At 73.0% G+C, this 54376-nt stretch carries 61 protein-coding genes (2 of these 61 running past the window's edge); 30 read left to right on the forward strand and 31 right to left on the reverse strand.

The window, feature by feature from the left end:
• The 9 genes from FBY23_RS10610 to FBY23_RS10650 form a co-directional block, all read left to right on the forward strand.
• Positions 1-667, forward strand: the 3' portion of a protein-coding gene (locus FBY23_RS10610) for an IclR family transcriptional regulator (RefSeq protein WP_260805891.1). 110 nt of this gene lie to the left of the window's left edge; only the last 667 of its 777 coding nucleotides appear in the window; the start codon falls outside the window, past its left edge; it ends in the stop codon at positions 665-667.
• A 115-nt stretch (positions 668-782) separates the two neighbouring features.
• Positions 783-2057: a cytochrome P450 gene (locus FBY23_RS10615; protein ID WP_141798116.1), complete on the forward strand. Its 1275-nt coding sequence runs from the start codon at positions 783-785 to the stop codon at positions 2055-2057.
• A complete protein-coding gene (locus tag FBY23_RS10620; protein ID WP_141798117.1) occupies positions 2054-3148 on the forward strand; it encodes a PEP/pyruvate-binding domain-containing protein in 1095 nt (364 codons plus the stop codon). The genes FBY23_RS10615 and FBY23_RS10620 overlap by 4 nt, the downstream gene beginning before the upstream one ends.
• Positions 3145-4995: a PEP-utilizing enzyme gene (locus FBY23_RS10625; protein ID WP_141798118.1), complete on the forward strand. Its 1851-nt coding sequence runs from the start codon at positions 3145-3147 to the stop codon at positions 4993-4995. The genes FBY23_RS10620 and FBY23_RS10625 overlap by 4 nt, the downstream gene beginning before the upstream one ends.
• Before the next feature lie 4 nt (positions 4996-4999).
• The gene (locus FBY23_RS10630) at positions 5000-5767 is read left to right on the forward strand and encodes an SDR family NAD(P)-dependent oxidoreductase (RefSeq protein WP_141798119.1); all 768 of its coding nucleotides are present in this window, start codon (positions 5000-5002) and stop codon (positions 5765-5767) included.
• A gap of 22 nt (positions 5768-5789) precedes the next feature.
• Positions 5790-6110, forward strand: a complete 321-nt coding sequence (locus FBY23_RS10635) for a 2Fe-2S iron-sulfur cluster-binding protein (protein WP_141798120.1) — start codon at positions 5790-5792, stop codon at positions 6108-6110.
• Between the two features lie 3 nt (positions 6111-6113).
• The gene (locus FBY23_RS10640) at positions 6114-7382 is read left to right on the forward strand and encodes an NAD(P)/FAD-dependent oxidoreductase (protein ID WP_141798121.1); all 1269 of its coding nucleotides are present in this window, start codon (positions 6114-6116) and stop codon (positions 7380-7382) included.
• On the forward strand, positions 7379-8074 hold the full coding sequence (locus FBY23_RS10645; RefSeq protein ID WP_141798122.1) for an HD domain-containing protein: 696 nt from the start codon (positions 7379-7381) through the stop codon (positions 8072-8074). The genes FBY23_RS10640 and FBY23_RS10645 overlap by 4 nt, the downstream gene beginning before the upstream one ends.
• A complete protein-coding gene (locus FBY23_RS10650; RefSeq protein ID WP_141798123.1) occupies positions 8071-9531 on the forward strand; it encodes an aldehyde dehydrogenase family protein in 1461 nt (486 codons plus the stop codon). The genes FBY23_RS10645 and FBY23_RS10650 overlap by 4 nt, the downstream gene beginning before the upstream one ends.
• Positions 9532-9725: 194 nt before the next feature.
• Here FBY23_RS10650 and FBY23_RS10655 read toward each other — a convergent pair whose 3' ends face one another.
• Entirely contained in the window at positions 9726-10118 is a 393-nt protein-coding gene (locus tag FBY23_RS10655; protein ID WP_141798124.1) for a GIY-YIG nuclease family protein, read from the reverse strand.
• 348 nt (positions 10119-10466) lie between these two features.
• On the reverse strand, positions 10467-11249 hold the full coding sequence (locus FBY23_RS10660; protein WP_141798125.1) for an IclR family transcriptional regulator: 783 nt from the start codon (positions 11247-11249) through the stop codon (positions 10467-10469).
• Between the two features lie 68 nt (positions 11250-11317).
• Between FBY23_RS10660 and pcaH the strand changes: the two genes are divergently transcribed.
• Genes pcaH through FBY23_RS10690 form a run of 6 tightly spaced genes read left to right on the forward strand, consistent with a single transcriptional unit; the run spans position 11318 to position 16044 of the window.
• Entirely contained in the window at positions 11318-12061 is a 744-nt protein-coding gene (pcaH, locus tag FBY23_RS10665) for a protocatechuate 3,4-dioxygenase subunit beta (RefSeq protein ID WP_141798126.1), read from the forward strand.
• The gene (gene pcaG / locus FBY23_RS10670; RefSeq protein ID WP_141798127.1) at positions 12054-12602 is read left to right on the forward strand and encodes a protocatechuate 3,4-dioxygenase subunit alpha; all 549 of its coding nucleotides are present in this window, start codon (positions 12054-12056) and stop codon (positions 12600-12602) included. The genes pcaH and pcaG overlap by 8 nt, the downstream gene beginning before the upstream one ends.
• Positions 12599-13744, forward strand: coding sequence for a lyase family protein (locus FBY23_RS10675; protein ID WP_141798128.1), 1146 nt, complete (start codon positions 12599-12601; stop codon positions 13742-13744). Before pcaG ends, FBY23_RS10675 begins: the two co-directional genes overlap by 4 nt.
• Positions 13737-14489 (forward strand): alpha/beta fold hydrolase, encoded by a 753-nt coding sequence (locus FBY23_RS10680; protein ID WP_141798129.1) that lies wholly within the window; start codon positions 13737-13739, stop codon positions 14487-14489. The genes FBY23_RS10675 and FBY23_RS10680 overlap by 8 nt, the downstream gene beginning before the upstream one ends.
• Positions 14486-14866 carry a 4-carboxymuconolactone decarboxylase gene (gene pcaC / locus FBY23_RS10685; protein ID WP_141798130.1) on the forward strand — a complete coding sequence of 127 codons (381 nt, stop codon included), beginning with the start codon at positions 14486-14488 and terminating at the stop codon, positions 14864-14866. The genes FBY23_RS10680 and pcaC overlap by 4 nt, the downstream gene beginning before the upstream one ends.
• Entirely contained in the window at positions 14863-16044 is a 1182-nt protein-coding gene (locus tag FBY23_RS10690; RefSeq protein WP_141798131.1) for a 4-hydroxybenzoate 3-monooxygenase, read from the forward strand. The genes pcaC and FBY23_RS10690 overlap by 4 nt, the downstream gene beginning before the upstream one ends.
• On the opposite strand, the gene FBY23_RS10695 is transcribed toward FBY23_RS10690, so the two are convergent.
• From FBY23_RS10695 to FBY23_RS10705, 4 genes are read right to left on the reverse strand one after another with little or no spacing between them, the layout of a single operon-like run.
• Positions 16023-16253 (reverse strand): DUF2892 domain-containing protein, encoded by a 231-nt coding sequence (locus FBY23_RS10695; protein ID WP_141798132.1) that lies wholly within the window; start codon positions 16251-16253, stop codon positions 16023-16025. The genes FBY23_RS10690 and FBY23_RS10695 overlap by 22 nt on opposite strands.
• Entirely contained in the window at positions 16250-16399 is a 150-nt protein-coding gene (locus tag FBY23_RS26190; RefSeq protein ID WP_174245200.1) for a hypothetical protein, read from the reverse strand. The genes FBY23_RS10695 and FBY23_RS26190 overlap by 4 nt, the downstream gene beginning before the upstream one ends.
• A gap of 3 nt (positions 16400-16402) precedes the next feature.
• Complete coding sequence (locus FBY23_RS10700) at positions 16403-16777, reverse strand: carboxymuconolactone decarboxylase family protein (protein ID WP_141798133.1); 375 nt, start codon at positions 16775-16777, stop codon at positions 16403-16405.
• A 35-nt stretch (positions 16778-16812) separates the two neighbouring features.
• Positions 16813-18969 (reverse strand): MMPL family transporter, encoded by a 2157-nt coding sequence (locus tag FBY23_RS10705; RefSeq protein ID WP_141798134.1) that lies wholly within the window; start codon positions 18967-18969, stop codon positions 16813-16815.
• Positions 18970-19065: 96 nt separating this feature from the next.
• Between FBY23_RS10705 and FBY23_RS10710 the strand changes: the two genes are divergently transcribed.
• Both FBY23_RS10710 and FBY23_RS10715 read left to right on the forward strand, forming a co-directional pair.
• Positions 19066-19485, forward strand: coding sequence for a DUF302 domain-containing protein (locus FBY23_RS10710; protein WP_141798135.1), 420 nt, complete (start codon positions 19066-19068; stop codon positions 19483-19485).
• On the forward strand, positions 19482-19742 hold the full coding sequence (locus tag FBY23_RS10715) for a metal-sensitive transcriptional regulator (protein ID WP_036541962.1): 261 nt from the start codon (positions 19482-19484) through the stop codon (positions 19740-19742). The genes FBY23_RS10710 and FBY23_RS10715 overlap by 4 nt, the downstream gene beginning before the upstream one ends.
• Positions 19743-19816: 74 nt before the next feature.
• Here FBY23_RS10715 and FBY23_RS10720 read toward each other — a convergent pair whose 3' ends face one another.
• From FBY23_RS10720 to FBY23_RS10745, 6 genes are all read right to left on the reverse strand, one after another.
• The gene (locus FBY23_RS10720) at positions 19817-20449 is read right to left on the reverse strand and encodes an alpha/beta hydrolase (protein ID WP_141798136.1); all 633 of its coding nucleotides are present in this window, start codon (positions 20447-20449) and stop codon (positions 19817-19819) included.
• Positions 20450-20494: 45 nt separating this feature from the next.
• A complete protein-coding gene (locus tag FBY23_RS10725) occupies positions 20495-21823 on the reverse strand; it encodes a deoxyribodipyrimidine photo-lyase (RefSeq protein WP_222117791.1) in 1329 nt (442 codons plus the stop codon).
• Positions 21824-21856: 33 nt separating this feature from the next.
• A complete protein-coding gene (locus tag FBY23_RS10730; protein ID WP_141798137.1) occupies positions 21857-23269 on the reverse strand; it encodes an NAD(P)/FAD-dependent oxidoreductase in 1413 nt (470 codons plus the stop codon).
• 97 nt (positions 23270-23366) lie between these two features.
• Complete coding sequence (locus FBY23_RS10735; protein WP_141798138.1) at positions 23367-24659, reverse strand: CdaR family transcriptional regulator; 1293 nt, start codon at positions 24657-24659, stop codon at positions 23367-23369.
• 34 nt (positions 24660-24693) lie between these two features.
• Positions 24694-26163: a class I adenylate-forming enzyme family protein gene (locus FBY23_RS10740; protein WP_141798139.1), complete on the reverse strand. Its 1470-nt coding sequence runs from the start codon at positions 26161-26163 to the stop codon at positions 24694-24696.
• Positions 26160-27935, reverse strand: coding sequence for a DUF3556 domain-containing protein (locus FBY23_RS10745; RefSeq protein ID WP_141798140.1), 1776 nt, complete (start codon positions 27933-27935; stop codon positions 26160-26162). Before FBY23_RS10745 ends, FBY23_RS10740 begins: the two co-directional genes overlap by 4 nt.
• Positions 27936-28083: 148 nt before the next feature.
• On the opposite strand from FBY23_RS10745, the gene FBY23_RS10750 reads away from it, so the two are divergent.
• The 3 genes from FBY23_RS10750 to FBY23_RS10760 are packed head-to-tail and all read left to right on the forward strand — an operon-like array spanning position 28084 to position 30157.
• Positions 28084-28482, forward strand: coding sequence for a homing endonuclease associated repeat-containing protein (locus tag FBY23_RS10750; RefSeq protein ID WP_141798141.1), 399 nt, complete (start codon positions 28084-28086; stop codon positions 28480-28482).
• Positions 28479-29624: a hypothetical protein gene (locus tag FBY23_RS25950; RefSeq protein WP_160158216.1), complete on the forward strand. Its 1146-nt coding sequence runs from the start codon at positions 28479-28481 to the stop codon at positions 29622-29624. The genes FBY23_RS10750 and FBY23_RS25950 overlap by 4 nt, the downstream gene beginning before the upstream one ends.
• A complete protein-coding gene (locus FBY23_RS10760) occupies positions 29621-30157 on the forward strand; it encodes a DUF4334 domain-containing protein (protein ID WP_141798142.1) in 537 nt (178 codons plus the stop codon). The genes FBY23_RS25950 and FBY23_RS10760 overlap by 4 nt, the downstream gene beginning before the upstream one ends.
• A gap of 1 nt (position 30158) precedes the next feature.
• Here the strand turns inward: FBY23_RS10760 and FBY23_RS10765 are convergent, their stop codons facing one another.
• The 8 genes from FBY23_RS10765 to FBY23_RS10800 all read right to left on the reverse strand — a co-directional run bounded on the left by FBY23_RS10765 (position 30159) and on the right by FBY23_RS10800 (position 35420).
• On the reverse strand, positions 30159-30782 hold the full coding sequence (locus tag FBY23_RS10765) for a flavodoxin family protein (protein ID WP_141798143.1): 624 nt from the start codon (positions 30780-30782) through the stop codon (positions 30159-30161).
• A 38-nt stretch (positions 30783-30820) separates the two neighbouring features.
• Positions 30821-31204, reverse strand: coding sequence for a DUF1304 domain-containing protein (locus FBY23_RS10770; protein ID WP_141798144.1), 384 nt, complete (start codon positions 31202-31204; stop codon positions 30821-30823).
• 1 nt (position 31205) lies between these two features.
• Complete coding sequence (locus FBY23_RS10775; RefSeq protein ID WP_260805892.1) at positions 31206-32060, reverse strand: SDR family oxidoreductase; 855 nt, start codon at positions 32058-32060, stop codon at positions 31206-31208.
• Entirely contained in the window at positions 32057-32974 is a 918-nt protein-coding gene (locus FBY23_RS10780; RefSeq protein WP_141798145.1) for an ABC transporter substrate-binding protein, read from the reverse strand. Before FBY23_RS10780 ends, FBY23_RS10775 begins: the two co-directional genes overlap by 4 nt.
• Entirely contained in the window at positions 32971-33639 is a 669-nt protein-coding gene (locus FBY23_RS10785) for an ABC transporter permease (RefSeq protein ID WP_141798146.1), read from the reverse strand. Before FBY23_RS10785 ends, FBY23_RS10780 begins: the two co-directional genes overlap by 4 nt.
• Positions 33636-34289, reverse strand: a complete 654-nt coding sequence (locus FBY23_RS10790) for an ABC transporter permease (RefSeq protein ID WP_141798147.1) — start codon at positions 34287-34289, stop codon at positions 33636-33638. Before FBY23_RS10790 ends, FBY23_RS10785 begins: the two co-directional genes overlap by 4 nt.
• Positions 34286-35098 (reverse strand): ATP-binding cassette domain-containing protein, encoded by an 813-nt coding sequence (locus FBY23_RS10795; RefSeq protein WP_141798148.1) that lies wholly within the window; start codon positions 35096-35098, stop codon positions 34286-34288. The genes FBY23_RS10790 and FBY23_RS10795 overlap by 4 nt, the downstream gene beginning before the upstream one ends.
• An 85-nt stretch (positions 35099-35183) precedes the next feature.
• The gene (locus FBY23_RS10800; RefSeq protein ID WP_141798149.1) at positions 35184-35420 is read right to left on the reverse strand and encodes a hypothetical protein; all 237 of its coding nucleotides are present in this window, start codon (positions 35418-35420) and stop codon (positions 35184-35186) included.
• 108 nt (positions 35421-35528) lie between these two features.
• Between FBY23_RS10800 and FBY23_RS10805 the strand changes: the two genes are divergently transcribed.
• Complete coding sequence (locus FBY23_RS10805) at positions 35529-36008, forward strand: SRPBCC family protein (RefSeq protein ID WP_141798150.1); 480 nt, start codon at positions 35529-35531, stop codon at positions 36006-36008.
• Between the two features lie 87 nt (positions 36009-36095).
• On the opposite strand, the gene FBY23_RS10810 is transcribed toward FBY23_RS10805, so the two are convergent.
• The 4 genes from FBY23_RS10810 to FBY23_RS10825 form a co-directional block, all read right to left on the reverse strand.
• Positions 36096-36488, reverse strand: a complete 393-nt coding sequence (locus tag FBY23_RS10810) for a nuclear transport factor 2 family protein (protein WP_260805893.1) — start codon at positions 36486-36488, stop codon at positions 36096-36098.
• Positions 36485-38488 (reverse strand): NADPH-dependent 2,4-dienoyl-CoA reductase, encoded by a 2004-nt coding sequence (locus tag FBY23_RS10815; RefSeq protein WP_141798151.1) that lies wholly within the window; start codon positions 38486-38488, stop codon positions 36485-36487. The genes FBY23_RS10810 and FBY23_RS10815 overlap by 4 nt, the downstream gene beginning before the upstream one ends.
• Positions 38485-39030, reverse strand: coding sequence for a PadR family transcriptional regulator (locus tag FBY23_RS10820; RefSeq protein ID WP_141798152.1), 546 nt, complete (start codon positions 39028-39030; stop codon positions 38485-38487). Before FBY23_RS10820 ends, FBY23_RS10815 begins: the two co-directional genes overlap by 4 nt.
• Positions 39031-39097: 67 nt before the next feature.
• Positions 39098-40165 (reverse strand): nuclear transport factor 2 family protein, encoded by a 1068-nt coding sequence (locus FBY23_RS10825; protein ID WP_222117792.1) that lies wholly within the window; start codon positions 40163-40165, stop codon positions 39098-39100.
• A gap of 84 nt (positions 40166-40249) precedes the next feature.
• Between FBY23_RS10825 and FBY23_RS10830 the strand changes: the two genes are divergently transcribed.
• The gene (locus FBY23_RS10830) at positions 40250-41125 is read left to right on the forward strand and encodes a LysR family transcriptional regulator (protein ID WP_141798154.1); all 876 of its coding nucleotides are present in this window, start codon (positions 40250-40252) and stop codon (positions 41123-41125) included.
• Here the strand turns inward: FBY23_RS10830 and FBY23_RS10835 are convergent.
• Positions 41091-41945 carry an SDR family oxidoreductase gene (locus FBY23_RS10835; protein WP_141798155.1) on the reverse strand — a complete coding sequence of 285 codons (855 nt, stop codon included), beginning with the start codon at positions 41943-41945 and terminating at the stop codon, positions 41091-41093. The genes FBY23_RS10830 and FBY23_RS10835 overlap by 35 nt on opposite strands.
• 22 nt (positions 41946-41967) lie before the next feature.
• A complete protein-coding gene (locus FBY23_RS10840) occupies positions 41968-42666 on the reverse strand; it encodes a helix-turn-helix domain-containing protein (protein WP_141798156.1) in 699 nt (232 codons plus the stop codon).
• A 108-nt stretch (positions 42667-42774) separates the two neighbouring features.
• Between FBY23_RS10840 and FBY23_RS10845 the strand changes: the two genes are divergently transcribed.
• Complete coding sequence (locus tag FBY23_RS10845; RefSeq protein ID WP_141798157.1) at positions 42775-43932, forward strand: acyl-CoA dehydrogenase family protein; 1158 nt, start codon at positions 42775-42777, stop codon at positions 43930-43932.
• On the opposite strand, the gene FBY23_RS10850 is transcribed toward FBY23_RS10845, so the two are convergent.
• Positions 43922-44479, reverse strand: coding sequence for a hypothetical protein (locus FBY23_RS10850; RefSeq protein ID WP_141798158.1), 558 nt, complete (start codon positions 44477-44479; stop codon positions 43922-43924). The genes FBY23_RS10845 and FBY23_RS10850 overlap by 11 nt on opposite strands.
• A 421-nt stretch (positions 44480-44900) precedes the next feature.
• Between FBY23_RS10850 and FBY23_RS10855 the strand changes: the two genes are divergently transcribed.
• From FBY23_RS10855 to sigJ, 3 genes are read left to right on the forward strand one after another with little or no spacing between them, the layout of a single operon-like run.
• Positions 44901-47057: a DEAD/DEAH box helicase gene (locus FBY23_RS10855; protein WP_141798159.1), complete on the forward strand. Its 2157-nt coding sequence runs from the start codon at positions 44901-44903 to the stop codon at positions 47055-47057.
• A 40-nt stretch (positions 47058-47097) separates the two neighbouring features.
• Positions 47098-47838: an SDR family oxidoreductase gene (locus FBY23_RS10860; protein ID WP_141798160.1), complete on the forward strand. Its 741-nt coding sequence runs from the start codon at positions 47098-47100 to the stop codon at positions 47836-47838.
• Positions 47831-48721 (forward strand): RNA polymerase sigma factor SigJ, encoded by an 891-nt coding sequence (sigJ, locus tag FBY23_RS10865; RefSeq protein WP_260805895.1) that lies wholly within the window; start codon positions 47831-47833, stop codon positions 48719-48721. Before FBY23_RS10860 ends, sigJ begins: the two co-directional genes overlap by 8 nt.
• 16 nt (positions 48722-48737) lie before the next feature.
• Here the strand turns inward: sigJ and FBY23_RS10870 are convergent, their stop codons facing one another.
• Genes FBY23_RS10870 through FBY23_RS10880 form a run of 3 tightly spaced genes read right to left on the reverse strand, consistent with a single transcriptional unit; the run spans position 48738 to position 50429 of the window.
• Positions 48738-49157 carry an oxidoreductase gene (locus FBY23_RS10870; protein ID WP_141798161.1) on the reverse strand — a complete coding sequence of 140 codons (420 nt, stop codon included), beginning with the start codon at positions 49155-49157 and terminating at the stop codon, positions 48738-48740.
• 4 nt (positions 49158-49161) lie between these two features.
• On the reverse strand, positions 49162-49821 hold the full coding sequence (locus FBY23_RS25955; RefSeq protein ID WP_160158217.1) for a Pr6Pr family membrane protein: 660 nt from the start codon (positions 49819-49821) through the stop codon (positions 49162-49164).
• Positions 49818-50429, reverse strand: coding sequence for a TetR/AcrR family transcriptional regulator (locus FBY23_RS10880; RefSeq protein WP_160158218.1), 612 nt, complete (start codon positions 50427-50429; stop codon positions 49818-49820). Before FBY23_RS10880 ends, FBY23_RS25955 begins: the two co-directional genes overlap by 4 nt.
• 76 nt (positions 50430-50505) lie before the next feature.
• Between FBY23_RS10880 and FBY23_RS10885 the strand changes: the two genes are divergently transcribed.
• From FBY23_RS10885 to FBY23_RS10895, 3 genes are all read left to right on the forward strand, one after another.
• Positions 50506-51954 (forward strand): MFS transporter, encoded by a 1449-nt coding sequence (locus FBY23_RS10885; RefSeq protein WP_222117793.1) that lies wholly within the window; start codon positions 50506-50508, stop codon positions 51952-51954.
• A gap of 186 nt (positions 51955-52140) precedes the next feature.
• Entirely contained in the window at positions 52141-53400 is a 1260-nt protein-coding gene (locus FBY23_RS10890; protein WP_260805896.1) for a DUF445 domain-containing protein, read from the forward strand.
• 5 nt (positions 53401-53405) lie between these two features.
• On the forward strand, positions 53406-53687 hold the full coding sequence (locus FBY23_RS10895; RefSeq protein ID WP_141798163.1) for an RNA-binding S4 domain-containing protein: 282 nt from the start codon (positions 53406-53408) through the stop codon (positions 53685-53687).
• A gap of 27 nt (positions 53688-53714) precedes the next feature.
• On the opposite strand, the gene FBY23_RS10900 is transcribed toward FBY23_RS10895, so the two are convergent.
• A complete protein-coding gene (locus FBY23_RS10900; RefSeq protein WP_141798164.1) occupies positions 53715-54086 on the reverse strand; it encodes an FKBP-type peptidyl-prolyl cis-trans isomerase in 372 nt (123 codons plus the stop codon).
• Positions 54087-54216: 130 nt separating this feature from the next.
• On the opposite strand from FBY23_RS10900, the gene FBY23_RS10905 reads away from it, so the two are divergent.
• Positions 54217-54376 carry the 5' portion of a protein phosphatase 2C domain-containing protein gene (locus FBY23_RS10905; protein ID WP_160158219.1) on the forward strand. Its footprint extends 671 nt past the window's final position, so 160 of the gene's 831 nt are visible here — the first part of the coding sequence; its start codon is at positions 54217-54219; the stop codon falls past the right edge of the window.

Below are 54376 nucleotides of genomic sequence, written 5' to 3' on the forward strand. Positions count from 1 at the left end.
GCATGCCGACCTGCCGCTGCCGACGGCGCACCGGCTCGCCGCCGAGCTGGTCGCGTGGGGCGCGCTGGAGCGCACTCCGGAGGGCCGGTACGTCGTCGGGCTGCGGCTGTGGGAGGTCGCCCAGCACGCGGGACGCCAGCTCCGCGACGCCGCACGCCCCTACCTCCAGGACCTCTTCTCGCTGACCCAGGAGACCGCCCACCTCGCGATCCGGGAGGGCCACGAGGCGCTCTACATCGACCGGATCTACGGCTCCAAGCGGGTCCCGCGCGCGAGCCGGGTCGGTGGCCGGCTCCCGCTGCACGCGACCGCGGTCGGCAAGGTGCTGCTGGCCTACGAGGACCGCTGGCTGCAGGAGGCGTACGTCGCCGAGCGGCTCGACCCGGTCACCGCCCGCACCCACGTCCACCCGCAGCGGCTGCTCGAGGAGCTGGCGGCCATCCGCGAGCGCGGGTTCGCCACGACGTACGAGGAGGTCCGGGTCGGGAGCTGCTCGGTGGCCGTACCGGTGCTCGCCCCGGACGGTCGCGCGCCGGCCTCCATCGGCCTGGTCATGCACTCCGCGCAAGCCGACCAGATGCCCCGCCACCTGCCGACGCTGCGGGGGATCGCGGCCCGGATCGCGCCCTCCGCGGCTCGCTGGGCCGGGGCCGCGCCACCTCGCTGATCGACTTCCGTCCAACGGAAGGTGTCCATTGTGAGCCGCCCTCCCGAGGGCCAAGGTTGACCTTGTGACCGGCGCCACTCGGCAGCCCGGACCAGCAGTCCCAGAAGGGTGCGAGATGACCACCACGCACGACCCCGGCACCGGTTGCCCGGTGGCCCACCACGGCTACGAGCCGTTCGCGATGGACGACCCGTTCCCGTCGTACGCCGCGCTGCGGGCCGAGGAGCCGGTGATGTACGACGAGCGCGTCGGCTACTGGGTCGTCAGCCGCTACGAGGACGTCAAGGCTGTCTTCGAGGACTGGGAGACCTTCAGCAGCGAGAACGCCCAGGCGCCGGTCCGCGAGCGTGGCCCCGAGGCCCGCCGGATCATGGAGGAGGGCGGCTTCACGGCGTACTCCGGCCTGTCGGCGCGGGTTCCCCCGGAGCACACCCGGATCCGCAAGGTGACCGCGAAGGCGTTCACGCCGCGGCGCTACAAGGCCCTGGAACCGGCCATTCGCGCCCACGTCGTCGCATTGCTCACGGCGATGCGCGAGCACCCCGACCGGATGGGCGACATCGTCCGCGACCTCGCGTACGACGTCCCGACGGTCACCATCCTCACCCTGATCGGCGCCGACACCGGCCAGGTCGACCTGTTCAAGAAGTGGTCCGACTCGCGGGCCGCGATGACCTGGGGCGACCTGTCCGACGAGGAGCAGGTGCCGCACGCGCACAACCTGGTCGACTACTGGACCGAATGCCAGCGCCTGGTCGCCGAGGCCCACGCCGAGGAGCGGGACTCGCTGGTCGGCGACCTGGTCCGGGCCCAGGCCGAGGGCGACCCGATCACCGACCACGAGATCGCGTCCATCTGCTACAGCCTGCTCTTCGCGGGCCACGAGACCACGACCACGCTGATCTCCAACGCAGTGCGGGTCCTGCTGGCACACCCCGACCAGTGGCAGCGGATCGTCGACGACCCGAGCCTGATCGCCGGGGCCGTCGACGAGGTCCTGCGGGTCAGCCCGTCGATCGTCGGCTGGCGGCGCAAGGCGCTCAAGGACACCACGGTCGGCGGCGTCGCGATCCCTAAGGGCGGCGAGCTGCTCCTGCTGATGGGCTCGGCCAACCGCGACGAGACCCGGTTCGAGGACGCCGACCGCTTCGACGTCACCCGAGCCAACGCCCGCGAGCACCTCGCCTTCGGGTTCGGCATCCACTACTGCCTCGGCAACATGCTGGCCAAGCTGCAGGCCAAGGTCTGCCTCGAGGAGATCGTCCGGCTCGCACCGGACCTGCGCCTCGTCGACGCCGACGCCATCCGCTTCGGCGACAACCTGTCCTTCCGCGCACCGGTCGCGGTGCCCGTCACCTGGCCCGTGCTCGATGAGGGGGGCTCTCGATGAGCGAGCGTCTCGTCCAGTTCTTCGACGCCGGTGAGCCGGCCGAGCACGACCTGCTCGGCGGAAAGTGCGCCTCCCTGGTCACCATGACCGCCGCCGGGATGCCGGTCCCGCCGGGCTTCGCGGTCACCACGGCGGCGTACGACGCCTTCGTCCACGAGTCCGGCATCGCCGACCGGATCCACGAGCTGCTCGCGGGGCTCGACCCCGACGACGTCGTCCGGGTCGACGAGGTGTCGGCGCAGATCCGCGAGCTGTTGCTGGACTGCCCCGTCCCCGAGGAGGTCCGGGCGGCGATCCACGGCGCGTACGACGACCTGGTCACGCGGATCGGCGTGGACGTGCCGGTCGCGGTCCGCTCGTCGGCCACCGCCGAGGACCTGCCCGACGCGAGCTTCGCCGGTCAGCAGGACACCTACCTGTGGCTGCGCGGCTGGGACGACGTGCGCGACCACATCCGTCGCTGCTGGGCATCGATCTACACCAGCCGGGCGATCCTCTACCGGCTCAGGAACGACATCCCCGACGAGGGGCTGTCGATGGCGGTCGCCGTGCAGAAGATGGTCAACGCGCGGGTCGCCGGCGTCGCGATCACCCTCAACCCGACGACCGGTGACCGCTCGAAGATCGCCATCGACGCGTCGTACGGCGTCGGCGAGATGGTCGTCTCCGGCCAGGTCACCCCCGACAACCTGCTCCTCGACAAGGTGATGCTCAGCGTCGTCGCCGAGCACTGCGGGGACAAGCACGCCGAGCTCGTGCCCGATGCCGCCACCGGAGAGCTCGTCGAGCGCGAGGTCGAGCCGGACCGCCGCGAGCGACTCTGCCTCGAGCACGACGAGTTCGTCGCCGTCGCGCAGCTCGCGAAGCGCGCCGAGAAGCACTACGGATGCCCGCAGGACATCGAGTGGGCCTTCGACAGCGACCTGCCGGCGGGGGAGAACCTCCTGCTGCTCCAGGCACGCCCCGAGACCGTCCACTCGGTCGCGGCGACCACTGCCGCGGCCCCCACGAACACCACCCCTGCCTCGGGCGGGATGACCGGCTTCATGTCCGGACTCACCAGCTCTCTCACCCCAAGGAACAACCGATGACCGTCACCGACCCCACCCCGGGCACGAACGCCGCCCCCGCGATGAAGTCCTTCCCCAAGCCGTCCCAGCTGCCCGTCCCCGACGGCGCCGAGGGCTGGGAGAAGCTCTACCCCTACAACCTGGTCTTCCAGAACCTCAGCGGCGCCGAGGACGAGAAGTTCTGGTTCTGCGACAGCCAGCACTGGCCGACGGTGTTCAAGCCGTTCGAGACCATCGGCGGTGAGTTCGCGGTCAAGTGCCTCGGGCAGTACAACACCCGGCACCTGCTGATCCCGCCGGCGAACGGCATCGAGTTCAAGATCCACCTCGGCTACCTCTACATGTCGCCGGTCCCGGTCCCCGAGGAGCAGATCCCCGCCCGGGTGCCGGAGTTCGAGCGCCGCGCCGGCCACTACTTCCAGAACTGGAACGAGCTCCTCGACGGCTGGCGGGTCAAGGTCCGCGGCACCATCGACGAGATGGAGGCGCTGCGCTTCGAGCCGCTGCCGGACATGGTGCCCTTCGACGACATCGTGGCCGGTGTCGCGAAGGACGGCTCCGAGGTGCTGATGGAGAACTACGACCGACTGATCCAGCTGTGCTACCAGAACTGGCAGTACCACTTCGAGTTCCTCAACCTCGGCTACCTCGCGTACCTCGACTTCTTCGGCTTCTGCAAGGAGGCCTTCCCGGGCATCCCGGACCAGGCGATCGCCAAGATGGTCCAGGGCGTCGACATGGAGCTCTTCCGCCCCGACGACGAGCTGAAGAAGCTCGCCACCCTCGCGGTCGAGAGCGGACTGCAGGGCGCGTTCGCCGACACCGACGACGTGGCCGGCACGCTGGCCCGGATCGGGGAGTACGACGGGGGCGCGGCCTGGTTGGCGGCGTACGAGACCGCGCAGGACCCGTGGTTCAACTTCACCGTCGGCAACGGCTTCTACGGTCACGACAAGTACTGGCTCGAGCACCAGGAGATCCCGCTCGGCTACATCAAGGACTACGTGCGCCGCCTCGACGAGGGCCAGCAGATCATGCGGCCGGTCGAGGAGCTGACCGCGGAGAAGGACCGGATCGTCGCGGAGTACCGCGACCTGCTCGACGGCGAGGCGCTCGCGACCTTCGACGCCAAGCGCGGGCTCGCCGCGACGGCGTACCCGTACGTCGAGAACCACAACTTCTACATCGAGCACTGGACCATGGGCGTCTTCTGGCGCAAGGTCCGCGAGCTCGGCCGGGTCTTCGCGGCCGCCGGGTTCTGGGCCGACGAGTCCGACATGCTCTACCTCAACCGTGGCGAGGTCCGCGACGCGATCTTCGACCTGGTCACCGGCTGGGCGGTCGGCTCCGAGGCGACCGGACCGCACTACTGGCCGGCCGAGATCGAGCGTCGGCGCAAGATCTTCGAGGCGCTCGCCACCCAGCGACCGCAGCCGGCGCTGAACACGCCGCCGGCCGAGATCACCGAGCCGTTCACGATGATGCTCTACGGCATCACCACTGAGCAGGTGCAGCAGTGGCTGGCCGGCGACGAGGGCGGCGACGACGGTGTCATCACCGGCATGGCCGCGTCTCCCGGCGTGGTCGAGGGCATCGCCCGCGTCATCCACAGCGCCGACCAGCTCGGCGAGGTGCAGCAGGACGAGATCCTGGTCGCCACCATCACCGCGCCGTCGTGGGGCCCGATCTTCGGCAGGATCAAGGCCACCGTCACCGACATCGGCGGCATGATGAGCCACGCCGCGATCGTGTGTCGCGAGTACGGCCTGCCGGCCGTCACCGGCACCGGCAGCGCGTCCACGACGATCCGGACCGGCCAGCGGATCCGGGTCGACGGCGGCACCGGTCGCGTCGAGATCCTGGACTGACGCCGTGCCCGACTCCAGGACCGGCGAGGGAGCCGGCCGGACCGTCCTGATCACCGGGGCGGCCGGCGGGCTGGGCCGGGCGTTCGCGCTGGGGTTCGCCGACCGCGGCTACCGGGTGGCGGTCGCCGACATCGACGAGGCCGGCGCGGCGGAGACCGCGAAGCTGCTCGTCGACGCGGGCGCCGAGGCCTGGCACGGCGAGGTCGACGTCACCTCGGCGACCTCGACCGCCGAGCTCGCGGCAGCCGTCGCTGAGTTCGGGGACGGGCGGATCGACGTACTCGTCAACAACGCCGCGATCTACGGCACCGTCACCCGTGCGCCGCTCGAGGACATCGACCCCGCCGAGTGGGACCTGGTGATGGGGGTCAACCTCAAGGGGCCCTGGCTGATGGTGCGGGCGTGCAGCCCGTACCTGCGGGAGGGCGCGCGGGTGGTCAACCTGTCGTCGGCCACCGTCTACAGCGGGTCGGAGAACTGGCTCCACTACGTCGCCTCCAAGGGCGGCGTCATCGCCCTCACCCGGGTGATGGCCAAGGAGCTGGGCCGGCGCTCGATCAACGTCAACGCGATCGCGCCGGGCTTCACCCTCACCGACGCCAGCCTGGGGCTGATGGACGACGCGGCGTCGTACGGCGTCGACCGGGGTGCCCTGCGTCGTGCCAGCCAGCCCGACGACATCGTCGGTGTCGCCCTCTTCCTCGCCGGCCCCGACGCCGGCTTCGTCACCGGCCAGACCGTCGTCGTCGACGGCGGCCGCCAGTTCATCTGAGTCTCTTCGAAGGGGAGCAACAGTGCCCACGATCACCTACACCGACGCCGCCGGCGAGACCCGCGCCGTCGAGGCCAATGTCGGCGACTCCGTGATGGAGACGGCCGTGCGCAACGGCGTCGCCGGGATCGTCGCCGAGTGCGGCGGATCGCTGTCCTGCGCGACCTGCCACGTCTTCGTCGACGAGGCCGACTTCGCTGCGCTGCCGCCGATGGAGGAGATGGAGGACGAGATGCTGTGGGGTGCCGCCGTCGACCGGCAGGACACCTCGCGGCTGTGCTGCCAGATCAAGGTCACCGACGGCATGGACCTGCACGTCACCACGCCGGAGACGCAGGTCTGAGCCATGTCCACTGATCCCGGGGGCGCGCCCGGCCTGCTGATCATCGGCTCCTCCCAGGCGGGGGTGCAGCTCGCGGTGTCCCTGCGGGCGCTCGGCTACGAGCCGCCGATCACCCTCCTCGGCGACGAGAACCACCGTCCCTACCAGCGTCCCGCGCTGTCGAAGGAGTTCGTGCAGGGTGCGATCACCAAGGAGTCGCTGATCTACCGCACCCAGGAGTACTGGGACGAGCACCGGATCCGCGTGGTCCGCAACGAGCGGATCATCCGGATCGACAAGCGGGTCGACGGCTCCGGCGTCGCGCACTCCATGTCCGGCGCCGAGATCCCGTTCGACCGGCTCGCGCTCACCGTCGGCGCCCGCGCCCGACGACTGCTGCTCGAGGGCGTCGACCTGCCCGGCGTGCTCTACCTGCGCAACGCCGACGACGCGCTCGAGCTCAAGGCGCGGGTGCCGATGGTCAAGGACGTCGTCGTCATCGGTGGCGGCTTCATCGGCATCGAGGCCGCGGCCAGCCTCAACAAGATGGGCCGCACCGTGACCCTGCTCGAGGCCGGGCCGCGCCTGGTCGGCCGCGCCGTCGGTGCCGAGACGTCGTCGTACCTGCTCGACCACCACCGCCGGCACGGCATCGACGTGGTCCTCGACGCGGAGGTACGCCGCATCGTCGGTTCCGGTGACCGGGTCGCCGGCGTCGAGCTCGGCGACGGGCGGGTGGTCCCGGCCGACCTGGTACTGATCGGGGTCGGCGTCATCCCCAACACCGAGCTGGCCGAGTCGATCGGTCTCGAGTGCGACAACGGGATCCGGGTCGACGCGCACGCCCTCGCCTCCGACGGTGTCACCGTCGCCGTCGGGGACGTCGCCAACCTGCCCAACCCTGTGCCGGGTGCGCCCGAGGGGGACCGGATCCGGTTCGAGAGCGTCAACAACGCGGTGGAGCAGGCGAAGGTGGCGGCGTACGCGATCGCCGGGCGGCCCGAGGAGTACGCCGGCGTCCCGTGGTTCTGGTCCAACCAGGCCGACCTCAAGCTGCAGATCGCCGGCCTGTCCGCCGGGCACGACCTGACCGTCGTACGGCGTGACGAGGCGAAGGGGAAGTACTCCGTCCTCTACTACCGCGGCGACGCGATCATCGCCGCCGACTGCGTCAACGCACCCCTGGACTTCATGGCCGTCAAGGCCGCCATCGCCAGTGGGGCGGCGATCCCGCCCGGCGAGGCCGCCGATCCGGCGGTCCAGCTCAAGTCGATCTCGAGGAACCCGTCATGACCCAGCCCCTACCGCCGACCCCCGTCCCGCCGTCCGGCCCGGTCGACACCTCGCCGATCTCGCTGACGCCCGCGGCCGGGCTCGACCTCGACCCGGTGTGGCGCGGCGTCGTCCCGGAGACGCGGGCGCGCAGCAACGACATCCACCTGCCGATCTCGCTGGCGTACGCCGAGCGGCTGTGCCGGGCCTACCCCGAGGCCGACGCGGAGCTGGTGCGGGTCGCGATCCTGCTGCACGACACCGGCTGGGGCCGCGTCGACGAGAGCCGGATCATCTCCGAGGGCTTCTCCGGGGACTGGCGCAAGGCCGAGATCCGCTTCGAGCACGAGCGCCAGGGCTGCATCATCGCGCGCGAGGTGCTGCCGCCGCTGGGCTACTCCGAGGAGTTCGTGGCCGCGGTCTGCGCGATCGTCGACGGGCACGACACCCGCAAGGAGGCCTACTCCCTGGAGGACGCACTGGTCCGCGACGCCGACCGGCTGTGGCGCTTCGACCACGCCGGGATCGCGCTCGCGTCGGGCTGGTTCGGGCTGGACCCTGCGACGTACTGCGACCGGCTGGCGCGCGAGATCGTCCCCGAGCTGCTCACCGAGGCCGCCATCGCGATGGCCACCGCCGACCTGACCCGCTCCAACCGGCTGCTCAAGACCGACGTGCTGCGCGACGCGGAGACGGGTGCGGTGGCTCCGTGACCCGACCCTCGCTCGACCTGCCGTGGACCCACGTCGACGACCTGTACCTCGACGGCGCGTGGCGCCCGGCACTCGCCACGGCGCGCCTGCCGGTGGTGGACCCCGCTACCGGCGAGGAGTGGGGCTCGGTGCCTGACGCCTCTGCGGAGGACGTCGAGGCGGCGATGGCCTCTGCCGTCGCGGCCTTCCGGTCCGGGCCGTGGCCGCGGCTCTCGCCGAGCGAGCGTGCCGAGGTCCTGCTCCGGATGGCCGAGGAGGTGGAGAAGCGGGCCGAGCCGCTGTCGTGGACCAACACCCGCGAGAACGGCTCGCCGATCGCCGAGACCTCCGGCGCCGCGGCCAACGCCGCCGGGATCCTGCGCCACGTCGCCTCCCTCGCCGCGTGGCTGGAAGCCGAGGACGTCCGGCCGTTCCCGGCGGGCGGTGCGGAGACCGTCGTACGACGCGAGCCGGTCGGGCCGTGCGTGCTGATCGCGCCCTGGAACTTCCCGATCAACCTGATGGTGATCAAGCTGGCACCCGCGCTGCTCGCGGGCTGCACCGTCGTGATGAAGCCGGCCGAGTCGACGCCGTTGTCGATCCGGTTCGTGGTGGAGGCCGCGGAGGCGGCCGGCGTACCGGCGGGCGTGGTCAACCTGGTCACCGGCGGGGGAGCGGTCGGCGAGGCGCTGGTCCGCCACCCTGACACCGCGAAGGTCGCCTTCACCGGCTCCACGCCCGTCGGCCGCCGGATCGGCGCCGCGTGCGGCGAGCTGCTCAAGCCGGTGACTCTCGAGCTCGGCGGCAAGTCGTCCGCGATCGTGCTCGAGGACGCCGACCTCGACGCGATGGCCAAGGTGCTGGTGCGCTCGTCGATGCGCAACACCGGCCAGACCTGCTACATCTCCACCCGGATCCTCGCCCCGGCGTCGCGCTACGACGAGGTGGTCGAGATGGTCACCGCGACCATCGCCGCCGGCAAGCAGGGCGACCCGTTCGAGCCGGACACCGTCTTCGGCCCGCTCGCGACCCGAGCGCAGCGTGACGTGGTGCTCGGCTTCCTGGAGGGGGCTGCGGCCGAGGGCGCGCGGGTCACCACCGGCGGCGCGGCCGTGGACGGGCCGGGCTTCTTCGTGCAGCCCACGGTCCTCGCCGACGTCACCCCGTCGATGACGGTCGCCCGCGAGGAGGTGTTCGGCCCGGTCGTCTCCGTGCTGCGCTACGAGACCCTGGACGAGGCGATCGCGCTGGCCAACGACACGTCGTTCGGCCTGGGCGGCCTGGTCTTCTCATCCTCGCCGCAGCGGGCACTGGAGGTCGCCGAGCGGATGGACACCGGCTCGGTCGGGCTCAACTTCTTCGCCTCCAACCACGCCGCGCCCTTCGGCGGCCGGCACGACTCCGGCCTCGGGGTCGAGTACGGCGTGGAGGGACTCTCGGCGTACCTCACGTTCAAGTCGATCCACCGGAGGGTGTGATCGGAGGTCGAGGAGCTCGCGCAGCGACGCCGGAGGTCGAGGAGCTCGCGCAGCGACGCCGGAGGTCGAGGAGCTCGCGCAGCGACGCCGGAGGTCGAGGAGGTCGCGCAGCGACGCCGGAGGTCGAGGAGCTCGCGCAGCGAGCGTCACGAGACCACCTGCGGCGATGCCGGTACCCGGCTGGCGCGGTTGGTTCACGGGTCTCGTGACGGTTGCTGCGCAACCTCCTCGACCTCCGAGCTGTCCGGGTTCCACAGTCCGGCGCGGCCCTCGATCTGGGCCTGTTGACGCGCGGCCGTGCCTGCGTAGCCGCGGCTGCCGAGCTCGGCCAGATCGCCGAGGCGACCTTCGATCAGTGCGATCCGCTTGGCTCGGCCCCAGCGCTGAACCTGCTTCTCGAACAGGAAGGCCTCCTCGATCCGGGTGAACTCGCCCGCCCAGGCGAGTCGGACGGGACGACGGCGCCGCGGCCGGGTGTAGGCCGCGCCGAGTCCGAGATCGTGCTCGGCCACGCGGCGTTCGAGGTCGTAGGTGCTGCCGACGTAGAACGACCCGTCGGCGCACTCGAGGATGTAGGTCCAGGGCATGCCGGGACTCTCGGTCGTGATGCCGAGCTCGACAACCCGTGTTCGCAGGACCTGTGGACAGGAGCGTGGATCCGCATGTCCCGGAGGTCGAGGAGCTCGCGCTGTGACGCCGGAGGTCGAGGAGCTCGCGCTGTGACGCCGGAGGTCGAGGAGCTCGCGCTGTGACGCCGGAGGTCGAGGAGCTCGCGCAGCGAGCGTCGCGAGACCACCGGACGTGATGCCGGGACTCGGGTTAGCGGGGTTGGTTGCGGTGGTCTCGTGACGGTTGCTGCGCAACCTCCTCGACCTCCGAGGTTGTCGCAACCTCCTCGACCTCCGAGGTTTGTCGCAACCTCCTCGACCTCCCGGTCAGCCCACCGTCCGCCCGATGCCCTGCGCGGCGACCTGGAGCGCCGCGACGAGGCGGGCCCGGTCGCGCTTGAGCGACGGTACGACGACGCCGAGCGCGGCGACGACAGGGAACTCGGTGGTTGAGGTGCGAGCGCCGGCGAGCCTCGAAACCGCGGTGATCGGTACGGCGACCGAGCAGGCGCCGAGGGTCATCTCCTCGACGGTGGTCGCGTAGCCGTCGCGACGGACCTGCTCGAGCTGCTCGCGCATGCGGGCCGGCTGGGTGATCGTGTACGGCGTGACCCGGGCCGGCCGCGCGAGCGCATCGGCCACCACGTCGTCGGGCGCGTGGGCGAGGAGCACCTTGCCGACGCCGGTCGCGTGCAGGGGGAGCCGGGAGCCGACGGTGCTGACGACCGGGACGGACGCACGCCCGGAGAGGCGCTCGAGGTAGAGCACCTCGGTTCCCTCGCGCACGGCGAGGTGCACGGTGGCGCGGGTGGTGGCGTGCAGGTCGTTCATGAACGGGCGGGCGACCTCGCGCAGGCCGGTCTCGACCGGTGCGAGCAGCCCGACCTGCCACAGCCGCCTGGCGACGACGTACTCGCCGTTGGCGCGGCGCACCAGCGCGCCGCCGGCGACCAGCTCACCGACCAGTCGGTGGGCCGTGGGCAGCGGCAGGTCGGCGCGGCGGGCCAGCTCGGACAGGGTCAGCCGACGGTGCGACTCGTCGAAGGCGAAGAGCAGCGCGAGGCTGCGCGAGACCACGGTCGCGCCTGGGACGGAGGTGTTGCCGGCCATCGCCCACCCTTTCGCTGAGTGGAAGAAGGCTATCGCGCCGCACGACCCGTGGCCCCTAGCGTGGGGGCATGGACTCGCAAGCGCGGATCACCGCCGAGATCGCCGAGGCGCACGCCGCGACCCCACCGGGCGCCGCGCAGCCGCGGATCGACTTCCCGCCGTACCGCAGCTCCGCGCTGCGCCACCCCACCAAGGACCTGCGCCACGCCGACCCCGAGGGGATCGAGCTGGTGGCACCGGTGTTCGGGCACTCCGACATCGACCCGGTCGAGGCTGACCTGACCATCCAGCACGGCGGCGAGCCGATCGGGGAGCGGATGCTGCTCACCGGCCGCGTCCTCGACGGCGACGGGCGCCCGGTCCGTCACCAGCTGGTCGAGATCTGGCAGGCCAACGCGGGCGGGCGCTACATCCACAAGCGCGACCAGCACCCCGCGCCGATCGACCCCAACTTCACCGGCGTCGGGCGCTGCCTGACCGACGGCGACGGGACGTACCGCTTCACCACCATCAAGCCGGGCCCGTACCCCTGGCGCAACCACCTCAACGCCTGGCGCCCCGCGCACATCCACTTCTCGCTGTTCGGCACCGAGTTCACGCAGCGGCTGATCACCCAGATGTACTTCCCGGGCGACCCGCTGTTCGCGCTCGACCCGATCTACCAGTCGATCACCGACCAGGCCGTGCGCGAGCGCCTCGTCGCGACCTACGACCACGACCTGACCACCCACGAGTGGGCGACCGGCTACCGCTGGGACATCGTGCTGACCGGCACCCACGCGACGCCCTTGGAGCGTGACGACCATGAGTGAGACCCTCGCGCCCACCCCCGGGCAGACGATCGGGCCGTTCTTCCACGACGCCCTGCCGTACGACGGCGGCGCATTCCTGGTCCCCGCGGGCTCGGCCGGCGCGGTCCGCCTGCACGGCACCGTCTACGACGGCAGCGGCGCTCCCGTCCCCGACGCGCTCCTCGAGATCCGGCAGGCCGACCCGGCCGGCGCGGCGCCGCGGGTCGAGGGCTCGCTGCACCGCGACGGCCGGTTCACCGGCTGGGGGCGGGCGGCCACCGACGCGTCCGGGCGCTACGCCTTCACGACCGTCCTCCCGGGCGGTGTCGCGGGGGGAGCGGCCTTCTTCTCGGTCGTCGTGTTCGCGCGCGGCCTGCTCGACCGGCTCTTCACCCGTGCCTACCTGCCCGGTGAGTCCGACGACTTCCTCGCCGGACTCCCCGCGGACGAGGCGCAGACACTGCGGGTCGAGCCCGAGGCCGACGACAGCCTCCGGTTCGACGTCCACCTGCAGGGCGACCGCGAGACGGTCTTCCTCAGCTACCCGCGGCACCGGTCATGAGCATCCTTCGTCCCGGCGCGCACCGGGCCGCCGGGACCGCCGACGACACGGCGGTCCTCGCGGCCATGCTGCGCGTGGAGGTGGCCTGGGCGCGGGCCCTGGTCGCCGCCGGGATCGCGACCGACGCCGATGCGGCAGCGGTCGCCGAGGCGGCGGCCGGGCTCGACGTCGACCTGCCTGCGCTGGCGGTCGCGGCGGAGGCGGCCGGCAATCCCGTCGTACCGCTGGTGGAGCTGCTCCGCACCGCCGCCGGCGACGCATCCGGCGCCGTGCACCGGGGCCTCACCAGCCAGGACGTGGTCGACACCGCGCTGGTCCTGCTCGCCCGCGACGCGGTCGCCCGGGTCCGGGCCGACCTGGTGACCACCGGCGACGCCGTCGCCGTGCTGGCGCGCGCCCACCGTGACGACGCCGCCGTCGCCAGGACCCTCACCCAGTGGGCGGTGCCGACCACCTTCGGCCTGCGCGCGGCCCAGTGGCTGGCCGGCGTCGACGACGCCGTCAGGCGGCTCGACGGGCTCGCCTTCCCGGTCCAGTACGGCGGCGCGGCGGGCACCCGCGCACTGCTGGCCGAGCCCGAGGCGCTGCCCGCGCTCGCCGCCGCCCTCGGTCTCGACGCGGCCGCGCTGCCGTGGCACACCCGGCGCGCGACGGTCACGGCGATCGGTGACGCGCTCACCACCGCCACCGACGCCCTCGGTGTCGTCGCGGCCGACGTGCTGCTGCTCGGCCGCCCCGAGGTCGCCGAGGTGCGCGAGGGCGCCGTCGCCGGGCGCGGTGGCTCCTCGACGATGCCGCACAAGCAGAACCCGGTCCTGTCCGTCCTCGTGCACGCGGCCGCGCAGCAGGCGCCGGGCCTCGCCGCCCAGCTCCACCTGTCCGCGGCCGGCGCCGTCGACGAGCGGCCCGACGGTGCCTGGCACGCCGAATGGCCCGTCCTTACGCGGCTCCTGGAGCTCGCCGTCACCGCGGCGAGCCAGGCCGCCGAGCTCGTCGCCGGCCTGCACGTCGACACCTCCGCGATGGCCGCCCGGGTCGACGCGGCCACCGCGACCGGCAGCCTCGACACCCGGGGCGGGACCGGCGAGGCCGGGCGCCTCGTCGACCTCGCGATCACCCGCTGGGAGGAGACCCGTGCCTGACCTGACCTTCACGCAGCTGTCCGGGGACCAGCCACGCACGGACGCCGAGCGCGTCCTCGTCGTCGGCCCGTCCCTCGGCACCGGCGTCGCCGACCTCTGGTCCCGCTGCGCCGCGCTGCTGCCCGCGACCTGGCAGGTCGTCGGCTGGGACCTGCCCGGTCACGGGGCAGGAGCCCCCGCGACGACGGTGTTCACCGTGGAGGAGCTGGCGGCCGCCGTACGCGACCGGGCGGCCGGGATCGCGGCCGGCCGTCCCGTCTCCTACGCGGGCGTGTCCTTCGGCGGCGCCGTCGGCTTCGCGATCGCCGTCGAGCCGGGGCCGTTCGACGCGGTCGTCACGCTGGCCGCGGCGCCGAGGATCGGTACGCCGGAGGGGTGGCACGACCGGGCGGCGTACGTCCGCAAGGCCGGCACCGCCGCCATGGTGGAGGGCTCCGCGGCCCGTTGGTTCGCACCCGGCTTCCTCGAACGAGACCCCGCGACCGGCAGCGCGCTGCTGCTGGCCCTGCAGTCGGTCGACGACGAGTCGTACGCGCTGGCCTGCGAGGCGCTGGCGGCCTTCGACGTCCGTGACCGGGTCTCGTTCGCGCCCGTGCCGCTGCTCTCCGCCGGTGGCGAGCACGACGTCGTCGTCACGCCCGACCAGGTCGCGGTGGTGATCCCCGGCGTCGCGCACCAGCCCACCGCCGAGGACCCGGTCGCGACCGCCGACCTGATCCGTGAGTTCCTGGAGGCCACCCGATGACGTACGACGACCCGTTCGACGCAGGCATGACCGTCCGGCGCGAGGTGCTCGGCGACGCGCACGTCGACCGCGCCGAGGCCGCGAAGACCCCGTTCACGCAGGACTTCCAGGAGCTGATCACCCGCTACGCGTGGGGGAGCGTGTGGACCCGGCCCGGTCTCGACCGCCGGTCGCGCTCGGTCGCCGTCCTCACCGCGATGATCGCGCTCGGGCACTGGGAGGAGTTCGCGATGCACGTGCGCGCCGCGCGCACCAACGGCCTCGGCGACGACGAGATCGCCGAGGTGATCCTTCAGGCCGGCATCTACTGCGGCGTCCCCGCCGCCAACCACGCCTTCGCCGTCGCGAAGGGTGTCCTCGAGGAGCTGGACCGATGAGCATCACGACGACCACCACCGACGTCGCCATCGTCGGCGCCGGCCCCGCCGGCCTGATGCTCGCCCACCTGCTGCAGCGCGCCGGCATCTCTTCGGTCGCGATCGACATCCGCAGCCGCGAGGAGATCGAGAACACCCACCGGGCCGGGATCCTGGAGCAGGACAGCGTCCGGCTGCTGGTCGAGTCCGGCGTCTCCGAGCGGGTGCTGCGCGACGGCTACCGCCACGCCGGCATCGATCTCGCGTTCGGCGGCGGCGGGCACCGGATCGACTTCGAGTCGCTGGTCGGCGCCTCGGTCCAGCTGTACCCGCAGACCGACGTCTTCATCGACCTCGCCGACGCCCGCGCGCGCGAGGGCGGGGACGTCCGGTTCGGGGTGAGCGAGGTGTCGGTCGCCGACATCACCGGCGACCGGCCGCTGATGAGGTTCACCGACGCGGACGGCGTACGCCACGAGGTCGCGGCCCGGATCCTGGTCGGCTCCGACGGCTCGCGCAGCATCTGCCGCCACGAGTTCCCCGAGTCGCTGCGCCGCCAGTTCTTCCGCGAGTACCCCTTCGCCTGGTTCGGCATCCTGTGCGAGGCGCCCCCCAGCAGTGACGAGCTCATCTACAGCCACTCCGAGCGCGGCTTCGCGCTGATCAGCCAGCGCACCGAGACGCTGCAGCGGATGTACTTCCAGTGCGACCCGGCCGAGGACGTCGCCGCCTGGTCCGACGACCGGATCTGGGAGGAGCTCCAGGCCCGGGTCGGCGCCAACGGCTACGTCCTCAAGGAGGGCCCGATCACCTCGAAGGTGGTGCTGCCGTTCCGCAGCTTCGTCCAGGAGCCGATGCGCCACGGCAACCTCGTCCTCGCCGGCGACGCCGCGCACACCGTCCCGCCGACCGGCGCCAAGGGCCTCAACCTGGCGCTGGCCGACGTCCGGGTGCTCGCCGAGGAGCTCGAGCTCCACCTCCGTGGGGACGAGGTGGCGCTCGACCGGTACGCCGAGCGGGCGCTGCAGCGGGTCTGGAAGGCGCAGCACTTCTCGTACTGGATGACCACGATGCTGCACCGCCTGCCCGAGGCGAGCGACTTCGACGTACGCCGGCAGGTGGGCGAGCTGACCTCGCTGGTCACCTCGTCCGCCGGGTCGACGTACCTCGCGGAGGGCTACACCGGCTGGCCCTCCTGAGGCGGTCCGGAGAACGCGCAGCCGGTCGGTACGCCGAAGCGACGCAGGAGGACCGCCGCCGGGCAGAACCCGGTGACGCTCGACTGCAGGAGGTTGGCTCCGACGAAGCCGGTGAGCAGCAGCCACCACGGCGAGAGCAGCGCGGCGAGGCCCGCGCTGGCGAGCACCAGGGTGCCCGCCAGCGCGAGGACGAGCCGGTCGACGTTCATCGCCACCACCGCTTCGGCCTCTCGGGGCGCTCGTGGCCGCCGCACCACTGGTCAGCGGGCACCCGGGCCTTCACCGACGCGACGTGCTGGCCGCAGCCGGCCCAGGTCGTCTTGCCGCAGGTCTTGCAGCGCACGGGACGGCACACGGCTCAGGCCTGCGCTGCAGCGGGCTCGAGGGCGTCGGCGAACGAGCAGAACGCGTCGTACGCCCGGGCGCCGTGGATGGTCGCGGGCCCGCCGTGCATCAGGAAGGTGACGCCGATGGCCTCGGCGGCCTCCTGCTTCGTGGCGCCGGCGCGGGCGGCGGCCTGCGCGTGGGAGGCGATGCAGCCGTCGCAGCCCTCGACGACGCCGATCGCCATCGCGATCAGCTCCTTGGTGCGCGCCTCGAGCGCGCCGTCGGCGAAGGCGGCCTTCGAAAGGGCGCCGAAGCCCTGGTAGACCTCGGGGATCGCGCGGCGCAGCTGGCGGTGCAGCGGGGAGAGCTCGTCGAGGATCGGCTTGGCGTGGGGTGAGTCGGTCATGGTGGTTCCTCTCGGGTCGGTTCGGTTGGGGTCGATCAGTCGTGGGCGAAGGTGATGGTGGGCAGGATCCGGCGCAGCCAGGCCGGCGTGGCCCAGGCGGCACGGCCGGAGAGCCGCAGCATCACGGGCAGCAGGACCAGGCGGACCAGGAAGGCGTCGAGCAGGACGGCGACGCCGAGGATCACGCCCATCTCCTTGGGTGGCAGCGGTCCGGACAGCGCGAAGGTGAAGAACACCGCGACCATCACACCGCCGGCGGCGAAGATCACCCGGCCCGAGTGGGCGACCGCGCCGACCATCGCCTCGCGCGGGTCGCCGGACTTCTCCCAGTGCTCCTTGGCCGAGGCCAGCAGGAACACGGTGTAGTCCATGGCGATCGCGAAGATCATCGCGAAGAAGAACACCGGCGCCCACGCGTCGAGGAAGCCCTGGTGCTCGAAGCCGAGCAGGCCCGAGCCGTGGCCGTCCTGGAACAGCAGCCGCGCGACCCCGAAGGCTGCGGCCGTCGAGAGCAGGCTGGCGAGCGTGCCGAGCAGCGAGATCAGCGGTGCTTGCAGGGCGACCAGCAGGAGCAGGAAGCCGAGCAGCAGCACGACGCCGATCACCAGTGGCGTGGAGCGCTGGAGCTGGTCGGTCAGGTCGATGTTCTCGACCGCGGCGCCGCCGACGAGGGCGGACGGCGGCAGGTCGGCGCGCAGCCGGTCGATCGTCGCCGGCAGGGCGGGGTCGGACGGGTCGACCGTCGGCATCGCCTGGATCATCGTGAGTTCGCTGCCGTCGGTGGCGGGCATCGGCGGGAGAACGGCCTGGATGCCGGCGTCGTCGGTGAGCACGGCGGCCGCCGTACCGGCGTCGGCCTCGTCGACGACGACCTGCAGCATCCCCGGCGCACCGGGGCCGAAGGCGTCCTTGACCTGGGCGTACCCGACCCGCGCGCTGGCTTCCTCGGGCAGCACCTTGATCGACGGCATCCCGGTCTTCAGGCCGACGATCGGCGCGGCGAGGACCAGCAGCACGACGCTCGCGCCGACGCCCCAGGCCACCGGGCGGCGCCACAGGTGGGCGCCCCAGCGGGCGAAGACGGGGGAGCGGTGCTCGCCGACCCTGACCCACGGTAGGGCGAACCGGTTGATCCGGTCGTCGAGCTTGAACAGCACGAGGGGCAGCAGGGTCAGCGTCGCGGCCAGCACGAAGACGACCGAGATCATGATCCCGCCGGCCATCGAGCGGAACGACGGCGACGGCACGAGCAGCACGGCGGACAGGGACACGAGGACGGTCGCGCCCGAGAGCAGGACCGCCTTCCCGGCCGTGTCCATGGTCTCCGCGACAGCCTGCCGGGGCGTGCTGTGCTGGCCCATCCGGGCCGCGCGGTAGCGGACCACCACGAAGAGCGCGTAGTCGATGCCCAGGGCGAGGGCGAACATCATCGCGAAGTTCATCGCCCAGATGGACACGGGCACCAGCTCGTTGATCAGCACCAGCGAGCCGGCCGAGGCCACCAGCCCGGCGAGGGTCAGCAGCAGGGGGAGCCCGGCGGCGACGAGGGCTCCGAACGCCAGCACCAGGATCGCCAGGGTCACCGGCCAGGACACCATCTCCGAGGTCAGCATCGCCTCGAGGTTGGCCTCGTTGAAGTCCGACCAGAGCAGCGAGGAGCCGGTGGGGTTGACCTGCACCGTGTCGGTCGACAGGTGCTGCAGCTCCTCCTTGAGGTCGGTCGCGACCCGCACCATCTCGTTGGTGTCGGCGCCGGCACCGCCCAGGACGACCGCTGTACGACCGTCGGGCGAGAGGCTGGCTCCGGGCATCGGCGCGATCACCTCGGCGATCCGCGGCTCGTCCTCGAGCACCTGCGTCACCTCGGCGAGCACCCGCGCGCCCTCGCCCTCGCCGAGCGGGCCGTCGGTGCTGTGTACGACGACCTGGATGGCGTGGCTGGCGTTGCCGCCGAAGTGCTCCTCGGCGAGGTCGCGCACGGCCACGGACTCCGAGCCGTTCGCCTGCCAGCCCGCGCCCGACAGGTTCTTCTCGACCGACGGCGCGAAGACGCCGAGCCCGATGACGAGCGCCACCCAGGCGATGCCGACGGTGCGGCGGTGCTCGGTCACCCAGACGCCGAGGCGGCCGAGCGGTCCTGGCCGCCAGGTGTGCGAGGCCGCCTCCGGTGCGGCCGGTGTCGTCTGCGCCACGGTGGCGCCTCCTTTCGGTTTATCCCCCCAGGGGGTTACGATGACGACAGTAGCAGATCCCCCCGGGGGGATACGGAATCGAGGAGAGGACCTCCGATGGACACCACCGACTTCACGCTCAGCACGACCCTCGCGGCGTCGTACGACGACACGGTGGCGCGGGTGCGAGAGCTGCTCGGCGACGCCGGCTTCGGCGTACTGACCGAGATCGACATCCGTGCCACCCTCAAGGCGAAGCTCGACGTGGACGTCCCGGCACAGCTGATCCTCGGCGCCTGTCGCCCCCAGCTCGCGCACCGCGCGCTGCAGGTCGAGCCGCGGGTCGCGGCCCTGATGCCGTGCAACGTCGTGGTCGCCGACGCGGGGGAGGGACGGACTCGCGTCGACGTGATGGATCCCGCGCTGCTCGCCACGCTGGCGCCCGATCCGGAGCTCGCCGAGGTGGCCGCCGACGGCCGCGCCCGGCTCACCGGGATGATGGAGGCCCTGACCGACCAGACGGGAGCGACCGCATGAAGCTGGAGCCTGAGGAGATCAAGGCGATCATCACCCGCCTCAAGAGGGCCAACGGGCACCTCGCGTCGGTGATCCGGATGCTGGAGGAGGGCGCCGAGTGCGAGGACGCACTGATGCAGCTCGCCGCGGTCAACAAGGCCGTGGGGCGCGGCGGGTACGCGCTGGTCGCCACCGGTCTGCAGAAGTGCCTGGTCGAGGGCGGCCCGGACTCGGTGGACGCGAAGAAGATGGAGAAGCTGTTCCTGGCGCTGGCCTGAGGTCTCCGGCTCAACGACCGAATTTGTCGTGGTCGGGCCGGATCAGCGACGAATTCGGTAGTTGAACCGCACGCTCAGCTCAGCACCTCGCGCACGCTCGCCGCGGCGTACGCGTTCCACAGCGGCATCCGGCGCAGCAGGTAGTGCCCGACCGCACCCATGTCGGTGAACTCCGCGTCGGCGACCTCGGCCGCGCGGGCGACGTAGGCCCGGGTGGCGCGGGGCGAGGTGATCCGGTCGAGGCGGCCGTGGGCGGCGCGGAGGACCTTGCCGGTCAGCGGCGCGACCGGGTCGTCGGCCGGGAGCCAGGGGGCGAGGGCGACGACGCCGCGCACCGACGGGTGGTCGGCGACGGCGACGCCGGTGCGGGCGCCCATCGAGTGGCCGAGGATCGCGACGGGGAGGCCGTGGGTGCGGGCGATCTCGTCGAGCGCCCAGCGCGCGTCGGCGACCGGCGCGGGCGGATGTCCGTGGCCGGCGTTCCATCCACGGACCCGGTAGCGCAGCACGACGACGCCGATCCCGTCGGCGGCCGCGACCCCGGCGACGTGGCGGGCCAGCGCCCGACCGCGACGCCACGACAGGCTGCGCCCGTCGACGGGGTCGGTCCCGTGCTGGGCGCCGCCGTGCAGCACGAGCGTGATCGCGCGGGCGGAGTCGGGGACCCAGGAGTCGGTGAACACCGGTGTCGCGGAGCTGGTCGTCATCTCGGGCATCACCGGGTCTTCGGAGCGGTCGGCGTCGTGGATGGGTCAGCCTCCGTGTCGTCGCAGCAGTTGGTAGGCCTCCAGTGTCGCCGCGCGCTGCTCCGCGTGGTCGACGATCGGCTCGGGGTAGTCGCCGACGGACGGGTCGGCGAGCTCGGGGATCCAGCGCCGAACGTACGCACCGTCCGGGTCGAACTTCTTGCCCTGGGTGGTCGGGTTGAAGATCCGGAAGTACGGCGCCGCGTCGGTGCCGCAGCCCGCGACCCACTGCCAGTTGTGCTGGTTGCTCGCCAGGTCGCCGTCGACGAGGTGGCGCATGAAGTGCCGGGCGCCGTGCTGCCACTCGACGTGCAGGTCCTTGACCAGGAAGGACGCCACGATCATCCGCACCCGGTTGTGCATCCAGCCCTCCGCCAGCAGCTGCCGCATCCCGGCATCGACGATCGGATAGCCGGTCCGGCCCTCCGCCCACGCCGCCAGTCGTCGCCGCAGCTCGGCGCCCGTGACGTACGGCAGGTCGCGCAGCTCGGGCCGGAAGTACTCCCGCGCGGATGCCGGCCAGTGGTGCAGCACGTGCGCGTAGAACTCGCGCCAGGCCAGCTCCTTGCGGAAGGTGGCGGCGTGCGGACTGCGCGCATCCAGGTCGGCGAGCACGGTGCGCGGGTGGATCGTGCCCCAGCGCAGGTCAGGGGAGAGCCGCGAGGTCGCGTCGAGGTCGGGGCGGTCGCGCACGTCGTCGTACGGCGTCCCGCGCCACGCCTCCCAGCGCGCCAGCGCTGCCGCTTCGCCCGCCTCGGGGAGGTCCACGCCGGCGATGTCCGGCTCGCCGGGCAGGTCGTCCGACGGCGCGCCCACCCAGTCGACCGAGGCCGGGTCGGACTCCGCGGGCGCCCGCCAGCCGTGGTCCACCCACGCGCGGTGGAACGGCGTGAACACCTGGTAGGGGCGACCGTCCTTGGTGAGCACCCGCCCCGGCGCGACGGCGTACGGCGACCCGGTGGCCACCAGCGGCACCGCACCGAGCGCCTCGGCGACCCGGTTGTCCCGGGCGGCGCCGTACGGACCGAAGTCGGCCGAGACGTGCACGGCACCCGCGCCGGCCTCGGCCACGACCTCGGGAACGACCGACTCCGGCCGGCCCGAGCGCACGACCAGGCCCGGGCCGAACTGCCGCAGCGACGCGTCGAGAGCCCGCAGGGTCCGCAGCAGGAAGGCGCGCCGGATGTCACCGGACGGCCCCCACAGCGCGGGGTCGAGCACGAACAGCGGCAGCACCGGGCCACCCGCCGAGGCGGCCAGCAGGGCCGGGTGGTCACCGAGCCGGAGGTCCCGACGGAACCACAGGATGCTCCCTCTCGCCTGACGGTCAGTCACCCGGCCATGCTGGCAGACGGTGCCTGAGCGATCTCAGTCCAACCCCAGGTCCTTGATCGCCAGCTGGGCCGCGCGGAAGCCGGCCATGCCGTGCGCCCCCGGGCCGGGCGGCGCGGCGGCCGAGCACAGGTAGACCCCGCGGGCGCCGGTCCGGTACGGGTTGCGGCCGGGGCGCGGCCCGAGCAGCAGCGCGGTCGGCGACTTGGCGCCGGTGAGGATGTCGCCGCCGACGTAGTTGGTGTTGCCGGCCGCGAACTGCCCGGGCGAGGTGACGTGGACGCCGACGATCCGCTCGCGGAACCCGGGGGCGAAACGTTCGATCTGGGCGGTGATCGCCTCGGTGGCGTCGCCGTCGAAGCCGGCGGGGACGTGGGCGTAGCTGTAGACCGGGTGGACGTCGCCGCGGGAGCGGGACGGGTCGGCGACGTACTGCTGGCCGAGGAGCACGAACGGGCGCTCGGGCATCCGGCCGGAGCTCACCGCCTTCTCGTTCGCGATGATCTCCGCGGGGCCGCCGCCGAGGTGGACGGTGCCGGCGCGGGTGAGGTCGGCGTCGCGCCACGGGATGCCCTGCTCGACGGCGAAGTCGACCTTGAAGGCGGCCGGTCCGTAGCGGTAGCGGCGGTAGGCGCGGCGGGTGCCGGCGGGGAGCCGGTCGCCGTACAGGTCGAGGGCGGCGGTCGGCGAGAGGTTGAGCAGGACGGCGTCCGCGGCGGGCAGCTGGTCGAGCGAGGTCACGTGGGCCCCGGTCTCGATCCGGCCGCCGTGGTCGAGCAGCGCCTTGGCCAGCGCCTCGGTGAGCGCCTGGGTGCCGCCGACGACGACCGGCCAACCGTCGTGGTGGCCGGCGGTGAGGATGCCGGTGCCGATCGCGGAGGAGACGACCTCGGTGAGCGGGCGCATCGCGTGGGCCGTCGTACCGAGGAAGAGGGCGCGGGCCTGCTCGGTGCGGAAGAACCGGGCCAGCACCGCGGCCGGGAGGACGGTGGGGGCGCCGAACCGGCCGAGCAGGAGCGGGTGGCGGGGGAGGTGGACGACCGGTCCGAGGATGTCGGCGGCGAGCTTGCCGTAGGCGCGCGACGGGCCGCCGAACAGAAGCCTCCAGCGACGCGCGTCGGCGCCAAGGCCGGCCGCGGTCTCCTCGACCGAGCGGTGCAGCAGCGCGGGGGCGGCGTCGTCGAGCGGGTGGGCGGCGTCGATCTCGGGCCAGGCCCACTGCAGGCCGTAGCGCTCCAGGCCGGCCAGTGCGGGGGAGCCGACGGCCATCGGGTGGAAGGCGGCGCAGTGGTCGACGAGGATCCCCTCGCCGAACGGCTGCGTGGTGCGGGTGCCGCCGCCGATCTCGTCGGCCGCCTCCAGCACGCTCACCTGTGCACCGGCGCGGGCCAGGGTCAGCGCGGCCGTCAGGCCGTTGGGCCCGCTGCCGATCACGATGGCGTCCGTCATGGTTCGACCGTACGACGAGCGCGTCGCGGGCGCCCATGTCCCGCGAGGCCGGACTTGGGGGACCGGCTTTGGTCCCGGCGCACAAGCGCCCCGGTCGTCACGCTCGGCCGGCCTCGACCAGGACCGCGCGCCCCAGCCAGTGGCAGGCGGTCAGCGCGAGCTCGATCGCCTGCCGGTCCGACCCGATCGGGCGGCCGAGTGCCTTCGCGGCGGACGCGATCCGGTACTTCACCGAGTTCTTGTGCATCAGCATCGCCTCGGCGGTGGCGGTGTAGCTGCTGTCGTGCTGGAAGAACAACAGCAGCGTGTGCCGCAGTCGTTCGTGCTGCTCGTCGTCGCGGGCGAGGTCGCCGAGTGTCTCGTGCACCCAGGTCCGCGTGGTGTCGAGGTCATGGGTCAGCAGCGAGGCGACCTTGAGCCCGGGCTCGTCGAAGCTGGTGACCGAGCGGCGCGGGTCGTCCCCGACGGTCGCGACCTGTTGGGCCCGCAGCGCCTCGAGGTGGGTGCGCCGGAAGCCGTCCACCCCGTGCGCCGGGCGGCCCAGCGCCAGGCGGGGCACCGGCGGCTCGCCCACCGCGGCGAGCCGGGACGCCAGCGCGCCGAGGTCGGGCACGGCGCCGTCAGGGTCGTCGGGGACCGCGAACCAGGCCCAGGCGGTGGCCCGGTCGTGCGGCACGAGCAGGGGAGCGCCGCGTGCATCCAGCTGTTCGGCGATCGCCGCCGCTGCCCGGGTGAAGCGGGTCAGCTGGTCCTGCTGGGCGCCTGTCTCGTGCACCCACAGCACGGCGCCGAGATGGTTGACGCGCAGCCGGTGGCCGAGCACCTTCTCGGCGGCGTCGACGTCGGTGACGGTGCCGGCGATCAGCTCGTCGACCCGGCCGGACCGGGCGCTGTTGCGCTCGGCCAGCCAACGCTCGCGCTCCTCCTCGTAGACGGTGATCACCCGCTGGGAGATCCAGTCGATGTAGTCGAAGGTGACCTCGACGACCTTCTCGTACGCCGCGGCCCGGGCCGGCGCGGGCGCGTCCATTCGCTGGCACTCGGCGAAGACCAGCTCGAGCAGGTTCTGCTGGCCGAGCCGGTAGGCACGGACCAGCGCGCTCACCGCGACCCCGCGCTGGGCGAGCCGCCGGGCGTACTCGTAGGCCGCCGACGGCGGCTCGATCTTGTCGAGGGCGATGTCGTGGCGCAGTGCGTTGAGGATGTTCTCGATGTTGCCCTCGATGCTCGCGTAGAGCAGGTCGATGATGACGGCGTCGCCGTCGAGCTCCTCGATCCGCGTCGCGAGCCGGTCGCGGAGCGCGCCGGTGAGGTCGGCGAGCCGCGACTGCAGTGCGGCCGCGACCACCTCGACGAGGTCGGCGCCGTCGGCACCGGTTCGCTCAGCCACGACCGGCATCCTCGCAGACGGGGGCAGCGTCGGGTCAGACCTGGCTCGGCTCACGTAGCAACCCCTTGACCAGCTTGCCGACCGAGTTCTTGGGCAGCTCGGTGCGGACCTCGAACTGTTCGGGCACCTTGTAGCGCGCGAGACGCGCCGCGCAGTGGACACGCAGCTCCTCGGGTGCCACGACGCGACCCGGCCGCGGGGCGACGTAGGCGACCGGGACCTCGCCCAGCACCGCGTCCGGCCGGCCGACGACGGCCGCCTCGAGCACCGCAGGGTGGGCGTAGAGGCACTCCTCGATCTCCTTGGGGTAGATGTTCTCGCCGCCGCGGATGATCAGGTCCTTGATCCGGTCGACGATGCGCAGGTACCCGTCCTCGTCGACGATCCCGACGTCGCCGGTGTGCAGCCACCCGTCCTTGATCACCTTCGCCGTCTCCTCGGGCCTGCCCAGGTAGCCACGCATCACGTTCGCGCCGCGGATCACCACCTCGCCGCGCGCGCCCGGCGGCAGGTGCTCGCCGGACGGCGAGACGACCGCGACCTCCTGGCCCGGCAGGGCGATGCCGACGGTGCCGGGCTTGCGAGGTCCGTCGAGCGGGTTGATGTTCGAGGCGACGCTGCTCTCCGAGAGGCCGTAGCCCTCGAGCACCGGCACCCCGAACCGCTTCTCGAACCGCATGATCAGCTCGGCCGGCATCGGCGCCGCCCCGCACACCAGGAACCGCAGCGAGGAGGTGTCCACCTCCCTGGTGGTGCGGGCGTCGAGCACGGCGTAGATCGTCGGCACCGCGGAGAAGTACGTCGGCCGGGCGGTCTCGACGAGCTCCCAGAAGGTGTCGGGGGCGAACCGGGGCGCGACCACCACGTCGCCGCCCGCGCGCAGCGGCGCGAGGGTGCCCGCGATCAGCCCGTTCGCGTGGAACAGCGGCAGGACCAGCAGGCTGGTGTCCGCCGCGCTCAGCGAGAAGTGCTCGACCAGCGAGCCGCTCATCGCGTCCAGGTTGGCGTGGTCGAGCAGCACGCCCTTGGGCCGCCCGGTCGTGCCGCTGGTGTAGATGATCAGCGCGAAGTCGTCGGCCGCCGCGGCCGGGCCGTCGTCCGGCTCCACGGCGAGGTCGTCGCCGTCGATCGACGCCGCGTCCAGCCAGGCGATCCCGACCGACGCGGCCAGCTCGCGCGCCCGCTCGTCGCCCACCAGCACCGCGGCCGCGGAGTCCTGCAGCTGGTAGCGGGCCTCGTCGTCGGTGAGCGCCGCGTTGACCGGAGTCAGCGCGGATCCTCGGTACCAGGCGGCGAACATGGTCGTGACGATCTCCGCGCAGTTCGGCAGCATCACCGCGACCGTGTCGCCCGGTGCGATCCCGAGAGCACCGAGCCGCTGCGCGAGCCGCCGTACGTCGGCCGCGAACCTCGCGTTGTCGAAGGCCCGTTCGCCGTCGCGGAGGCAGGACCCGGTGGGGTCCTGTGCAGCGCGGGCGAAGGGGATCTCGGCGAGCGGGCTCATGCGGGCACCTCGGCGGTGGCGCGCCGCCAGGTGACGGTGGTCGGGACCGGGCCGTTGGGCAGCCACGGCTGCTCCCTGACGCAGTCGGAGACCAGCCAGGTGCCGCGCTCGACGATGCCGAGCGCCGCGTCCATCACGAAGTACTCCTGGGTCTTCTTGTGGATCGGCTGCGACTCGACCCAGACCACGACGAACTCGCCGGGAGCGAAGCCGATCCGCTTCTGGATCGCCTCGATCAGCTGGTCGTCGTGCAGGTGGCCGTCGCCGAAGTTCCAGCCGATGACCGAGTTGCAGCAGAACTCGGCCTCGCGCAACGAGTAGGACTCGTACTCCTCGCCCAGGTAGTCCTGCATCACCGAGAACAGGCCCCGGCCCTGGCTGTGCATCGAGCGCCAGGCGAGCGTCATCTGCATGGTCATCTCCGCGACGTCCTGTGGGTAGCCCATGCCCTCGACGAGCTGGTCGATCTGGTTCTTCGCGGGCTTCTTGAGCTGGTTGAGCTTCGCCTCGGCGCCGGGCGCGAACGCCCACGTGGCCGAGGCCCAGTTGCCGGCGTACTGCCGCATCGAGGGGAGGAAGGAGACCAGGTCGGGGCGAAGGTTGCCGAGCACCGGGAAGAAGAGGAGCGCGGCGGCGAGCACCGGCAGCATCCACGGCCGGCTGAAGTCGCTCACGCCATAGCCGTCGCCCGCGAAGTGGCCGGCGAACAGGAACACGGTGATGTAGGCGAACAGGATGTTCCACTCCAGCGGTACGGCGAGCGGGAACGTCTGGGTGATGAACAGGTGGAAGAGCACCATCGAGCCGACCGCGAGCAGGGTGATGGTCCAGCTGGTGCTGAACAGCAGGACCAGGGGGACGACCAGCTCTGCCGTCGTACCGAGGACGTGGGCCATGAACCAGGCGATCCGCGAGGGCTTGAGGTCGTCGGGCAGCGAGCGGTAGTGCGCGCGCTTGACGATCTTGGGGGCGAAGGGCGCGTTGGAGACCATCGGCGGGACGACGTTCTCGAAGTGCGCGTTCATCTTGGAGATCGCCGCACCCACCCAGACGATCACGATGACGAGCTTCGCCGCCACGACGAAGTCGACGAGGGTGAGCACGCTGCCGGCGAGGCTGGAGATCAGGAGGATCGGCAGGTACTGCTCGCCGCGGGCGGCGAGGAACAGGATCTTGTCGCGCAGGCCGCAGAGCACCAGCAGCGCGGCGGAGAGGGCCATGAAGCGCGGGTCGACCATCTCGATGCCGCCCAAGCCGTCGATCCGGGTGCTGCCGCCCGCGACGATGCCGACCAGGAAGCAGGCCAGGGTCGCGAGGTACAGCAGCACGTCGAACACGCTGCGGTTGTCGCCCGAGGTGAACGGCACCTTGCCCGGCCAGGGAGGGAGCCGGATCGTGTCCGGTCGCGCCCAGTAGGAGATGCCGCCGGTCATCGGCTTGAAGTGCGCCGCCAGCGGGCCCCAGGTGCCGCCGATGCCGAACAGCTCGAGGAAGAGCGTCCACAGCACGAGCTTCTGGTAGATCACCGGCTGGTCCCACCACTGCGCGACGTCGAGCGGGCCGCCGACACCGGAGGTGAGCGTCGCGAGCGCGACGCCGCCGCCGATGTGGAGGACGAGCAGCTTCACGATGTAGATCGTGTGCACCATCTTCGGGGTGCCGAAGCCGTACTCGGCCCAGAAGGTGGCGAGGAAGCGGATCCGCTCCTGACGGGGACGGGCGAGCAGGTCCGCGGGGTCGGCGGGTGGGGCATCGGGGGTGAGGAAAGGCATCGGTCTGGCTCCTTCGGGACGGCCGCCGCAGCGGGTGTCCCGACCGTAGGTTCGCGACTGTGTCGACGGTCACGGCCACGACGACCGAAGATCCCGGCGGCCTTCGTCCTCGACGGACAAGTGCGCGCGAGATGGCTACGGTGGCCACATGCGGGTCCCCGAGTTCTCCGACGAGCAGATCGCCGCCGACCTCGCCGCCGCGGCCGCCGAGCTCGGCGAGCCGCTGACGGCGGCGGGGTACGACGGCTGGCAGCGCCAGCGCAACGCGGCCTCGCCCGCCCTGCTGATCCGCCGGTTCGGGTCGTGGAACGCCGCCTGTGCGCACGCCGGCGTCGCCACCAACAAGACCCGCTCCACCAGCCGCCGGTGGAGCGACGACGACGTGGTGGCGATCGTGGCGCGCTACCTCGCCGAGCCCGGCAGCGCCGGCTCGTTCGCCGACTACGCCGCCTGGGCCAAGGCCCGGGACGGCGTACCGAGCGGGGCGACGCTGCGGCAGCGGTTCTCGTGGGCCGAGGTCAAGAAGCGGGCCGGAGAGCTGTCGTGACCCCGGCGCTGGACGCGAGTACGGCGGCCGCGCAGCGCGACCACGCGGCCCGGCTGCGCGAGCGGCTCGGCCTCGCCGAGGCGCCGATCCTGTCGGCCACCGGGCTCTGGCTGCTGCTCGCCGCCGTGGCGGAGTCGGTGACCGACCCCGCCGACCGGCGCGCGCTGGAGGACGCGCTGGGAGTGCCGGCCGTGGACGCCACGGCGACGGTGGGCGCCCTGCTCGCCGACCCGCACCCCGCCGTGGGCGCCGCCCTCGGCGGCTGGGTGCGTCCCGACCTGACGCTGCGCGCTCCCGTGCCGGGACCGGTCCCGGTCGGTCCGCTGCCCGGCCAGGCCGCCCTCGACGCCTGGGCCCGCGAGCACACCCGCGGCCTGATCCCCACCTTCCCGGCCCAGGTCGACGCCCGCACCCTGCTGCTGCTCGCCTCCGCCCTGGTCACCGAGCCGCGCTGGCGCGCGCGGCTGCAGGCCGACCGCGACGGGCGGCTGCTGCTCGACGACGGGCTCCAGGCCCTCGTCGCCACCGAGGCCGCCGGTGTCGTGGCGCTCGCGTGCCCGCCCACCGACGACGGCATCGACGTGCTCAGCGTGATCGCGGCTCCCGGCGTCGCTGCGGCGGACGTGTGGCGCGCCGTCGACGAGGTCGTGGCCCACCGCCTCGGCGGCGGGCTCGCCGCGGGCGACCGGCCCTCCGGGCCGATGGCCGACGGCCACGCCTGGCGGGTGCGTGAGGTCGTCGAGTCGTTCGCCGCCCGGCAGGCGCCCCAGGACGGCGCCGAGCTGTGGACCAGCCGGCTCCCCGCGTGGAAGGCCTATGCCCGGCACGACCTCAGCGCCGCGCCCGGTGTCGCCGAGGTCGGTCGCGTTGTCGCCGGGCTGCTGCCACCCGAGGCGCTGCGCGAGGGGATCGACCTGGAGTGCGTGCAGGCCGCCACCGCGACCTACGACGCCGACGGGTTCCGGGCCGCCGCCGTCACGGCGCTCTCGGTGCGGGCGGCCGGGATGCCGTCGTACGTCGAGCGCCGGGTGCGGCGCGTCGAGCTTGCCTTCGACCGCCCGCACGCCGTGGTCGCCGTGGCCCGGGGCGGTGCGTGGGACGGTGTGCCGCTGTTCCACGCGTGGGTGACAATGACAGCATGACTGTCATTCCCAGTGACCGGCTGGCCGCGCTCGAGCCCGCCTGCACCCTCTCCGACGCCCTGGCGCTGTTCGACAGCCTCCCGGCCGTGCGGGCCGACGAGATCACCGGCCGCTGGCACGGCCGCGAGCTCGCGACCGGTCATCCCATGGACGGGCTGCTGGCGGCGTCGGGCTGGTACGGCAAGCAGTTCGACTCCGTCGACGAGGTGCACCCGCTGCTGTTCCGGGCGCCGTCCGGCGACATCGTCTCGGTCGACCCGCGCCGGATCCCGTTCGGCGTGGTCGACAAGATCCCGTCCGGCGTGGTGGCCCGCGGCCGCACGGTGATGGGGGCGGCCCTGCCGGCTCTGCGCACGAAGCGGCCGCGGGCCCGGCTGCGCAACGTGGAGTACCGGGGCGTGGTCACCGCGGGGATGAGCTACGACCACCTGCCGATCATCGACCTGTTCCGCCGAGTCGACGACGACACCCTGCTCGGGTGCATGGACCTGCGCGGCGCGGCGCCGTACTTCTTCGTGCTGGTGCGCGACTGACTCACGCGGGGTAGGCGGACCCGCGCAGGAGCCGCGCCAGGTGGGCGGCGTTGGCCGCCAACGTCTTCGTCGTCCCGGCGGTCTTCTCCGGCTCCGGGTCGAGGTCCTGGTAGTCCGTCGACTGCATCGCCTCGCCGACCCAGTAGGTGACCCCGTTGGCGGGGATGGTGAACCCGACGTCGCTCAGCGCCTGGAACACCTCGGCACAGACGTGGTGGGCGCCGTCCTCGTTGCCGACCACCGCGACGCCCGCGACCTTGCCGGAGGTGGGCATCCTGCCCTCGTCGTCGGTCTCGCCGAGCTCGGCGTCGAGCCGCTCGAGAACCACCTTGCACACCGAGGCCGGCTGCCCCATCCAGATCGGGGTGGCGATCACCAGGATGTCGGCGTCGAGGACCTGTCGCCGGATCAACGGCCACTCGTCGCCGTCACCCTCGTCGGTGCTGACGCCGAAGGCGACGTGGTGGTCGACGACGCGCACCAGCGTGCCCTGCACGTCGTGCTCCTCGAGCGCCCCGAGCACGCGGCGCCCGAGCAGCTCGGAGCTGGAGGGCGCGGGTGTCGCCTTGAGGGTGCAGCAGAGCACGAGCGCGCGGAGCGGAGTGGTGGAGGTGGTGTCGTCCATGCGCCGGGCGGTACCCGGCGCCCGAGCGGGAACCCGGGTCAGGCCAGCGCGACGGCGAGCAGCACCACGGCGACGGCCGGGAGGGCGAGCTGGGTGATCGCGGCGCGCGCCTTGCCGGGCGAGGACAGCAGCAGGACCAGGCCCGCGGCGACCATCGAGCCCGCGCCGCAGAACACCAGCGTCGCGCCCACCCGGTCGTCCTCCGCGCCGAACGCCACGATGCCGCCCGCGGTGATGAGGGCCAGGAAGAGGTTGTAGAAGCCCTGGTTGAAGGCCAGCTCCTTCGTCGCCTCCGCCTCGGCCTGGCTGGTGCCGAAGGTGGCGCGGGTGCGGGCGCTGGTCCAGGTCAGCGACTCCATCACCCAGATGTAGACGTGGAGCAGGGCGGCGAGGCTGGCGAACACCAGCGCAGCAGCGGTCATGTCAGGGATTCTGGCGCTCGGCCGAGGCGCTGTCGAGGTAGGCCGCGAGCCCGGTCGGCGCGCGCCCGGTCAACCGCTCCACGTGGTCGGTCACGCCGGCCATCTCGCCCGCGGCGATCGCGGTGTAGGTGGAGACCCAGGCGTCGTACTGCCATTGCGGGGCCTCCCAGCGCAGCCGCGACGCGTAGGCCTCCTCGACGGTCTCGTCGTGGTAGCTGACCCGGCGGCCGGTGTGGGCGGTCAGGATCTCGGCGACCTCGGTCAAGGTCGGCGCGGCCGGCCCGGTGAGGTCGTAGGTGGCGCCGGCGTGGTCCGCGGGCGCGAGGAGCACGGCGACCGCGCAGGCCGCGACGTCGTCGCGGGTCACCGCCGCCACCCGCCCGTCGCCGGCCGGGCCGCGGATCACGCCGTCCTCGCCGACCAGGTCGGGCAGGAAGTCGAGGTAGAAGCTGTCGCGCAGGAAGGTGAACCCCATCCCGGAGGCACGCAGGTGCTGCTCGGTCGCCCAGTGGTCGCGCGCCAGGGTGAAGGTGGCGTCGGGCGCGGCGCCGAGGAACGAGGTGTAGACGACGTGCTCGACCCCGGCCGCCGCTGCCGCATCGACGAACGTCAGGTGCTGCTCGAGGCGGTCGGCCGACTCGGCGGCCGAGACCATGAGCAGGATGCGCACGCCCTCGAGCGAGGCGGCCGCCAGCTCGCTGTCGCCGTACGTCGAGCGGACGACCGTCGCGCCGGGCAGCTCGGGGGCGCGGCTCGGATCGCGCGCCAGCAGCCGCTGCTCGACGCCGCGCGCCGCGAGGGCCCGGGCGACGCGTCCCCCGAGCCCTCCCGTCGCACCGGTGACCGCAAGGGTCACAGAAGGCCTTCCTTCTCGAGCCAGTCCTTCGCGATGGTCGCGGCCGGCAGCTCCTCGTCGACGCTGCGGGCGTCGAGGTCGACCAGGTCCTCGGGCGACATGGCGGCGCTGACCTTGTTGATTACACCCACGGCCTTGTCGCTCAGGTCGTCGCTGGCGACCGGGACGACGTGGGAGGCGAGGAACAGTCCCTTGGTGTCCTCGAGGGCGACCAGGTCGTTCTTCTTGATCGACGGGTCGCCGGTGTAGATGATCGCGAGCTGGATCGAGCCGTCCTTGAGGGCCTTGACGGTGAGCGGGCCGCCGCCGTCCTCGATCGGCGTGAAGGCCACGTCGACGCCGTACGCCTTCTTGAGTCCCTTGGGACCGTTGGGGCGGTCCTCGGCCTCGGAGTTGGCGCCGAAGGTCATCTTCTCGGTGACCTTCGCGAGGTCGTCGATCGTCGTCAGTCCGTACTTCTCGGCGAACGCCCGGGTCACGACGTAGGAGTCCTGGTCGGTGGCCGGCGACTGGTCCAGCACCTCCAGGCCCTTCTCCTCGGCGGCGTCCTCGAGCTCGGCGTACACGTCGTCGGCCAGGCGGGCCTTGGTGTCGGGCTTCCAGACCTGCAGCAGCGGGCCGGTGTACTCCGGGAACAGGTCGATCGAGCCGCTCTCGATCTCGGGGAGGTAGCCCTCGCGCTGGCCGATCCGGAGGTCGCGCTCGACCTTGATGCCGGCGGCCTCGAGCGCCTGGGCGTAGGCCTCGGCGATGATCTCGTTGGAGTAGTAGTCCTGCGAGCCGATCACGATCGTGTCGCCGCCCTTGTCGCCCGTGCTGAGCGGGTCGTCGCTGCCGCACGCGGTGAGGGAGAGCGCGGCAGCCGCGACCAGGGCGAGACCGACCGCTGTGGATCGGCGGGGGGTGCGGGTCATGACGGAACCTTTCGGGTGGTGGGGCGGCTGGCCCGCTGCAGGGCAGCCATGGTGAGGTCGAGCACGAGGGCCAACGCCGCCACGAGCAGCGCGCCGGCGAGCATCTCGTCGTAGTGCCGGGACTTGAGGCCGGAGAACAGGTAGCGGCCGAGGCCGGTGTCGGAGATGTACGCCGCCAGGGTGGCAGTGGCGACGACCTGCAGCGTCGCTGCCCGCACCCCACCGAGCAGGACGTCGGCGCCGAGCGGGATCTCGACCCGGGTGACCAGCTGCCACTCGCTCATCCCGACCGCGCGGGCGGCGTCGACGGCTCCGCGGTCGGCGGCCTCGATGCCGGCGTAGGCGCCGGCGAGCAGCGACGGGAACGCCAGCGCGACCAGCGCGAGCAGCGGCGCCTGCAGGCCGATCCCGAGCGCGAGTCCGAGCAGGGTGAGCAGGCCGAGGGTCGGGACCGCTCGCACGGCCCCGGCGAGCGCGACCACGACCAGCCGGCCGCGGCCGGTGTGTCCGATCAGGATGCCGAGCGGGATCGCGAGCACGGCGGCGATGGCGACCGCGGCGAAGGTGACCAGCAGGTGCTGCACGATCCGGTGGTCGATGCCGCCCGGCCCGCCCCAGTGGGCGCCGTCGGCGATCCAGGCCAGGGCGTCGGCGAAGAGGTTCACCTCGCCGCTCCCGTCGGAGTGGCCGTCCGCCAGGGCGTGGCGACCCGGCCGATGGCGACGAGCAGCACGTCCAGGGCGACGGCGAGCAGCATGGTGCCGACGACGCCGGTGACGATCTCGGCGCGGATGTCGCGCTGGAAGCCGTCGGTGAGCAGGTTGCCCAGGCTCGGGATGCCGACCAGGGCGCCGATGGTGACCAGGCTGACCGTGCTGACCGTGATCACCCGGATCCCCGACAGCAGCACGGGTACGGCGAGCGGTAGGTCGACCTTCCAGAACAGCCCGGAGCGCGAGTAGCCCATCGCCTCGGCCGCCTCGCGCACGCGGGCGTCGACGGAGCGGAACGCGTCGGCTGCGGTGCCGGCCAGCAGGGCGGTGCCGTAGACGGCGAGCGCGACGACCAGGGTGAGGCCGGAGCGCAGCGGGATGCCGAGCAGGACGGGGATCACGATGAGCAGCGGCAGGGCGGGCACGGAGTAGAGCAGGCTCGCGGTGCCGAGCACGACGGTGCCGGCGCGCGGCCAGCGCCAGGCGACCCGGCCGAGCACGATCGCGACCAGCACGCTGACCACGATGGCGGGCACCGACAGCCGCAGGTGCTGGACGAGCATGTCCAGGACGTAGGCGCGGTTGGCGTCGAGCCAGGTCACGCGAGGACACCCACCGGCCGGCCGTCGCCGTCGACCACCACCTTGCGGCCGTCGACGTCGACGGTGCGCAGCGCCCGCTCCGCGCGGTCGGAGCCGATGAAGTCGCGCACGAAGTCGTCGGCCGGTGCGGCGACGATCTCCTTGGGGGTGCCGGTCTGCGCGACGATCCCGCCGGTGCGCAGGATGACGACCTCGTCACCGAGCCGGAACGCCTCGTCGATGTCGTGGGTGACCAGCACGATGGTCTTGCCGAGCTCGGCCTGCAGCTGCAGCAGCTGGTCCTGCAGGCCACGCCGCACGATCGGGTCGACCGCGCCGAACGGTTCGTCCATCAACAAGATGTTGGGGTCCGCGGCCAGCGCCCGCGCCACCGCGACCCGCTGCTGCTGGCCGCCCGAGAGCTGCACCGGGTAGCGCTTCCCCAGCGCGGGGTCGATCCCGACCCGCTCGAGCAGGGCCAGCGCGGCCTCGCGGGCCGCGCGCTTCGGCGTACCGGTGAGGACCGGGACGGTCGCGACGTTGTCGACCACGCGCCGGTGGGGGAGCAGTCCGCCGGCCTGCGGGACGTAGCCGATCGAGCGGCGCAGATCGACCTTGTCGAGGTCGCGGACGTCGCGCTCGTCGATCAGGACCGAGCCCGTGGTGGGCTCGACCATGCGGTTGACCATCCGCATCAGCGTCGTCTTGCCCGACCCCGAGGTGCCGACCAGCGCGAGGGTGCGGTGGGAAGGGACGGTGCACGAGAAGCCCGTGACGGCGACGGTGCCGTCGGGGTAGGTCTTGCCGACGTCGCGGAACTCGATCCCCATGCGTGGCACCCTACGGTGCTGGGCGGACAACGGGGTGGAGGTGCGCGCCAGCAAGGTGCGCGCACGGTGCGAGGTGGCGCGCGGGTCAGGCCGGCGGTACGTCGCCCTCCGGCGCCAGCGCGGCGGCGTACGGGCTGCGCGCGATGCTCGTCGCCAGCGTCGGCGACACGTCGTTGTCCGCGAGCCATCCCCGGACCGCCTCGACGACGACCTCGACCGGGGCCCCGTTCAGCGCCAGCCGCCGCCGCAGCTCGCTGACGGTGTGGATCGGCGCCGGCGCCGGCGTGCGGAGCTTGAGGTCATCGGTGAATCGGATGCTCATGGCGGCGACGCTAGGGAGGCCTTCATGAAGGAAACATGAAGACGACGCCGGGTATCGCGCCGAGCCGTCGGGTACCGCCCGGTGAACCGACGAGAGGAGCACGAACCCATGAGCACGATCGAGAAGTCCGTCACTGTCGAGGTTCCCGTCCGCACGGCCTACGACCAGTGGACCCAGTTCGAGACCTTCCCGTCCTTCATGGAGGGCGTCGAGGAGGTCCGCCAGCTCGACGACACCCACCTGCACTGGCGCGCCGACATCGCGGGCGTGCACCGCGAGTGGGACGCGGAGATCGTCGACCAGACCCCCGACGAGCGGATCACCTGGCGCGCCCTCGACGGCACGAAGAACGACGGCACCGTCTCCTTCGCGCCCGACGAGCTCGGTAGCGCGACGCGGGTCACCCTGCGGATGGAGTTCGAGCCCGAGGGCATCGTGGAGAAGACCGGGGACGCGTTGCGGATCATCGACCGGCGCACCGAGGGCGACCTCGAGCGCTTCAAGCAGTTCATCGAGACCCGCGGCACCGAGACCGGCGGCTGGCGCGGCGACGTGCGGCCCGGCGACGCCGACAACCCGGCGTTGTAGTGAGTTTCACCGGCCGACCGGTGAAACTCGCGCTTGGACGAGGAAGCTTCCTCGTCCAGGCGCGAGTTCCGTCGTCCGAGCTCGTCGTTATGTCGCCTCGGACGCGAGCGCCACGATGGCGTCGAACCGCGCACCCATCTGCTCGGCCAGCGCCTGGGCGGCCCTGAGCGGGCGCACCATCACCATGAAGTCGGTGATCAGGCCCTCCTCGTCGAGGACGAGGAAGTCGCAGCCGGTGAGCTCGAGGCCGTCGACGGTCGCCTCGAACACGAGGGCGTGGCCGGTGGCGTCCTCGAGCTCACGCACGTAGCGGAAGTCCTGGAACACCTCGATCACGTTCGCCAGGATCGCGCCGGTGATCGCCTTGCCCGCATAGGGCTTGTGGGCGACGGGGCTGCGGAAGACGACGTCCTCGGCCAGGCAGGCCCGCATCGCCGCGACGTCACGGGCCTCCACGGCCGCCCGGAACGCGCTGCTCACAGCGCCGCCGCCAGCTCGGTGCCCTGCTTGATCGCGCGCTTGGCGTCCAGCTCGGCAGCGAGGTCCGCGCCGCCGATCAGGTGCACCCGGCCGGGGAAGGCCGAGGCGACCAGGTCGTCGTACAGACCGCGGACGGACTCCTGGCCCGCGCACACGACGACGTGGTCGACGTCGAGCACCTGCGAGGTCCCGTCGACGGTGATGTGGAGGCCGGCGTCGTCGACCCGGTCGTAGCTGACCCCGCTGAGCTGGTGCACGCCGAGGTCCTTGACCGCTGCGCGGTGCACCCAGCCCGACGTCTTGCCGAGGCCCTTGCCCTGCGCGGACTCCTTGCGCTGCAGCAGCCAGACCTCGCGGGCCGGGGTGCGCGGCGTCTTGTCCGTGACGCCGCCGCGGACGACTGCCGGATCGGCGACGCCCCAGTGCGCCTTCCACTCCTCGAGGGTCTCCGGCGCGTGCGCCAGCAGCTCGGTCACGTCGAAGCCGATGCCGCCGGCACCCATCACCGCGACCTTCGCGCCCACGGCCACCCGGCCGGTGATCGCGTCCGGGTAGGAGACGACCTTCGCGTGGTCGATGCCCGGGACGGCCGGCGTGCGCGGCTCGACGCCGGTCGCGACCACGACCTCGTCGTACCCGGCCAGCAGGTCGGGCGTCGCGCGGGTCGCGAGCTTCACGTTGACGCCGAGGACCTCCATGCGGCGGCGGAAGTAGCGCAGGGTCTCGGCGAACTCCTCCTTGCCGGGGATCTGCATCGCCAGCCGGAACTGGCCGCCCAGCTCCTCGGAGGCCTCGAACAGGGTGACGTCGTGGCCGCGCTCGGCGGCGCTGACGGCTGTCGCCAGTCCGGCGGGGCCACCGCCGACGACCGCGACCCGCTTCGCGCGACGGGTCGGGCTGAGCACCAGCGTCGTCTCGTGGCAGGCGCGCGGGTTGACCAGGCAGGAGGCCCGCTTGGCCTGGAAGGTGTGGTCGAGGCAGGCCTGGTTGCAGCCGATGCAGGTGTTGATCTCGTCGGCGCGACCGTCGCGGGCCTTGGCGACGAGATCGGCGTCGGCGAGGAACGGGCGGGCCATCGAGACCAGGTCGACGCCCTGCTCCAGCACGGACTCCGCGACGTCGGGGGTGTTGATCCGGTTGCTCGCACACACCGGGATCGAGACCTCGGCCTTGAGGCGCAGCGTGCTGTCGACCCAGGCACCGCGCGGGACACTGGTGACGATCGTGGGCACCCGCGCCTCGTGCCAGCCGATGCCTGTGTTGAAGACGCTGGCACCGGCCTCCTCGAGCTTGTGCGCGAGCTCGACGGTCTCGGCCCAGGTCTGGCCGTCGGGCACCAGGTCGAGCAGCGACATCCGGTACATCACGAAGAAGTCCGGCAGCTCCTGGCGGATCCGGCGCACCACCTCGACGGGGAAGCGCATCCGGTTCTCGGCCGACCCGCCCCACTTGTCGGTACGACGATTGGTGCGCGACGCGAGGAACTGGTTGATCAGGTAGCCCTCGGAGCCCATCACCTCGATGCCGTCGTACCCCGCCTTCTGCGCGAGCTTGGCGGAGGCGACGAAGTCGTCGATGGTGCGCTCGACCGCGCGGCCGGACAGGGCGGACGCCTTGAACGGCGTGATCGGCGACTTGGTCGCGCTCGCCGAGACACTGAACGGCGTGTAGCCGTAGCGGCCGGCGTGCAGCAGCTGCAGCGCGATCCTCCCGCCGTGGGCGTGGACCGCCTCGGTCACCCGCTGGTGACGGTGGGCGTTGAGGCGGGTGGTCATCTGCGAGCCGAACGGCAGCAGCCACCCGCGCACGTTGGGGGAGTAGCCGCCGGTGACGATCAGGCCGACGCCGCCGGCCGCGCGCTCGGCGAAGTACGCCGCCAGCTCGTCGACGTGCCAGGGCCGGTCCTCGAGACCGGTGTGCATCGAGCCCATCACCGCACGGGACTGGAGCTCGAGGCCGCCGACGGTGGCCGGGGTCGTGAGCAGGGGGTAGGTGGTCATCGGGACTCCTTGCGGGTGTGGGCGTCGAGGTACTCGGTCAGCCAGCGGATCCAGAACTCCTCCATGAGGAGGCCGCCGCGCAGCACGAGGTAGATGTCGAGGTCGGCGCCGGCCAGCGCGCCGGGGTCGGGGAAGTCGCGGGCGGCGAGGTACTCGTAGAGCGAGAGCCGCTTGGTGTGCTCGTCGAGCTGGCGGCGCAGGTCGTCGAGGAGTGCCGCCCGGTCGCCGTACGACGCCCCGCGCATCTTGACGCTGACGCTGCTGCGCATCGCGTCGGGTGTGGTCGGCTCGCCGATCCAGCGGGCGAGCTCGGCGCGGCCGGCGTCCGTGACGCCATAGATCTTCTTGGTGGGGCGGTCGGCCTGCGCGACGGCCTCGGAGGTGATCCAGCCGTCGCCCTCCATCCGGCCTAGGACGCGGTAGATCTGCTGGTGCGTCGCGGACCAGAAGAACCCGATCGAGGCGTCGAAGCGTCGCACCAGGTCGGAGCCGGAGGCGGCGCGCTCACTCAGCGACACGAGGATCGCGTGCTCGAGGGCCATGGCCCCAGCGTGCCCCAGACGGCGACGCTATGCAACTAGTTGCGCAACTCGTTTCAGGTGGCTCCGGTCACGCCCGGTGGTAGGTCTTGTTCGCGATCCGCCAGGCGCCGTCGACGCGCAGCAGCGCGAAGGAGTCGGTGAAGACGTCCGGCCCGTGGTGCAGCGTCATCGTCGCGGTGCCGGTGCTGCCGGTGACGTCGACGCGGTCGACCCGGCGCCGCCGCGTCGGCTCGTCGGGCGCGGGGGAGCCGGTGAACAGCGCGCAGTACTCCTCCAACGTCCACGACGTGAAGCGCCCCTCGCGCAGTCCCTCGACGTGGGCGGTCGGCAGGAACGCCCGCCGGTGGTACGACGCATCGCCGGTCGCATGGCCCGCCGCGTAGTCGCGCAGCGGCGCGAGGACCGCCGGGTCGGCGTGGGCCGGGGTGAGGAGTCCGGCGATGTCGCTGCCGGGGGCGAGCGCGCCGGCGAGCAGCGCGACGTCCTTGGCGAGGGCGCTGGCCGCGAAGTCGGCGGGGGTGGCGTCGGGGGCCTCCAGCCGGTCGCGCTTGGCCCGGACCAGGCCGCCGAGTGCGGTCCGCTCGAGGACGTCCAGCGCGAGGTGAGGGGGCAGGTCGAGCGCGGCGGCGCGGGTGCGGGCCGCGCGCACGGTGAGCAGCGCGTCGGCGAGCACGCCGTTGGCGACGAGCTTCGCGGCAGCAGCGGTGGCCGGCGTGCCGCAGTCGACGACGGTGCCGAGGTCGGCGAGGACCGCGGCGGCCGGGCCGGGCGCGCCTCCGGCAAGGAAGGTGAGGGTGCCGGCAGCGACCGCCCCGGTCGAGCCGAGGACCGGCGCGTGCAGGATCCGCGGTGCGAGCGCGGCCAGCTCGACCGCCTCGTCCGGGCCGACGGTCGCGGTGTTCACGACGACCGCCTCGACGGGCAGGCGGGTGCGCACGGTGTCGAGCACGGCGCGGCAGGCGGCGGCGTCATAGAGGCAGAGCAGCACGACCTCGGCGTCGCGCACGGCGTCCGGCGCGGTCGCGGCGGTGCCGCCGCCGGAGCGGGTCCAGGTGGTGACGTGGTGGTTGCGGTCGGCGAGGCGGGCGGCGATGGCGGCGCCGAGGTGGCCGAGCCCGAGGACGGTGACGTGCATGGCGTCCATGCTGGCCGTCGCAGGGCTCTGCGACCAGCGCAACTCCAGCAGGCCAGATATGCGCTGATCGCATAGGTTGGCAGGATGACCCTCACTGGCTGGCGCACCTTCCTCGCCGTGCACCGCCTCGGCTCGCTCTCGGCGGCCGCGGCCGAGCTCGGCTACACCCAGTCCGCCATCTCCCGACAGGTCGCCACGCTGGAGCGGGAGGTCGGGGTCGCCCTGCTCGAACGCCGAGCGCGCGGGGTGGTGCCCACGGCCGCCGGCACCGCCTTCGCCCAGCACGCCCGCGGCGTCCTCGCTGCGGCGGACCGGGCCGTGCACGCGACGAGGGAGGCCGCATCCGGCCGGGGCGTCGTGGCCGTCGGTGCGACCCCGTCGGCCGCCGCCGGGCTGGTGCCGGCCGCGCTGCGCGGGCTCGACGCGGCCTGGACCCTGACCACCGGGCTCACCGCCGAGCTCGAGGACCTCGTCGCCACCGGCGTGCTCGACCTCGCCGTGGTCACCGACGCCCCGCCCGGCCTCGCCGCCGACGCCCGGCTCGTGCGCCAGCGGCTCGGCGAGGACGTGATGCGGGTGGTCGTCGCGGAGGGGCATCCGGCAGCGGCCGGCGCTGCGGGACTCGCGGACTTCGCCGCGGAGGCCTGGGCCGAGGACAACGAGGGCTCCGCCGCGCTGCTGCGCGCCGCCGGCGCGGCCGCCGGGTTCGCGCCGCGGATCGAGCTCGCGGCCGCCGACCTGGCGGGCAAGGTGGCGCTGGTCGCGGCCGGGCACGCGGTCGCACTGGTCCCCGGGCTGCTGGTGCCTGCCCTGCGGCGCGACGTGGTGGCGCTCGCCGTACCGGACGCGCCACGGCGGGCGATCATCGCCACCCTGCCGGCCGGACCGGAGCCTGCGGCGCCCGTGGCGGCGCTGGTCGCCGGGCTCAGCGCTGCGCTCGGAACTCCTTCATCCGCCTGAGGTAGCCGCGCAGCCGGACGGCCGGCACCGCGCGCGGCCAGTCGCCGGCGCGGAACCAGGCGTCCGACCCGCCGTCCACGAAGACCACGCTGCCGCACAGGAAGTCCGCGGCGTCGGAGAGCATGAAGACCACCCACGCGGCCAGCTGCCCGGGGTCGCCGAAGCCGCCGATCGGGACCGGGAAGGCCTTGATCCGCTTCGCCTCGGCCGGCGTCGCGAGCTGCTGCTCGAGCAGCGGGGTGAGGATCGCGCCGGGCGCGATCGCGTTGAGCCGGATGCCGGCGCCGGCCCATGCGGGGGTGACCGCCTCGCGGCGCACCCACTGGCTGACGGCGATCTTGCTGGCGCCGTACGCGAAGGTCGGCGCCATCCGCCCGAACCTGCGCAGCGTGCCGAGCGCCTTCGGCACGTCGCGCGCCAGCAGGGCGCGGACCGCACGGCGCGGAACCATCGGCACGGTCGTCGTGGAGTTGCTGGAGAAGACGACCACCTTGGCCCGCTCGGCGGCGGCCAGCGCCGGGCGCCAGGCGTCGAGCAGCTCGACGACCCCGAGGTAGTTGACCTCCGCGATCAGCCGGGCGCGGTCCCGGCCCGGTGCCGGGCCCAGGCCCGCGGCCAGCACCGCGCCGTCGAGGACGCCGCCGGCTCGCTCGAGGACGGCGGCGGCCGCCGTACGACGCCCGTCCGCGGTGGCGAGGTCCGCCACGACGTCCCCCTCCCGGAGGTCGACGCCGATGACGGTGTGACCCTCGGCGACGAGCCGGGCGAGGACGGCGGCGCCCATGCCGGAGGCCGAGCCGGTGACTGCGTAGGTACCCACGCCGCAGACTCTAGAACAGGTTCTAGTTAGTCAGCGCGCGATCCGCCCGTTCCCGGGTCACCGCGGCCCACGGGCTCCACAGGAACCAGCGCGGCAGCGCCTCGACGAGCCGGGGGAGACCGGCGACCTGGACCCGGCCGGCCTCGACGGCCTCGCCCCACGAGCAGTAGCCCTGGAAGACGTCGGACAGGGCCGGCGTGGTCGCGGTGACCTCGACGTCGACGGCGAAGCCGGGGTGCTGCAGGCAGACCGACACCTCGGTGCGCTCCATGACCAGCCAGATGGTCACGGCCTCCGGCGCGGTGTGCCGGAACTCCACGACCGTGCGGCCCGGTGGCAGCCGCTGGAGGTCGACGCGCCGGTGCATCCACCACATCAGGGTCGTCGGCGCGACGTCGTGGGGGCGCAGCTCCTCGAAGAGCCACTCGATCGCCCAGCGCCCGAGGCTGTCGATCACCCGCTCGAGGTCGCGCCCGGCCGGTGTCAGGTGGTACTCGCTGCCGCGACCCGTCGGCGCCGGCCAGGTCTCGAGCACCCCGCGGCGCTCGAGGTGGCGCAGGCGCTGCACGAGCAGCGAGCGCGAGATGCCCGGCAGTGCGCGGGCGATGTCGTTGAAGCGGGTGTTCCCGAGCACCAGCTCGCGGATGATGAGCGGCGTCCAGCGGTCCGCGACCACCTCGGCGGCCATGGAGACGGGGCAGTAGTTGCCGTAGTCGGGCATCCCTCCATGGTCCTCCCGCGCGACCCGCCGGGGTAGTCCAGAACCTGGACCAGCCGGGTCGCATTCATGGACTGGAGGCCCCGCCGGGGCCGGTCCGACATTGGTTGCATGACCAGCACACTCCAGCCGACCACCGAGTCCGCCACCCGTCCCACCCCTGCCGAACGGGCCGCCGCGATCGGCCCCCGCATCGCCGCCCACGCCGCCCGCCACGACGCGGAGGCCAGCTTCGTGTCCGAGGCGTACGACGAGCTGCGGGCCGCGGGCCTGCTGCGCGCGGCCGTCCCCGTCGAGCTCGGTGGCGACGGCGCCACCGTCCGCGAGCTCGTCGCCCTGCAGCGCGAGCTGGGGCACCACTGCGGGGCGACCGCCCTCGCCAGCGCCATGCACCAGCACGTCGTCGCGTTCACCGCGTGGCGCTACCGCCGCGGCCTGCCCGGGGCCGAGGCCACCTTGCGCCGGGTCGCCGAGGAGCAGGTCCTCCTCGTCTCGACCGGCGGTGGCGACTACACCCAGCCGCAGGGTGTGGCGGTCCGGGTGGACGGCGGCTACCGGGTCACCGGCCGCAAGCGCTTCGCCAGCCAGTCCCGCCATGGCACGGTCATTTCGACGATGGCCTGCTACGACGACCCCGACCTGGGCCGCCGCGTCCTCAACCTGGCCGTGCCGGTCGCGGCCGAGGGGGTCGCCGTCGCCGACAACTGGGACACGCTGGGGATGCGCGGCACCGCCAGCAATGACATCGACCTGGTCGACGTCTTCGTCCCCGACGACAAGGTGCTCGCCAACCGCCCGTGGGGCGTGGTCGACCCGCCGCTGCAGGTCATCTCGAGCATCGCGTTCCCGATCATCTGCGGGGCCTACCTCGGTGTCGCCGAGGCGGCGTACGACGCCGCGGTGGCCGCCGCCGGCCGTCGCTGCGGAGACGTGGCGATCCAGCGGCAGGTCGGCGTGATGCGCGCGCGGATCCAGGTGGCGGTCTGGGCGCTCGACGGCGCGCTCGCGCTGGTCGGTGACGATCCGACGCCGTCCCGGGCGAGTGTCCTGGCGGTGATGACCGCCAAGGCGGAGGTCGCCCGGGCCGGCATCGAGGTCTGCGACCTCGCGATGGAGGTCGCCGGCGGGCCGGCGTACTTCCGCGGCTCGGTGGTCGAGCGGTGCTACCGCGACATCCGGGCCGTGAAGTTCCACCCGTTCACGCCGGAGCAGACCCTCGTGCACCTCGGCGCCGACGCACTCGGCGAGCCGGTGCCGATCACCGAGTGAGGCCGAGCACCCCGGCGTCGTACGCCTTGAGCACCGAGGCCTTGTCGTCCGCCGTCAGGTCACCGTCCGTCACCGCCTCGTCGAGCCGGTCGGAGAGGTCCTGGCGACGCTCGGCCTCGTGCGCGGCACGGACCTCGTCGAGCGCCGCGCTCACCTTCGCCTGGTCGAGGCCGAGCTCCCCGGCCAGCGCCTTCGCCAGCGCGGCCTCGCGCTCGGCGCGCTCGGCGTCGGTCGGGGGCGTGGGGGACTCTCCCTCGGCGGGCTCGGCGGCGGCGTCGGGCCTCAGCTGGTCGCGTACGGCGTCGAGGGCGTCGGTCAGGTCGTTCTCGCTCACGCCCAAGGCCTTCGCCAGGGCGGCGGGGTCGAGGCCGGGGCCAGGGCCGCCGCGACCGCCGGGTCCGCCGGGACCGGGGCGGCCCTGGTCGGCGGTGGCGCTCGGCGTGCTCGTCGTGTCGTCGGCGTTCGCGGCCAGGGCGGTGGCGCTCGCGCCGCCGGCGACGGCGCCGGCTGCCAGCAGTGCGGCGGCACGCATGCGGTACTTGCTCATCGGTGCTCCTCTCGTCTCGCCCGCGTCGGTGCGGGCCTGCCTCGACCTTCCGCGGCGAGGCTGGGCCCGGACTGCGGCCGTGCTGGCAGGACGCTGTGAGTGCCGCTAACACGTCAGTCTTGACTAACGCGTTAGTGGGCTCGCCCTGGTCTGAACCGCACCCCATTCGTTCTGGTCGTCATCCGGCTCGATCGGCGACCAGAACGCATGGGGCGCGGCGGCCCGCCGCCACGCACGCGGTGATGCCGACCACAGGTGAAACGGTGGTGGGGTACTCTGAGCCCACCACCGGACGCCGTCCTCGCGACGAGAACCGGTGACGTACGCCGATCGGTGTCCTCCCGCAGCAGCGCGAGCCGCCGGTCGAACCAGCTGATGAACCGGGGTCGCCGTGTGTCGGCGGCCGCTTGGAAGGAAGCCTGTGGCTCGAGGAGGCCAGCGGGGGGCGACGCAGCAGCGTCGTGGCTCGCAGTCGGCGCGCACGCGTCGCAACGAAGAGGGCATCATCCCGCAGCTCGCCCGCGCGGTGCGCGAGGTCGAGGCAGCGGTCGCGCGGCGCTCGGCGATGCCGGAGGTGCGCGCGAAGTTCCAGGTCGTGGCGCTGCTGGCGCGCGAGGAGCGGGCCCGGGTCAAGAACGACACGGAGCTGTCCGACAGCCGCCGCGGCGAGGAGCTCAAGCGGCTCGACGGGATCGCCACGATCCTGGCCCAGACCGCGGCGCGCGACAGCACGCTGTTCACGCTGCTCGACGAGAACGCCGAGATCTCGGAGTCGGCCAAGGCGATGCGTCGCGAGCTGCTGCGCAAGGCCGGCGTGGACGAGCCGGAGCCCGAGCCGACGCCGGTCACCGTCGACCCGGAGCTGGCGGCGCTCGCCGAGAAGCGGGTCACTCCGCTGTCGGTGCAGGCCTACCAGCTCTCGCACCCCTTCCTCGCACCCGACTTCGCGCACGCCCGGGTCAAGGTCCCGCCGCGGCGGCTGGCCGGCTGGGAGCTGCTCGAGCCGCTGTTCCGCTCCTTCGAGCGGGCCGCGCCGGACGCGCCGGCCTGCATGCCGCTTCCCGACGCCGACCAGCTCACCGCGCTCACCGGCCGGCACGCGCCGGTCGGGCGCGAGCTGATGGAGCACCAGGCCCAGCTGATCGCCTCGGCCGCCGAGGGCCACCGCACCTACCTGCTCGCCGACGAGCCGGGTCTCGGCAAGACCGCCCAGGCGCTGCTCGCCGCCGAGGCGGCGGGGGCCTTCCCGCTCCTGGCCGTGGTCCCCAACGTGGTCAAGACCAACTGGGCGCGCGAGGTCGAGATCTGGACGCCCAACCGCCGCGCCACCGTGCTCCACGGCGACGGTGACGACGCCGACGGCTTCGCCGACGTGTTCGTCGTCAACTACGAGATCCTCGACCGCCACGTCGGCTGGCTCGGCACCCACGGGTTCCGCGGCATGATCGTCGACGAGGCGCACTACATCAAGAACAAGACCTCGCAGCGCTCGCAGAACGTGCTCGAGATCGCCTCGCGGATCCGCTCCCGGATCGCGCGCCCGCTGATGATGGCACTGACCGGCACCCCGCTGATCAACGACATCGAGGACTTCCGCGCGATCTGGCAGTTCCTCGGCTGGATCGACAACGTCGTGCCGCAGGGCCCCCTGATGGAGGCGCTGGAGGAGACCGGCCTGACCCCGGCCGACCCGGCGTTCTACCCGGCCGCGCGCCGCGCCGTCATCGAGCAGGGCATCGCCCGGCGCCGCAAGATCGACGTCGCCGCCGACATCCCGGCCCGCCGCGTCGCCGACATCCCGGTCGAGCTCGAGGGCGAGGCCGGACGCTCCATCCGCAAGGCCGAGCAGGAGCTGGCCCGGCGGATGGTGGAGCGCTACGACGCCGCGATCGCCACCCGCCGTACCGGCGCCGAGGTCGAGGGGATCGACCACCGCCTGGTCCGCCAGGTCGCCGGCTGGGAGCGTGAGGACAACTCGACCAAGACCGGCGAGAACGTCTTCACGATGATGCGCCGGATCGGGCAGGCCAAGGCCGGCCTCGCGGCCGACTACACCGCCCAGCTGGCGCGCAACGTCGGCAAGGTCGTCTTCTTCGCCAAGCACATCGACGTCATGGACACCGCCGAGAAGACCTTCGCCGAGCGCGGGATCCGCTACAGCTCGGTGCGCGGCGACCAGTCCTCGACCACGCGGCAGAGGGAGATCGACGCCTTCGTCAACGACCCGGACGTCCAGGTCGCGGTCTGCTCGCTCACCGCGGCCGGCGTCGGGCTCAACCTGCAGGTCGCCTCCAACCTGGTGCTCGCCGAGCTCTCCTGGACCGACGCCGAGCAGACCCAGGCCATCGACCGGGTCCACCGGATCGGCCAGGCCGAGCCGGTCACCGCCTGGCGCGTGATCGCCACGCAGACCCTCGACACCCGCATCGCCGAGCTGATCGACAAGAAGGCCGGGCTCGCCGCCCGCGCCCTCGACGGTGCCGGCGAGGAGGTCGAGGGCGGTGCCATCGACCTGCAGACCGAGGCACTGGTCGCGCTGCTCACCGCCGCGCTGGAGGCCCGCGGGGACGCCGCCTGACCCGGTGTCACACTCCGCCGACCCGTCTCGTCCACCTGTCATGAAGCAGATCGCAGTAGCAGGCGGAACGGGACTGGTCGGCGCGATGGTGGTCGCGGAGGTACGACGCACCGGCGCCACGCCGGTCGTCATCGCTCGCTCCGCCGGGGTCGACCTGACCACCGGCTCGGGGCTGGCGGAGGCCCTCGACGGCGTGGACGCCGTCATCGACGCGAGCAACGTCGACACCCTCAGCGCGAAGCGCTCGGTCGCCTTCTTCGAGGCGGCGACCGGTCGCCTGCTCGCCGCGGGGGCGGAGGCGGGAGTGCGCCACCACGTGGCCCTCTCCATCGTCGGGTGCGACCGGGTCGACCTGCCCTACTACCTCGGCAAGCGCCGTCAGGAGGCGCTGGTCGCGGCCGGGCCGGTGCCCTGGTCGGTGCTGCGTGCCACCCAGTTCCACGAGTTCGCCGGCCAGATGATCGAGCGCAGCCCGCGGCCGTTCGCGATGGCATTGCGGATGCGCACCCAGCCGGTCGCGGCCGGCGAGGTCGCCGCCGCGCTGGTGGCCGCCGCCCTCGGCGAGCCCGCCGGGCTGCTGCCCGACCTGGGCGGACCGCGGCCCGAGGACCTGGGCCGGATGGTGCGCGCCGTCGTCCGGGCGCGGGGGTCGCGCCGGATCGTCGTACCCGTGCCGATGGCGGGCCGCACCGGCCGCCAGGTCGAGCAGGGTGGCCTGCTGCCCGGCCCCGGTGCCACGCTGGGCACCATGACGTTCGACGAGTGGCTCGCGCGTGTGTGACCCGGTCGCGCGGGTCCAGGCGCTGGCGGGGGAGTACGACGCCCTGCGCCCGCGGATGGTCCGCGTCGCCTACGCCATCCTCGGCAGCCGCGCGGAGGCGGAGGACGTCGTCGCCGACTGCTGGACCCGGCTGGTCGACGCCGACGCCCGCGAGCCGGTCCGTGACCTGACGGGCTGGTTGACCGTGACGGTCGCCCGTGCCGCGACCGACGTGCTGCGCTCGGCCCGCGTCCGTCGGGAGTCCTACGTCGGCCCGTGGCTCCCCGAGCCGTTCGTCGCCGCGGTCCAGGCCGATCCCGCCGACCGGGTCACCCTCGACGAGACGGTGAGCTACGCGCTGGCCGTGGTCCTCGAGTCGCTCTCGCCCGCCGAGCGGACCGCCTGGGTGCTGCACGACGTGTTCGGGATGGGCTTCCCCGAGGTCGCCGACGTCGTCGGCCGCACCCCGGCCGCCGTCCGCCAGCTCGCGTCCCGCGCCCGCACCCACCTCGCCGCCCAGCCGGCCCGCTTCGAGGTCGACCGGACCACGCACGAGGAGGTCCTCGGCCGCTTCCTCGCCGCGGCCGCCGGCGGCGACCTGGCCGCACTGCTGGAGACCCTCGACCCCGACGTCGTGCTCACCTCCGACGGAGGCGGCGTGGTCAGCTCGGCCCGCCGGCCGGTCCACGGCGCCGACCGGGTCGCCCGGTTCCTGGTCGGCCTGGTCGCCAAGTACGCCGGCGACGTCGAGGTCGAGCTGGTCGAGGCCAACGGCGCCCCGGCCGTCGCCCTGCGCGAGGACGGCGTGCTCACCTCGCTGCTGGTGCTCACGGTCGTCGGCGGCCGCGCCGCCCGGGTCGACCTGCTGCGGGCGCCGGTCAAGCTGGCGCTCGCCGATCGCTGAGCCCTGCTCTGCAGGCTCAGGCGTGGTTGAACCGCAGCCCGTTCGGCACCTGGTCCGGGCTGTCGGCGTACGCGCTCATCGCCTGCGTCGCGCGCCGGAAGTAGGCCGAGATCTGCCGGCCGGCGTGCCCGTCGATGCCGACGTCGGCCAGCGCCCGGTCGAACAGCTCCAGGCAGACCTCGTCGAGCTCGGCGTGCTCGCCGTTGCCGGCGTGCAGCCGCTGCATCGAGCTCTCGTCGCCGTAGCCCGCCGTGTACAGGGCGGGGCCGCCGAGCGCCTCGCTGAGGTACGCCGCCAGCCGCTCGTCGTGCTGGGGGTGCAGCTCGTGCTCGAACGGGTGGGCCGCGACCGGGTCGGCCAGGCACAGGTCGTGCCACCGGTTGCACAGGTCGAGGAGGGCGTCGAAGCCGCCCGCCTGCTCGTAGAGCGTGGTCACGCGATCAGGGTGCCGCGACCGGGTCGGCCTGTCGAGAGGCGGCGATCCTCCGGTCGGCGTACCGGAAGCCGGCGATGAGCGCCGCGAACAGGGCGGTGATCCCGAGGCAGACCACGACCACCGAGCCCCAGCCCTCCTCGCGGAAGTCGAGGAACGGGTAGGGGACCCACCGGGTGGCGCCGGCGACGGCCAGGGTCACCGCGAGCCACGCGATCGGCCAGGCGAAGGCGACCGCGACCGCGCGCCCGTCGATGCGGGGCCGCGGGCCGAACGCGAACCAGCCGACGACCGCGAGGAGCGGCACCAACACGTGCAGCATCTTGTCGGCCACCCAGTCCGCGCCGTCGAGGTCGAGCAGCGGGCGGAGCAGGAGGAAGTGCACCAGCCCGGTCACGGTGATACCGACGGTCGAGGCCAGGCGCACCGCCCGGAACGCCGCGCCGTCGCGGAGCGGGTCGCGGGCCAGCAACGTCGTGGCGACGGCGACCAGGAGGTTGCTCTGGATCGTGAAGTAGGCGACGAGCCGGGCCAGCCGCAGTCCGAGGCTCGGCGGCTCGACCTCGTCGAGCACCCGGCCGCCCTGGACCACCAGGACCAGCTGCAGGACGAGCGCGGCGACGGTGACCACCGCGGTCAGGCCGTGCCAGGCGCGGGCGTTCCTCATCGGGCGTCCGGCTCGGCGGCGAGGGGCGGCGTGAGCAGCCGCTGGATCGCGTCGCCGTACGTCGAGATCACCACCTCGGGGTCCGCGGCGGTGACGATGGGGTCACGCTGGAGGAAGAGCAGGTTGAGCAGCCCGCCGAGCTGGGCGACCGCGAGCGCGACCCGGAGCTCGGGGTTCGGGCCGGACAGGCGCGGGGTCAATGGGGCGACGTACGTCTCCGCGGTGTGGCGGATCATCTCCTCGCGCACCTGGTCGTGGTGGGCGGCCTGGGCCAGGGCGACGTACCGCTGGCGGATGACCGGCCGGCGCGGGTCGAGGAAGTACGCCACGAGTCGCCGCCCGACGGTCTCGAGCGGGCCGTCGAGGACGGTGCCGATGCCGAGCGAGGTGTCGACCGTGCGCAGGAAGAGCGCCTCCTTGGACCCGAAGTGCCGGATCACCAGCGCGGGGTCGACACCGGCCGCGGCGGCGATCGCGCGCACCGACGCGCCGTCGAAGCCGCGCTCGGCGAACAGGCTCCGGGCGGCGTCCTCGATCGCGCTGCGCGTGGCGCGGCCGGCGGGCCGGAGCTCACGGGGGCGCCGCGCGTCGGGCGAGGTCTTCGTCACAGCGCAACCGTAGGGCATCCCCGGGCTCGGTCAACACTGTTGACACAGGACGGTCAACGCCGTTGACTCAGCCCTCGTGACTGCGACCTCCTCCGCGCCGGCGACCGGCGCATCCGGCTCCGGTACGACGCAGGGCGCCCCCCGCTCCGCGCTGCTCGTCGTGGCCGTGCTCTGCTTCGGCGGCCTCACCGCCTCGCTCACCCAGACCATGGTGATCCCGATCCAGGGCGAGCTCGGCCGGCTGCTGCACACCAGCGAGGCCAACGCCTCGTGGGTGGTCACCGCGACCCTGGTCGCCGCGGCCGTCGCGATGCCGATCGCGGGCCGGCTCGCCGACCTGTACGGCAAGCAGCGCGTGCTCGTCATCAGCGCGCTGGTGCTCGTGCTCGGCTCGCTGATCTGTGCCCTCAGCGCGAGCCTGGCGCCGATGCTCGCCGGGCGCCTGCTGCAGGGCTGCGCCATGGGCTTCGTGCCCGTCGGCATCGCGCTGCTGCGCGAGGTCACCCCGCCACGGCTCACCGCCACGGCGATGGCCGCGATGAGCGCCACGCTCGGCGTCGGGGGCGCGGTCGGGCTGCCCCTGTCCGCGTGGATCGTCCAGGACTTCAGCTGGCACACCCTGTTCTGGGTCTCCACGGGCCTGGCCGCCGTCGTCGCGCTGGCCGTGGTCCTGCTCGTGCCGCACGTGCGCGACGCGGTGCCGGGCGGGTTCGACGTGGTCGGCGCCGTCGGCCTGGCCGTCGGGCTGGTCGCGCTGCTCGTCGCCGTCTCGAAGGGCAACGAGTGGGGCTGGACCGACGGCCGCACCCTCGGCCTGCTCGTCGCCGCCGTCGTCGTGCTGCTCGCCTGGGGCGGCTACGAGCTGCGCACGACAGACCCGCTGTGCGACCTGCGCACCACCGCCCGCCGCCCCGTCCTGCTCACCAACCTCGCCGCCATCGCCATCGGGTTCGGCATGATGGCCCAGGCGATCGTCATCCCGCGGCTGCTGCAGTCGCCGGCCGCGACCGGCTACGGCCTCGGCCAGAGCCTGCTCGAGACCGGCCTGTGGATGGCACCCGGCGGCGTCGTGATGATGGTCTTCTCGCCCGTCTCCGGTCGCCTGATCCGGGTCATCGGCGCCCGGGCGACGCTGATGATCGGCGGCACCGTGCTCGGCCTGGGCTACCTGTTCGCCCTCTTCTTGATGGACGCCGCCTGGCAGATGATGATCGCCACCTGCATCACCTCGGCCGGCGTCGGCATCGGGTACGCCGCCATGCCGACCCTGATCCTCGAGTCCGTGCCGCTCGCCGAGGCCGGCTCGGCGGTCGGCATCAACGGGCTCGTCCGCTCCATCGGCACCAGCGTGTCGTCGGCCGCGATGGCGGCCGTCCTGACCGCCTCGACCCTCGACCTGGGCGGCTACGCGCTGCCCACCGAGAAGGCCTTCGCGATCTGCTTCGGGGTGGGCGCGGCGGCGGCGTTCGTCGGCGTGCTCCTCGCGGCCGCCGTGCCGCGCCGGCGCCCTTCGAGCAGCCTTTGACACCCGTTCAATAGCCGTGACAACCGATCACGGGTAAATCCGGAACCTCTCCGTTCACCGCTCGTTGATACCGACGAAACGACAGGTGCGGTGACTGGGGGGTTCCGCACCGTCGCAGCGGCCCCGGGGCATCGTCCCGGGGCCGCGCTTCGTCGTACCGGTGGTGTCCTAGGCAAGGATGGTCCTGTGTCCGGCCCGCTGATCCCGTCCGACCCGACGACCGATGCCGTGCGCCGCAGCGCGCTGCGCAGGATGCGCACGGTCGCCGTGTCGCTGCTGCTGCTCGCCGCCGCGGTCTACGTCGCCACCCTGCGCAAGGACGGCGTGTGGGGCTACGTCAACGCCGGGGCGGAGGCCTCGATGGTCGGCGCGATCGCCGACTGGTTCGCGGTGACCGCGCTGTTCAAGCACCCGCTCGGCCTGCCGATCCCGCACACCGCGCTGGTGCCCAAGCGCAAGGACGACCTCGGCAAGGGGCTCGAGGAGTTCGTGGGGGAGAACTTCCTCCAGGAGGACATCATCCGCGAGCGCGTCCTCGGCGTGCAGATCGCGCAACGGGTCGGGGACTGGCTCGCCGTGCCCGCCAACGCTGAGCGAGTGGTCACCGAGGGCTCCGAGATCGCCGCGCTGGCCCTCGGCAAGGTCCGCGACGACCACATCGAGGCGTTGGTGACCGAGGCGCTGGTGCCGCGGTTCCGCGAGGAGCCGATCGCCCCGCTGCTCGGCGGGCTGCTCGCCGAGGCGATCCGCGACGACCTCCACCACGGCCTGGTCGACCTGATGCTGGAGGAGATGCACGGCTGGCTGCTCGCCAACCCCGACACCGTCCACGACGTGCTGGGGGAGCGCGCACCCTGGTGGGCGCCCGACTCGGTCAACACCTACGTCATCAACCGGCTGCACCTCGAGATGGTCCGCTGGCTCACCGAGATCCGCGACAGGCCCGACCACCGGGCCCGGCGCGCGCTCGACTCGATGCTCGGCCAGCTCGCCGACGACCTGGTGTCGAACCCGGCCACCCAGGAGCGCGCCGAGCGGCTCAAGGACCGGGTCCTCGACCACCCGGCCGTCATCGCCAGCGCCATCTCGCTGTGGCAGGCGCTGCGCAAGGCGCTGCTCAGCTCGCTCGGCGACCCGCAGGGCGCCGTACGCCGCCGGCTGCTCGTCGAGGTCGACGGCGCCTCCGCCCGCCTGCGCTCGGACGCGGCGCTGCGCGAGCGGCTCGACAAGATGGCGGCCGACGCCGCGGTCTTCGCCGTCGACAGGTACGGCGCCGAGCTGACCGCCGTCATCACCCACACCATCGAGCGGTGGGACGGCAAGGAGGCCGCCCGGCGCATCGAGCTGCATGTCGGCCGCGACCTGCAGTTCATCCGGATCAACGGCACCATCGTGGGCGGCCTGGTGGGGGTCCTGATCCACACGATCTCGGTGGTGCTTCACTGATGGCCATGTTCGGACGCAGGCGCAAGGAGTCGCAGTCGGCGGGCCCGGTGCCCGTCGACGTCCCGATCCGCGACGAGTCGATCCGGCTCGGTCAGTTCCTCAAGCTCGCCAACCTGGTCGACTCCGGTGCCGAGGCCAAGCCGGTGATCGCCGACGGGCTGGTCAAGGTCAACGGCGAGGTCGACACCCGCCGGGGGCGTCAGCTCCACGTCGGGGACGTCGTGGAGCTGCAAGGGCAGGCTGCCCGGGTCGCCCACGGCGACGTACCGGACAACCTGCCCTGGTGAAGCGGGTGGAGCTGGTCGAGCAGGGGCTCAGCTGACGCCGAGCAGGTCGACCACGAAGATCAGCGTCTCGCCGGGCTTGATGACGCCGCCGGCGCCGCGGTCGCCGTACCCGAGGTGCGGCGGGATGACCAGCTGGCGGCGGCCGCCGACCTTCATGCCCTGCACGCCGGTGTCCCAGCCCTGGATGACCTGGCCGATGCCGAGGCGGAACTGGAGCGGGGTGCCCCGGTTGTACGACGCGTCGAACTCCTCGCCGCTGGACAGGGCGACGCCGACGTAGTGGACCGACACGGTGCTGCCGGCGGTGGCCTCGTCACCGTCGCCGACCGTGAGGTCGGTGATCACGAGGTCGGTGGGCGGGGTGGGGTCGACGAAGTCGATCTCGGGCTTCTGGCTCATCCGGCCAGCCTAGATGGTGCCTCGGCGGCCTCCCCCATCAATGCCTCACCACTCGGGGGAGCGGGTTAGGCTGCGCCCAGCGTCCCAACCGTCGGGTGGTTTGGGGCATGGGGGCAGGGACGTCTCGGGGGTGGGACAGGTGCGGGTCAACGCGACGGGAGCGGAGTCCTGGTCGTCGCCAGGGCAGGCCACGCGTCTCGTGCACGCCGCGGGCACCCACCCCGGCCGGGTCCGCCAGGTCAACGAGGACTCCTCGCTGGTCGCGCCGCCGCTCTTCCTGGTCGCCGACG

This window comes from Nocardioides sp. SLBN-35, assembly GCF_006715725.1.
Taxonomy (GTDB): Bacteria; Actinomycetota; Actinomycetes; order Propionibacteriales; family Nocardioidaceae; genus Nocardioides.

What these genes read in the sequence shown, in the direction of transcription:
- FBY23_RS10675 (WP_141798128.1), top strand. Translation starts at nt 12,599, where the DNA reads ATGAGCATCCTTCGTCCCGGCGCGCACCGGGCCGCCGGGACCGCCGAC.
- FBY23_RS10900 (WP_141798164.1), bottom strand. Translation starts at nt 54,086, where the DNA reads ATGAGCCAGAAGCCCGAGATCGACTTCGTCGACCCCACCCCGCCCACC.
- FBY23_RS10745 (WP_141798140.1), bottom strand. Translation starts at nt 27,935, where the DNA reads ATGCCTTTCCTCACCCCCGATGCCCCACCCGCCGACCCCGCGGACCTG.
- FBY23_RS10640 (WP_141798121.1), top strand. Translation starts at nt 6,114, where the DNA reads ATGTCCACTGATCCCGGGGGCGCGCCCGGCCTGCTGATCATCGGCTCC.
- FBY23_RS10765 (WP_141798143.1), bottom strand. Translation starts at nt 30,782, where the DNA reads ATGGACGACACCACCTCCACCACTCCGCTCCGCGCGCTCGTGCTCTGC.
- FBY23_RS10780 (WP_141798145.1), bottom strand. Translation starts at nt 32,974, where the DNA reads ATGACCCGCACCCCCCGCCGATCCACAGCGGTCGGTCTCGCCCTGGTC.
- FBY23_RS10825 (WP_222117792.1), bottom strand. Translation starts at nt 40,165, where the DNA reads ATGCACGTCACCGTCCTCGGGCTCGGCCACCTCGGCGCCGCCATCGCC.
- FBY23_RS10830 (WP_141798154.1), top strand. Translation starts at nt 40,250, where the DNA reads ATGACCCTCACTGGCTGGCGCACCTTCCTCGCCGTGCACCGCCTCGGC.
- FBY23_RS10710 (WP_141798135.1), top strand. Translation starts at nt 19,066, where the DNA reads ATGGACACCACCGACTTCACGCTCAGCACGACCCTCGCGGCGTCGTAC.
- FBY23_RS10860 (WP_141798160.1), top strand. Translation starts at nt 47,098, where the DNA reads ATGAAGCAGATCGCAGTAGCAGGCGGAACGGGACTGGTCGGCGCGATG.
- FBY23_RS10800 (WP_141798149.1), bottom strand. Translation starts at nt 35,420, where the DNA reads ATGAGCATCCGATTCACCGATGACCTCAAGCTCCGCACGCCGGCGCCG.
- FBY23_RS10845 (WP_141798157.1), top strand. Translation starts at nt 42,775, where the DNA reads ATGACCAGCACACTCCAGCCGACCACCGAGTCCGCCACCCGTCCCACC.
- FBY23_RS10795 (WP_141798148.1), bottom strand. Translation starts at nt 35,098, where the DNA reads ATGGGGATCGAGTTCCGCGACGTCGGCAAGACCTACCCCGACGGCACC.
- FBY23_RS10700 (WP_141798133.1), bottom strand. Translation starts at nt 16,777, where the DNA reads ATGACCGACTCACCCCACGCCAAGCCGATCCTCGACGAGCTCTCCCCG.
- FBY23_RS10740 (WP_141798139.1), bottom strand. Translation starts at nt 26,163, where the DNA reads ATGAGCCCGCTCGCCGAGATCCCCTTCGCCCGCGCTGCACAGGACCCC.
- FBY23_RS10645 (WP_141798122.1), top strand. Translation starts at nt 7,379, where the DNA reads ATGACCCAGCCCCTACCGCCGACCCCCGTCCCGCCGTCCGGCCCGGTC.
- FBY23_RS10615 (WP_141798116.1), top strand. Translation starts at nt 783, where the DNA reads ATGACCACCACGCACGACCCCGGCACCGGTTGCCCGGTGGCCCACCAC.
- pcaG (WP_141798127.1), top strand. Translation starts at nt 12,054, where the DNA reads ATGAGTGAGACCCTCGCGCCCACCCCCGGGCAGACGATCGGGCCGTTC.
- FBY23_RS10690 (WP_141798131.1), top strand. Translation starts at nt 14,863, where the DNA reads ATGAGCATCACGACGACCACCACCGACGTCGCCATCGTCGGCGCCGGC.
- pcaH (WP_141798126.1), top strand. Translation starts at nt 11,318, where the DNA reads ATGGACTCGCAAGCGCGGATCACCGCCGAGATCGCCGAGGCGCACGCC.
- FBY23_RS10625 (WP_141798118.1), top strand. Translation starts at nt 3,145, where the DNA reads ATGACCGTCACCGACCCCACCCCGGGCACGAACGCCGCCCCCGCGATG.
- FBY23_RS10750 (WP_141798141.1), top strand. Translation starts at nt 28,084, where the DNA reads ATGCGGGTCCCCGAGTTCTCCGACGAGCAGATCGCCGCCGACCTCGCC.
- FBY23_RS10820 (WP_141798152.1), bottom strand. Translation starts at nt 39,030, where the DNA reads ATGGCCCTCGAGCACGCGATCCTCGTGTCGCTGAGTGAGCGCGCCGCC.
- FBY23_RS25955 (WP_160158217.1), bottom strand. Translation starts at nt 49,821, where the DNA reads ATGAGGAACGCCCGCGCCTGGCACGGCCTGACCGCGGTGGTCACCGTC.
- FBY23_RS10655 (WP_141798124.1), bottom strand. Translation starts at nt 10,118, where the DNA reads ATGCCCTGGACCTACATCCTCGAGTGCGCCGACGGGTCGTTCTACGTC.
- FBY23_RS10895 (WP_141798163.1), top strand. Translation starts at nt 53,406, where the DNA reads ATGTTCGGACGCAGGCGCAAGGAGTCGCAGTCGGCGGGCCCGGTGCCC.
- FBY23_RS10620 (WP_141798117.1), top strand. Translation starts at nt 2,054, where the DNA reads ATGAGCGAGCGTCTCGTCCAGTTCTTCGACGCCGGTGAGCCGGCCGAG.
- FBY23_RS10760 (WP_141798142.1), top strand. Translation starts at nt 29,621, where the DNA reads ATGACTGTCATTCCCAGTGACCGGCTGGCCGCGCTCGAGCCCGCCTGC.
- FBY23_RS10660 (WP_141798125.1), bottom strand. Translation starts at nt 11,249, where the DNA reads ATGGCCGGCAACACCTCCGTCCCAGGCGCGACCGTGGTCTCGCGCAGC.
- FBY23_RS10720 (WP_141798136.1), bottom strand. Translation starts at nt 20,449, where the DNA reads ATGACGACCAGCTCCGCGACACCGGTGTTCACCGACTCCTGGGTCCCC.
- FBY23_RS10770 (WP_141798144.1), bottom strand. Translation starts at nt 31,204, where the DNA reads ATGACCGCTGCTGCGCTGGTGTTCGCCAGCCTCGCCGCCCTGCTCCAC.
- FBY23_RS10715 (WP_036541962.1), top strand. Translation starts at nt 19,482, where the DNA reads ATGAAGCTGGAGCCTGAGGAGATCAAGGCGATCATCACCCGCCTCAAG.
- FBY23_RS10850 (WP_141798158.1), bottom strand. Translation starts at nt 44,479, where the DNA reads ATGAGCAAGTACCGCATGCGTGCCGCCGCACTGCTGGCAGCCGGCGCC.
- FBY23_RS10840 (WP_141798156.1), bottom strand. Translation starts at nt 42,666, where the DNA reads ATGCCCGACTACGGCAACTACTGCCCCGTCTCCATGGCCGCCGAGGTG.
- FBY23_RS10695 (WP_141798132.1), bottom strand. Translation starts at nt 16,253, where the DNA reads ATGAACGTCGACCGGCTCGTCCTCGCGCTGGCGGGCACCCTGGTGCTC.
- FBY23_RS10815 (WP_141798151.1), bottom strand. Translation starts at nt 38,488, where the DNA reads ATGACCACCTACCCCCTGCTCACGACCCCGGCCACCGTCGGCGGCCTC.
- pcaC (WP_141798130.1), top strand. Translation starts at nt 14,486, where the DNA reads ATGACGTACGACGACCCGTTCGACGCAGGCATGACCGTCCGGCGCGAG.
- FBY23_RS10805 (WP_141798150.1), top strand. Translation starts at nt 35,529, where the DNA reads ATGAGCACGATCGAGAAGTCCGTCACTGTCGAGGTTCCCGTCCGCACG.
- FBY23_RS10730 (WP_141798137.1), bottom strand. Translation starts at nt 23,269, where the DNA reads ATGACGGACGCCATCGTGATCGGCAGCGGGCCCAACGGCCTGACGGCC.